Here is a 46,050-nt window from a genome sequence, read left to right on the forward strand (position 1 = left end):
GGTGCACGCCCCGCGGCTGATCCGGTTCCACCGGGCCGCGCGGCAAGGAGATATATTGCCAGACCGGAGGGGCCCCGCGGGCGGGAATCGCGCACTCCATATTTTGTTCACAAATGAATAGATCCCTCAGTCGCGTCACTGAGGTTAAAACTGAAGCATTGGCTTCTGATATTGGCGATGACCAGCTGTTTTATGAGTATTGAGACATCGGTCATCTCTGGAGCGCTACTTTACTCCAAAGGCATCAGCTATTTGTTACCCATCGGTAAAAGGCGGGTTTTGTTCGCCAAGCGTTCTTATATATAGCTAGATACGGGTTCGAACCCGTGCACCGGCAACAAAAAAGACGGCCAACCGAAGTTGACCGTCTCAACAATCTTTGGGTGGGCCGTCAGGGGTTCAGCCTGCTTCGCAGGCGGCCGCTGCGGCGCTTTCGCGCCTTGCGCGCTGCGCTGGCAAACGCTCACGCGTTTACTCAGCTCCGCGCCCTTTCGGGTTCGAACCCGTGCCGCGGTAACAAAAAAGCGGCCGGCATCCGCCAGTCGCTTTTCTATTCTATGGTGGGCCGTCAGGGGTTCGAACCCTGGACCTTGGGATTAAAAGTCCCCTGCTCTGCCAGCTGAGCTAACGGCCCGCGGGTGGCATTGTACCACGGTCTGGGACTATTCCCAACTCCATTGGCCGTTCTGGAAAATCACAACTTCACGTCCATCAGGCGTAATGCCCGTAATATCGATGTCGTCCGTGCCGATCATAAAATCGACGTGCGTGCTCGAGACGTTAACGCCATGCACCAGGAGCTCCTCCTTGGACATGTCATACCCACCCTCGATGCATTCGGGGAAACCGACACCTAGCGCGAGATGGCAGCTAGCGTTCTCGTCATAGAGCGTATCGTAGAACAGAACACCACTTTCGCGGATCGGCGTGTTCTTGGAAATGAGCGCGACCTCTCCCAGGTGAGCAGCGCCCTCGTCAGTATCGATGATACTTGCGAGCGTTGCCTTGCCCACGCGGGCGTCGTAGTCCACCACGCGGCCGCCCTCGAACTTAATCCAAAAATCGTCGACTTTATTGCCGTGGTGGATGAGCGGCATGGCCGAGTACACGATACCGTCGGCGCGCATGCGATCGGGCGAAGTGAAGACTTCCTCGGTGGGAATGTTGGGGAAGAAGGGATGCCCTTCGGGCGTCTTGCCCTTGCCGCCGGCCCACTCGTGACCTTTCGTCATGCCAATCGTCAGATCGGTTCCATTTGCCGCGGTGTAATGCAGGTAGTCGAAACGATTGTCGTTCAGGAAACGCAGGTTCTTTTCGAATGCGGCGTCATGGAGTTCCCAGTCGCTCTCTGGGTCCTGGCCATCGGCGCGCGCGGTGTGCAGAATCGCATTCCACAGCTTATAGATTGCAACCTCATCGGCGTCTCCTGGGAACACCTCGCGCGCCCAAGCCACGACCGGAGCGCCGGCGATGCACCACGGATTGATGTTGTAGTCCAGTCCACGGCGGAAAACTTTGCACTGCGTGTTCCTTGCCTTTGATGCCGCGGCCGGCTTGGCTGGATCGATGCCCTTGAGGGCCGCAGGATCCGCACCCTCAATAAAGACAAAGCAGGCACCATCCTGGGCCAAGGAATCCAGCTGCATGCGCTTCCACTCGGGTGTCTGCTCAAAATAGCTTTTCTCGACATGCTCGTACGTGAGCCTCGTCACGGCATCATCGGCCCAAATGACCGTCACGTGACCGGCGCCGGCAGCATAGGCCTCCGCGACCACCACGCGCGCAAACGGCGCGCACTCGACCGGAGACTGAACGACGACCTCCTGGCCGGGCTTGACGTTTACGCCCTTGCGGACGACCAGGCGCGCATAGTTTTTAATCTTGGGCTCCAGGGCCTTCATGCCCTCCAGAGCCTCTTCGACCGTCAGGGCAGCTCGAATCATGTGCCACTCCATCTATCTATAGAACAGTAAAAAGGCGCACCGCAAAAACGGCGCGCCTTATATCTTAGCGATAAGTATGTATGCAAACGCTACTTCTTCTTGGAGTCCTTCTTGTCCTCCTCGGCAGCCGCGCGCTCAATAAGAGCGTTGAGCTTGTTCTCGGACATGCCCTCGGCCTGCGCGCGGTACATGTTGCGCAAGGGACGAATACGAGCGAAGTCATAGATAAAGTCGCCCAAAATGATGACGTAGGACAAAACAATGCCGACCATCTGGACAGGGCTGGACACCATGCCAGCGGGAGCGAAGTACAGCGAGGCCCAAATTGCCACGACGAGCACCATGCCAATGGCGAGCACAATCCACCAGATGCGACGGCGCTTGGTGTAGTCCTCGTCCTGCTTGAGGAGGATATTCGACACCGTATAGATGCGGTCCTCCTTGGCGCGCTGCTTAGCCTTGCGGGCGCGCTTCTCCTCTTTAGAGAGGCCCTCGAGGTTCTCGCCCTTCTCGAGCTCTTTGCGGCGTGCCTTAGACGAAGCCGGCACGACGCGAACGGAGCTCGCTGCTTGGCGGGCGGGCTTAGCAGATGCGGCAGACTTGCGCGCAACCCCGGTAACTTCGTGGGATTGCGTGCGCTTGTTCGTGGCGCTACGGGTACTCACTTATGCGTTCTCCTTCATGCTTGTGAACTGGGAGCCCGTGATGATCTGGAAGGCCTCGCGATAGCGCTCGGACGTGCCATCGATGACCTCGGCGGGCAGGTGCGGGGTCTCCCCCGTCATATCCCAGTTGGCCTTGAGCCAATTGCGGACGAATTGCTTGTCGTAGCTAGGCTGGATCTTGCCCTCCTCGTAGCTGGCAGCAGGCCAGAAACGGCTGGAGTCGGGCGTGAGACACTCGTCGATCAGCGTGACCTTGCCATCGATGACACCAAACTCGAACTTGGTGTCGGCAATGATGATGCCACGGGTCGCGGCGTACTCGGCGGCAGCCTTGTAGATCTTGAGGGAAAGGTCGCGAATCTGCGTGGCGATGTCCTCGCCCACGATCTCGCAGCAACGCTCGAACGAGATGTTCTCGTCGTGGTCACCGATCTCGGCCTTCGTGGACGGCGTGAACAGCGGCTCAGGAAGCTTGGAAGCCTCGGTCAGGCCCTCAGGCAGCTGGATGCCGCAGACGGTGCCGTTCTCGTCGTAGGTCTTCTTGCCCGAACCGGTCAGATAGCCGCGGACGATGCACTCGATAGGAATCGTCTGGGCCTTCTTAACCAGCATGGCGCGGCCAGCGAGGTAGTCACGATACTCAGCAAACTCCTCGGGGAAATCCGCCGGGTCGATGGAAACGAGATGGTTGGGGACGATGTCGGCAAACTTATCGAACCAGAATGCCGAGATGCGATTGAGTACCTCTCCCTTAAACGGAATCTCGTCGGGAAGAATGAAGTCGAACGCAGAAATGCGGTCGGTGGCAACCATCAGCAGGTTTTCACCGGCATCGTAAATATCACGAACCTTGCCACGGGAATCCGGACGACGCTCCATCGTTGTCACGTGAGTCACTCCTTACCTAAATACGACAGAAATGCGGGTTCTTTCCCGCATGTTTTCGCAAACTCGGAGCGGCAGGGACGCGGCCCCTCCTTCACCGAATAGCGAAAAGCTAGTGCTCCATTGTAGTAGATGCCGCGTCTGCCGTGTGCTCGCGGGGCAGATGAATTGTAAAAGTCGTACCCTTTCCAAGCTCCGACTCCACGGATATGTAGCCATGGTGACGCTCGACGATCTGCTTGGTCACGGCGAGGCCAACGCCCAGGCCGCCAGCTTCGCGGGCGCGGCTGGCATCGGCGCGCCAAAACCGCCCGAAGATGCGCGACAGATCGTCCTTGGCAATACCGATACCGGTATCAGAAACGGCAATGCTGACGTGCTTGCGGTCACTTAGCACCGACACCACGACCCAACCGCCCTCGGGGGTGTAGCGCATGGCGTTGCTCATGAGGTTGATAACACATTGCGTGATCATGTCGGGATCGGCCTCGACGACATCGTCGTGACCCTGGGTCTCGTCCGCAAAACGCAGGCGCAGATCGCGGTCGACAAACAGGCGCTCCTGGGCATTGACGATGGAACGCACGAAAGGAACCATGTCCACCGGCTCAAGGTTGAGCGGAGCCGTGCTGTTTTCCATGCGCGACAGGTCGAGCATCTGCTGCACCAGACGAGCCAGGCGGCGCGTCTCGGAAGCAACGGTCTCCAAATGCTCATCGTCGGTGGGATACACGCCATCCTGCATAGCCTCGACCGTTGCGAGCATGGCCATAAGCGGCGTGCGAAGCTCGTGTGCAACGTCTGAAGTCAGGCGCTTCTCGTGTTTCATATCCTTCTCGAGCGAAGTGGCCATCTCATCGAAGGTCTCACCCAGCTGATCGATCTCGTCATCACCGCGCAGTCCCGTGCGAGCCGACAGGTCGCCGTCACGAATTTGCTTTGCGGTACTGGTGATGCGATGAATCGGCTTGGTGAGCATGCGCGACACGAGCGATCCGATAACGACCGAAATGCAGATTGCAACAACCGCGGCGAGGGCCATGGCGTTAAAGGTCTTCTCCCTAAACGCAGAGTCCGCCTTGGTGAGCAGAGCGTCGGAGCCGATGGCCCACAGCTTTACCTGTCCGACATGCTCGCCGGAAGACGTTACAATCTCGACGTTAGCAACGCTATCGGAGTCGGTTGGAGCAGACGAGACCGGGCTATGCGATGCCCTCTTGCCGCTCGTGTCGTCGGTCGTAGCCTGGTTTTCGCGTACATCGGCGGTGGCGCTTGCCGAGGGCCAGGAATCGTCATAAACGATCACGCCCTTTTTATTGACGACCTGCATGCCCAGATCGTCGGAAACCAAACTCGACGTTGCGACCGTGCGCAGTTCTCCCGCGGTCCAAGAGCCGTTTTCCTCATATGAGGTTGCCAACTTCTCGGCAGCGGAATTTGCGATTTCGACGATATTGGAGCGTGTGTAATCCGAAAAGACCGTGCCCCACACAACAGAGACAACGCCCACCAGCACCAATACCGTCATGAGCGATGTCAGAGCAAAAGCAAGTGCCATGCGCGAGGGATAGCTCATCGTTGGCCGTGAATCGGAACGAGGCGTGTTCCAACTAGCCTTGGAACCCGCCTCGCTCTCCTGCTTGTGCTTTTGTCCGATTTCAAAGCGCGCAGGTGTCATATGTGATTTCCCTATTTCTCGTCCGACTTATCGGTCTTGGCCGGAGCCTCGAAGCGATAGCCGACACCATGGACGGTGTAGAGCCACTTGGGCTTCTTGGGATCATCGCCCAGCTTGGCGCGAAGATTCTTCACGTGGCTATCGATGGTGCGCTCATAGCCCTCAAAGTCATACCCGAGCACTTTCTCGACCAGCTCCATGCGGTTATACACACGGCCGGGATGGCGGGCAAGCGTGGTGAGCAGCTTGAACTCGGAAGCCGTCAGATCGACTTCCTTGCCCTCGACCAAGATCTTGTGGCCCGAGATATCGATGACCAGATCGCCGAAGTCGAGTACCTCGACGGCGGGCTCGTCGGCCTGATGGGCACGGCGGAACAGAGCGCGAACGCGGGCGACGAGCTCGCGCGGCGAGAACGGCTTAATCAGATAGTCGTCGGCGCCGAGCTCAAGACCGATAATACGGTCCTCGATCTCGCCCTTAGCCGTCAGCATGATGATGGGGACATCCGAGGTATCGCGAATGGTGCGGCAAACGCGCTCGCCGGGAATCTTGGGGAGCATAAGGTCGAGCACGACCAGGTCGAACTGATGCTTCTCGAACTCCTCGATCGCGGACTGGCCGTCGCCGACGCCCACAACCCAGTAGCCTTCGCGCTCGAGATAGGCAGCGACGGCGTCACGGATTGCCTTCTCATCCTCGACCAGCAGAATCTTTTTTGCATCTGAAGCCATAACACGGCCCCCCCTGTCTCAATTAGCTAAGAACAAGCCCATTTTAACGCACCTGAGCCCGCCGGATGCCGCTATGACGCGGCAGCTCGGCAGGCGGTACTCACAATTACAACGCGTTTATTCCCCTGTTGGCGCCTTTTTAACCCCTCTAAGCTTAAAGAGAGAATAGGCGTGCAGTGACCGTCTCTGGTATACCTTGGCTGTTGCGCACCGTGGCGTACGTAAGGAATGAGTCCGATTTTCCCGCCGTAGCTGGATAATCGCCATACTCCAAAGCGCGGTCGGGCGACAGCAGCGAGCCATAGGTCTTGGCAGAGGTGTCGATCAGGAAATGCGACGCCTGTACCTTAACAAGGTATTTATTCTTCTTGCCAGCCGCACATGCGAGCGGCTCGCGTGACAGAAAGAGGTACGGCCCTCCCTCATTACCGATATACGTGCCCATATTGCCCAGGCTGCCCACGCCGCTATAGGCCGCCTCGATAGAAAACACGAAGGTATCGCCCATATACACGGCCTCGAAAGGCGAAACTGACGAAGGGAGGACCAGCTGGGCACGCTTGGTGTTGTTGCCGTCGGTCAGATCGATTGCCGTTATGCCGTAGTAGACGCCCTCGTCGTTGCGGACACGCGGCGAGATGGTCAAAATGCCGTCGCTCGCGCGCGGAGCCGATGCAAAGCGGCCCGTCGATTTCCAAATTGCCTCGGCCTTGGATTCATCAAGCGAGCGACGATAGCAAAACGAATCACTACTCGTTTTATTGCCGCCTGCCGAGGGCATTTTATACCAGATAACCGATGACCCGAACGCCGTAAACAGGGGCGGATCATAGTCCTTGCCACCTCGATCGAGCTCAACCACATCGCCAGAGAGCGAAGCGCCCGACAGATTTTGAGCGTAGAGCTTCCACGATGAATTGGCAAAGTTCATCTCAACCCACGCGAATACGCCGTCGCCGGCACGGACATCGTAGAATGCGTATCCCGTGCCCTCGATAGGATCCTCGATTAATGTGGTAAGCGAGCCATCGCCCAGGTTGAGCACACCGAGTGTGTTGGCGTGCAATGCCGATGCGGGCGCCATCATCGCCGCGGCGTAATCGCCGTCGCAGTAGTACAGCAGCGTACCCAGAGGCAGCGTCCACGACGCCGCCGGCTCAAGATCGATGTCGACAGCCTCATACTCATCCGTAATCGAGATGATTTTGGAATCGTCCTTGATAACCTGCGGCTCGCCGGCGGCATCATCGCTGGTACCCGTTTTTTTCGAGCATCCGGCAAGCACCGTGGCAGCGCCCGCGGCAGCCCCGCCGAGTACAAAGCCGCGACGCGATATTCCGTTCTTGATGTGATCGGCGATACCCATTAGGCGATCTCGGTGCGAGCGGCCTCGATAGCGCGTGTAAGCTGGTCGGCGCAGGAGGTCTTTTTCATACCGCAGGTATTACCGGCGAGAACCTCGATTACGCGATCGGCAGGAGCGCCCTCGACCAGCTTGGAGATAGCCTTGAGATTGCCGTCGCAGCCGCCGGTAAACTCAACGCCCATCACCTTGTTGCCGTCATCGGAAAGATCAAGGTGAATATTGCGAGCACACACGCCCTGAGGCTTGTAATCAAACGAAATCATGCGATCCCCTCTCAGAATGTTATTCGAGACGACTATTATCCCCGTCTTTCCCTAAATGCAACGAGGCGCTTTGCCGGCAACACACATTACCAGCAAAGCGCCCTAAAAAGCTAACGTTATGCCCGAACCTACTCGAAGCTCAGCTGCTCCAGACGATCAAAGACCGTGTCGATACGGGTGAGGAAGTCCCACGGATCAAAGATCTCGTCGAGCTTCTCCTGACTGACGGTGCAGCGCGGGTCGGCCTCGAGACGCTCCTTAAAGGTGGGGCCGGAGACACAATCCTGTACCTCGTGCCAGGTTGCCATAGCGTTCTCCTGCACAATGGCGTACGCGTCCTCGCGGGTGATGCCCGTGTCGACGAGGGCGAGCAGTACCTTGGAAGAGAAGATGAGGCCGCGGGTCTTATTGAGGTTGGCCATCATGCGGGCGGGATACAGCTGCAGGCCGTCGATAACGCGGATGAGGCACTGGAACATGTGGTCGAGCGCGATGAAACTATCGGCCTGGGCGACGCGCTCGGCAGAGGAGTGCGAAATGTCACGCTCGTGCCACAGGGCGACGTTATCGAAGGCGACCTGGGCGTTGGACTTCACGACGCGCGACAGGCCGCAGACTTTCTCCATGGTGATGGGGTTGCGCTTGTGCGGCATGGCGGAGCTGCCCTTTTGGCCCTTGCGGAAGGGCTCCTCGGCCTCGAGCGTATCAGTCTTCTGCAGGTTGCGGACCTCGGTAGCGATACGCTCGCAGGTGGCCGCGGTGGTGGCGAGAACGCCGGCGAGATAGGCGTGATGGTCGCGGCTGATAACTTGCGTGGACAGCGGGTCGTGAACCAGGCCCAGGTGCTCGCAGACGTACTCCTCGACGAACGGCTCGATGGAGCTGTAGGTGCCGACGGCACCGGAGATGGCACCGAAGGCAACATTCTTGCGAGCGTCCTCAAGACGATCCAGATCGCGCTTGAGCTCCCAGGCCCAAGAGCCAAACTTCATGCCAAAGGTCATCGGCTCGGCGTGGATGCCATGAGTGCGGCCGGCACAGAGCGTGTTGCGCTCCTCAAAGGCGCGACGCTTGCAAATCTCGCCGAGCTTCTTGACGTCCTCGATGATCAGGTCGCAGGCCTGGGTGAGCTGGTAGCACAGGGCCGTGTCGCCCAGATCGGAGCTGGTCATGCCATAGTGAACCCAGCGGCTGGGCTTGGGGTCGCCCTCGGGAACATCGGCATCGATGTATTCCTTCATGTTGGTCAGGAAGGCAATGACGTCGTGGCGCGTGACTTCCTCGATCTCATCGACCTTCGCCTTCTCAAAGTTGGCATGGTCGCGGATCCACTGGGCCTCGTCTTTGGAAATACCGATCTTGCCGAGCTCCGCCTGGGCCTCGCAGGCCAGAACCTCGATCTCCTGCCAAATGGCGTACTTGTTCTCGAGGGAGAAGATGTGTCCCATCTCCGGGCGGGTATAGCGATCGATCATAGCGGCTCCTTTTTGGTTATTGGCACGTTGGTCGTAACCCAACCATTGTACCGTGCACAGGTGCAAGTATGGGCAGTAGGCATTAACCTAACATTTTGCCGCAAGAGCGGCCATGGGGACGTCTGCGCATTTGCTTCGCAAATCCGCACCGGCTGCGGTCGATCCCCTCGGATTCACGGTGACGATGGGGAAGACTTTGTTGAATTGGCCGTCCCGAGGTCTTCTGTGCTCCATGGAGCGGACAACGGGACATCCGCGTATTTGCTTCGCAAATCCGCACCGGCTTCAGGCGCCTGTCGGCGCCTTCGCCTGCTCGCTACAAACGCTTCGCGTTTGCTTTACGCTCGCACCCTGTCGGGTTCGAGTCCCGGCGCTTTATTGAAAAAAGCACGGCACCGGAACGGTGTCGTGCTTTTACTTTTTCTGGAGCGGGCAACGGGACTCGAACCCGCGAGTGTCAGCTTGGGAATCCTGCACACAAGTGTTCAAAGAGATAAAAAGCGTTGCTAACGTTGCAGGTAAAACGCACGTTATGTGCCATAATGTGCAACGTAGACCAAAGAGATACACGCTATTTGGTCTACATTTGGTCTACGTTTTGGTCTACGGAGCACGCATGGAGTACACGCACTACATAGCCGCGAACCTCGAAAGCAGGGGCGGGAAATACCGCGCGGCGCTGAAATACATCGACGAGGACGGCGCGAGGAGGAAAACGACCAAGGCCCTCAAGGCCACCGGGAAACGCGCGGCCCAGAAAGAGCTTGAGGAGTGGCGCGCGGCCATGGAGGCCGAGTGGAACCAGAGGCAGCGCGAGGGCGCGGCGTTGGCGGTTCTGGGGTTCGACCCGGAGACGGTACTCACCGTGGCCGCCTACGTTCGCCGCTATATCGACGGCAAGCGCCCGAGCATCGACCCGTCAACGTTCAACGAGTACGGGCGTCTGCTCGACAACATCATTTCCCCGCTGCTCGGGGAGGTGGCGCTTTCCGATCTCAACCCGGACATGGTGAGGGCGTGGGTTGCCAAGATGGGCGAGACGTACGCCCCCGGCACGATGAAAAAGGCGCTCACGCTGCTACGGTCTGCGTGCAATCAGGCCGTCGATACCGATTTGTTGGGCAAAGACCCGACCCGAGGCGTAAAGCCGCCCAAGGCCGGACGCCCGCGCCCCAACTCGCTTACCGCCGAGGGCGTGCGAACCGTGCGCGAGGTACTCAGGGTGGCGGGCATGACCCCGGCTATGCTCGGGGTGAAAATCGCCCTATACACGGGCATGAGGGAGGGCGAGATATGCGGCCTCCGGTGGGCGAACGTCGATACTGATAGCGGCGTGCTCAAGGTGGAGGACAGCATAGGCCGCGACGGGACGAGGTTCTACGCCAAAGACCCCAAGAACGACGGCAGCGCCCGCGCGGTGTATTTCGGCTCAGAGCTTGCCGCCGATCTCGTGGCCCGGCGCGAGGAGATGGAGGCCGCTTGCCTCGCTGCGGGCGTGCCCTTCACCGGGGCGCTCTACGTGCTCGGGGACATCCGCGGCGGTTTCATGCGCCCCAACACGATTTGGCAGAGGTGGCGCAACCTTGCCGAGGCACTGGAGCTGAAAGGGACGAGAGGAACCCGCCCGACGTTCCACGACCTGCGGCACACGTTCGCAACCATGGCCGTAGCCGCCCACGTGGACATTAAGGCAATCTCGGCGTCTATGGGGCACTCGAACGCCGCCATGACGCTCAACATCTACGCCGACGCGACAGCCGAGGGCAAGCAACGCGCGGCCCAGACCATGCAAGCCGTTTTGTCGAGCGGTGAAGCGTGATGGACGCCGAATATATCGAGCATCAGGATAAGCACGGTAAAACGAGGGCAATTTCCCTAAACGTCGAGGCCGTCGAAAGGCTCAATGAGGGGGCGTGGCGCTTCGGCGTCCCTCCGTTCTCAACGTTCCTCGACGGCGGGCGCGGTATCGTGGAGCTACTCAAGAGATTCGACATTCCCCGGAAAGAGCTAGCCGCCGAGTTACAGGTATCACGGGCGACGGTTACGAACTGGACAAGACGCGACGATCTCGAACCGCACAGAGCTCTGTGTGTGCTTAGGGCCGTTTCGGAGATACTGCGCAGGCGAGGGGCCGCTGACCCTGACGCAGATATTGCGCGCTACGTTGCGCCGAAAATGGCTCCACCTCCGTACATAGACGTTGCGAAAACGAAACGCAGGTTTGCGTCCGAGGCGCTTAACCGGTTGACTGACCCACAGGTCGATATTCTGTTAGAGGTTATGCGCGGGCTGATGTTTTGCAATGGCGAAACAGAGGAGGCAAACGAACTTGCCAGAGCCATCGCGGCGCTAGAGGCAACGCAGAAATGAAAATCTTTTCAATCCGCCCGACACGTTTTCTGGAGTCACTAAATCGCATTGACATAGTGCCAGCACGGATAGACCGATAATTTAACAGCACGTCGAGAAACAGGCGCTCTACTGAACAATCGCAGGTAGAGCGCCTATTTTATGTTTCGTTGCAGCATAGCTATAACCGTTATAGAGCGCTCAAGAAGATAGCAACCGAACCATTGGAGGGATATACCCATGTGCACTCAGGAACATCTCGACGAACTCAGGAAAGCCGCGAACGAGGGCCGCTATTCCGATATTCCCAACCCGCTCACGGCACCGGAGGCGGCAGCTATCGCCCGTCGCTCGCGCGTGACTATCGCCCGCGCCTGCCAAAGCGGACAGCTCAAAGCCTCGAACACGGGCACCCGCTGGAACGTCAACCGTGACAGCCTGCTCGCATACGCGGGCCTCATCTAGGGCGCGGCGCATGAGGCCGATTAGGACGGCGCTCGGGGCCGCGAGGCGCGCGGCGAACGCCGACGTTCCGGGAATGACCGGGCGGCAGATGGGCGAGGAGATAGACCGCCTCACGGCCCGTCTAGCCGCCAAGGGATACAGACAGCCCTACCGCGCTTGGGCGCGGGGCCGTATCGAGGCCATCGGGCGCGAGATAGCGAGACGAAAGCGAGGGGGCGGCGGCAGTGTGGAACGAGGATATTAGGCCCGTGCCCGTGAACATGGGGAGGCTCATAACGTCGGCTCAGGCGGGCGCGGTGCTCGATCTCAGCGAGAGGGACGTTCGCCGCCTCATCCGGCAAGGGGCGCTCGACGAGGTGCGCATAGGGCGGCGCGTCTACGTAACCCGCAAGTCGGCACTCGCACTCGTGGGGGTGGACGATGGATAGCGAAAAGCGGGCAGAGTACCGCCGAGAGGTCGAGCGGCGGGCGGCGGCGCTCAGGCGCATGAGGAAGGACCGGGGCATTGCGAGCGGCAAGCCTCCGTGCGCATACGACAAGATTCAACTGCGGGACTACCTCGCGTCGCTCAGGATAGAGGACGAGGGCGAGCGGTGCGCCTACCTTGCCGCGCTCATCGACTATTGGTTCACGGGCGTGTGCCCCGATCATCTGGACGGCGTGCCCCGCGCCTATTTCGACGCAAACGCCGACCGCCTCAGCGACGCCCGCGAGGACTCGTGGCGAAAGGCCAACATGCTGCGGGACATAGACCTCACCGGGTGGCTGGAGGGCGGGAACGGCAACGTTCCCCCAGCTGGAGAGGGGGTATCACACCCCGTGTCAGACCCCGTGTCAGACGGGGTGTGCGAACAGCATAGCTATAAACTACTACCTACTAGCTATGACCTATCCGCTACTAGCCATGGGCCTATAAGCCCAATGGCTAGTAGCGAGGAGGCTACCGACTATGAGCGAGGCCCCGGCGTTTTCGAGACGGGCGAGACGTTCTTTCATGCCCCGTGCCCCGTATGCCATGAGGCGGTGAAGGCATGGATAGACGGCAGCGGGCTAATCGTTTCGAGCTGCGGCAGGCACGGCATGAAAACCGTCGGCCTGCCACCATCAGGTCTGGAGGCCGTGAGGGAGAACGGTCGAAGCTCATACGTGCTCAGGGAAAGCGGGGAGCATGGGGAAGGCTAGGGCGCTATCCATGCCGAATGGGTGCCCGATGCCCTCAGTCGTTCCCGGTGGAGCGCCGTGCACGCCCTCAAAGAGATCGAGGAGGCGGAAGCCGAGGCAGCGGGAAAGCGCAAGCACCGCTAATCAGGAACCGCTTGATGTCCTGCGGAAATACCTGCTTGATGTCCTGCGGAAATACCTACCTGAATCAACTAAAATATTCGAAGAGATGCTTGAGGAGCTGATTTGATGGAAAGCCAGGTTAAGCAGGAGAAGCTAGCAAAAGCCCGTATCGAGAAGGCCAAACCCGTCTTTATTGAGATGTTCGGCTATGAGCCTATGTTCTACGGGCACGTTTGCGAATATGCCGACCTTCTGGAAGAGTCCATCTCGTCCGGTGAGCCTAAGCTTATGGAGCATGACCCTAGCATCTTCCTTTAGCCCATCAATCGGCTAATCGGTCTAACCGCTTGCCTAGTTCAGCCCCGCCACGGCGGGGCTTTTTTATGCCGGGGCGAACCCGCGAGGCGGGGCCGGGGGCGTGGCGTGTGCAGGGTTTCGGCGTTTCGCCGGGACATGCGGGGCGAGGCCGACGAGGGCGCGGCGTCGGCGCAACATGGGGAGCGCCGGGACGGAACGGAGAGACGAGGAGGAGACATGACGACTCGATTTATCGGGGGCATGATCGCCGAGGGCCTGCCGGAGATAGCGGGCGCGGTACCCGCTGCGGGGGGGGTTGTCGTGGAGGTGGACACGGCGCTAGAGCCGGAGCGTGGCGATTTGGTGGCGTGCTCGACCGCCGACGATTGCCCCTCAGCGCCCCAGATTGCCCGTATTCGGCGCGTTGACGCCGAGGCGGGGACGTTGGAGGTGCAGCCGTTGGACACGGCCCTAGAGGCCGCCACGGTGGCCCGGGACGCCAAGCCGGAGGACGGGCTTACCGTTGACGGCGTGATAGTTGCCGCCTACGTCCCCGTCTACGTGAGGGGCCGGGGCGGGGAACATTGGCTCAGGGCCTAGCGCCCGAGGTGGCGGCCCCGTCGCCGGGGCGGTATCGGGGCGCGGTCTCCGTAGACCAAAACCGCGCTCGTTCCAAGCCGATACCGCGCCGAGGGCGGGGCCGTTCAACCTGAAGTTTCTGAAGCCCCTAAAAAGGCGCTCAATTTGAACTATCTGAACAACTAAAAAGGGCCGTATCCCGGTATCAGGGGTACGGCCCCGCTGCTTTAACGTCAACTATGTCAACAACTAAAAAAGGGCGGGGAGGGGCACACGGGCCGATCAGCCCCAACTTGCCCAAGCCCTAAAAAGGGGCCGGAGGAGACGCGGGCGGCGTCGGGGCGAAAAACGGTTTCACCGGAGTTTGGTCTACATTTGGTCTATTTCCGTGGTCTACGGAGCCGGAAAAGAGAAACAGGCCAAGCGCTCTAAGCTCTTGACCTGCTGTTTTGCGTGGAGCGGGCAACGGGACTCGAACCCGCGAGTGTCAGCTTGGGAAGCTGATGCCTTACCACTTGGCGATGCCCGCTTGTGTGTTGGCTAGTATAACGCGGTTGTCTTGTTCGATACAAGGGTAGCGATGCTTGTTTTAGCTGTGGAGATTCGTTTGAAAATCGCGTCAATTGTGGAGACGAGGACCTTTGACTTCCTGTTCTCCCTATCTTCTACCTGCACTTTTGCTTGATTGTTGTATTTGAGCTCAATTTGTCAGGAATTGGGCAAGCTTTTGGTCAGGCTCCGGTACTTACCCGCATGAACCTCGGGGGTAGCCTCATCCTACGCGTCGCAGCCTCCCCGTGCGACGCACGAGGGATAAGGAGCAGCCATGTCCAACGCACCCACGCACTCTGTCCACAGCGCAATCGCAACAGGTCCGCTGCTCCTGCTCCTCTTCCTGCTTTTCGGCTGCCTGGCACCGGGAGCCGCATTTGCCGTCGATGGCTACGACCAGCTCGGCTTCCGCACTATTAGCGATGATTGTGGGCCCTTCTTCATCGGCAAGTATGAAGCTCAAGACGCCTCGATTGCCTACTGTATGAACCAGGAGCGCCCCGGCCCCACCAAGCCGGGCGGCCCATGGCTCAACTTTGATCAAGGCTGGGTGTGGCTCGACGACGAGTTCGCGGCAATCGTTTGTCACGGATATCCTACCGCCACATCGTTTGGCGGCTACCATCTTTCACCCGATCGCGCCCGCGCCGCAACCCAGCTTGCCGTATGGATGCTCAACGGCACTACCCATGTCGACGGTACCTATTCCTACACGACCGCTCAGGGCAAAACCAAGAGCGGGCACTTTACCGCCGACAATGAAGTCGTGGCGGCTGCGCGGTGGCTCCACGACAACGCAAAATCAGGAAGCATCAAAGCCGCTCCGCACCGCGCGCGGCGCTATCTAGGAGCCGTATCGGGCGACAGCAAACGTCAAGACATGCTCTATGTACTGCCGGCAGTCTCTGTTTCCTTCAAAAAACAGTCTGCAAACGCCGCCATTACCAGCGGAAACAATACTTATCAGTTTGACGGGGCAACATTCGATATTTTTGAGAGCGCCAGCGGCGCGCATGTCGGCACCATCCAGATGGACAGCAACGGTCGGGCGCAAGCAACACTTCTGCCCAACACGGCATACTACCTAGTTGAAACGAAGGCGCCGGCCGGCTATGTCCCCCGCCACGATCGTATTGCCTTTACCACGGGGAATGACGGCGGGCAGGTCGCCATTGATGAACAGCCCGGCACCATCAACCTGCGTATCGTAAAACTCGATGCCGCGACGAATGCCGGCCCCCAGGTGGGTTCTTCACTCGCAGGAGCAGAGTTCACGTGTGTGTCGCAATCAACCCCTGGATGGGCGCAAATCCTCACGACCGACGAAAGCGGTCGGGCCACCCTCGCCGATGTCCCCTTAGGAACCTTTACCATCTACGAATCAAAAGCCCCCGAGGGCTACCTGCCATCCAACGACAGCTGGACCTATACCGTTGGAGCCGACCAGCTCGGCGATTCAGGCGTGGTCGAGATCGAATCTCGCATTTCCGATATCTCCATTGCGTTTGACCTTGAGATTTCCAAATTCAAGGATTACGGCAATAGCGACCAATCCGGCCTGGAGCAGCCGGCGGGTGGTGTTGTCTTTGAGGTTGTCAGCAACAGCTCTCAGCAGGTTGTTGGCACACTGACCACAAACATCTATGGCTTTGCCTCCACCAAAGACCAGCCCGAAGCATGGTTCGGCACAGGTAAGCGACCCGCCGGTGTCCACGGAGCCGTCCCATACGACCGTGCCGGCTACACGGTTCGCGAGGTTCCGGAAACCGTCCCCGAGGGTTTTAAACGTGCAGGGGAATGGACCGTCGGGGCCAATCAGATTTCCAACGGCGCCGAGCTTCAATATATCGTGGACAACCACGCTCTGTCGACGCATCTCCAGATTGTAAAACGCGATGCCCAAACAGGCGCTTCTGTTCCACTAGCCGGATTCACCTTCCAACTCCTCGACAGCAATCACGAACCTGTCTCACAAACTTGCTGGTATCCAGCACATAACGTAATGGACACCTTTACGACTGACGCGACCGGGACCGTCACACTGCCCGAATCGCTCGTACCGGGCACCTATTATGTACGCGAAACCTCGGCCAAAGAGCCCTATCTTGTCGGCGAAGAAATCGAGGTAAACATACCCGCCGACATGAACCTAACGCCCGTTGCAATCGCCTCGTATTATGACCACGCCGCGACCGGAAACATCAGGATCGTTAAAACCGATGCCATAGACGGCAGCAGCCTCGCGGGCGCCGTCTTTGAGATCCGTGCCTCGGGTGATATCGTGCGCCCCGACGGTAGCATTGCCGCGCTCGACGGTGAGACCGTCGCGACCGTCACGTCGGATGAAACTGGAGAAGCACGCGCGGACAACCTCCCGCTGGGATCTGGCACCGCACGCTACGAGGTCGTCGAGACTCAAGCGCCGACCGGCTTTTTACTCGACCGGACGCCCCATATCGTAGACCTCGCTTATGCCGACCAGAAAACACCCGTCGTAGAAGCACGGCTTAACGTATCCGACGATTACACCAAGGTTGATATCTCCAAGGTCGATGCAAGCGGTGAGCAGGAAGTGGAAGGCGCACAACTCACCTTATATGGTCCCGATAAAACCGAAATAGACTCCTGGACCTCATCCGACAAGCCGCACCGCGTCGAACATCTTGCACCCGGCACCTACTCGTTGCGCGAAATGATGTCTCCGCGGACCTATGACCTTGCCGAGGAGATAACGTTTGAAATAAAGGATACGGGAGATGTCCAACCCGTCGCGATGAAGGATGCGCCCATCGAGATCAAGGGACAGGTCGACAAGCGTCAGGAACTTGTCCAACCTATCGAAAAAGGCCTGTTGGCTAACGGCGATGGTAAAAACCGCGCCACGACGCAAACCAATAGTGATGGGCTTTTCTCCTATACCATCGATGCTCGAAACGATTCCGCTACTTGGGTTGATGAGTTTACGATTACCGATGATCTTGAGTGCGCCAAAGACGGCACGGCGAGATTCATCTCAATCGAAACCCCCGTCGCCATCGGCGACCTCAACGGTCTGTGCAACGTATGGTATCGCACGACGCCGTTGGACTCGACAGACGTCGATGAGCCGGCAAACGCGACACTTGACGATGGGCACGAAAATCCTTGGCTTGAGTCCGACGAAGTAAAAGAGAGCCTGGGTGAGGACTGTCGCCTCGTCGATTACGACGGTTGGCACCTCTGGAAGGCGGATATCTCGACCACGGAATCCACCACACTCGAGGCGAAAGAACTCGACCTTGCATCCAATACCGTCGTAACGGCCATTCGAATTGAATACGGTGCGGTAGCCGCCGACTTTACGACTCGAAGCGATGCGGATTCTTGGACCCGCGATGATCTCAAAGATGAGCACGACGACCTTGACGATGCCAAAGCAATCCTTGGTGCAGACGCTCGGGGCGCAGTCGTGCACATGCAGGCAACATCGGCTTATACGCCCCAAACCGCACTCACCAACAGCGCACGCGTCGATCTTTGTCGCAACGGCGGCGGCGATAAACTTGAGTCACATGACGAGGACTGTGTCATTCAACGCTGTACCCTACCGCAGGACCTACCGGCAACAGGACCAGTTCCCATCGCCGCTTGCATCACCGCGCTCCTGACCTCGGGTGCCGCAGCCCTATGGTTCGCTCGCCTTAGGTCGATCCCAAAGAAGCGCTAGCGCGATGAAAAAGCGGGCGAGCCAGTCCCCTGGCTCGCCCGCTTTCAATCATGTAAATCGCCGTATCTACTCTGCAGACGAAGATCCACCATCAACGATTGCTTGCTCGGACTCAGGAATCCCATCGGCGCCCGTGCTCTGTTCTTGCTCCACCTCTTCGCTGATTGCGGAGGCGGGGGTCGAGCCCTTTGCACCCACGATGTAGGCAGCCCCAAATCCTAACGCAATGGCAATCAAGGTCAAAATCACGTAGACAGGCCAATGGCGCTTAATATACGAAAACACGTTGACTCCTTAGAGCTCCGTCTACGAACGGCGGATAACCTCGGTCACGACCTCGGATACCGTAGCAATGTTCGTCGGGTTGACATTGTGGGGCAGGTCGTCCTCGGTACGAGCGCAAGCCAGACGTGTGCCGTCCACACCGGCGATGGTGAGGGCTCGGCGGCTCGCCTCGAGCGCGGCGTAGGCATCGGTCTTGGCATAGGGCATCTCGAGCGCGCCACAATCGACATGGAACGACTTGCAGACCTTGCTGACCAGGTTCATGATGCGGCGATCGCCCTTGAGCAGTTGTTGTTCGCCCTCGACCGTCACAACCGAAAGCCTACCGGCGCCGACGGATTCAAGATTGATAAAGAATACGCCGCGGAGCTTATCGCGATGCGAAGCCAAGAAGGCCTTCATGCCGGCGCCATCACAATCCGAGGCACCCGTTGCCACAAACCAGATATCGTGACCGAGCAGCTCATCATCGCCCATAGAGGCGACAGCCGAGAGCATATCTTCGGAAGAAGCGCCATCGGAAGACGTAGCGCCGCCCTTCCAGCCATCGTTATCGTCCTCGAAGTTATCCCACGAACCGATACCGCGACCGGATTTCTTGGCATCGTAATCGTCTTCGACGCCCAGCCAGTCACTCATGCTGTCCTGCTCGTTTTTCTTTTTACGACCGAACAGGCCACCCAGGCCGCGCTTACGAGACTTGGGTGCCGCCGGGGCGGGAGCCGAAATGGTCTCGATCGGCTGCGCGCCCGACGCAACGGGCATAGGAGGCGCAACGGGTGCCGATGTGGGTTCGGGACCTTGGGCGGTAGCAAAGGGGTCGTTGACTTGGGCAGAGGGATCGGGAAGGTCGAACAGCGACGTGCGAGACGCAACGTTTGCCTGCTTCATAGACGGCAGCGACGGATCGGGGACTGAAGCCAGCGGAGACGAGGAAGGTGCAGGCGACGGTGCCGACGCCGGATCGGGAACATTCATCTGCGGACGCGGCGATGCCTGGGAGGAAATCTGGGCCATAAGGGAATCGACCGTTTCGTCCTGGGTGGGAGCGACATTGGCAACCGTGGCACCGGAACCACTCGGGGTCGGCATGGTGAAAATCTGCGTGGAATAAGGCCTCGACTCATCCGTCTCGGGAGTCTCGGAAACCGCAGGCACTTCCTCCTGCTCGACCTCGGTCGAATCACCCTGATCGGCTGCCGCGTATTGCTCTTCGTCAGAGTTGGCCTCGACGGACTCGTCCTCGGCAGCATCCTGAATTTCGGCAGCATCAATGGGCTCGTCATCGTCCACCGCGTCGCCCTGTTCATCGGAAATAGGAAGGGGCTCAGCAATCGCGGTGCCCTGCTTTTCAAACGTTATCGTGGAATCGAACTTCGCGGCATCAAACGACATGGTGCTATCGACGTGCTGCTGAGCCTCGAAAGACGTTGTTGCCTCAACAACATCCGCGGACGTCGGTTGCTGGGACTCAAAGGACGTTGTAGCTTCGGCGGCGTCGACGGGCGCGGACTGCATAGCCTCGTTCTGCTCGAACTCTTGCGCCGCGTGCTCACGTGCCGCCTCGGCTGCCTGCTGCTGAGCGATAGCCTCCTGCTCGGCAGCCTCGCGTGCGGCAGCGCGCTTCTCCTCGAAATCGTCGACAAATTTCTTGCCCTTTGCAAGCGCACCCTTAAAGAAGTTGGAAGCGCTGGCGCCAATCGACGAGAACGCGGATGCAATGTCGGCATGGGGCGTTGCCGCGGGAATCTCGGCCGAGAAATCAGTATCGCTCTCGTAAGACACGCGCCTCGGCTGTTCAACGTAATCGTCGTCAGACTCGTCCGCAACGTCTTGCGCCGGCGCGGCGGGAGCCAAAACGTCCAGTCCTGCCGCGGGATCGATCGCGGACACCGCCTCGGGCTCGGCAACGGCAGCGGCAACCGCGGCAGACTCATCATCCACGGTGACAGCGGGCGCAGGTGCAGTCACGACGGGGGCAGGCTCGGGCTCAAACGTCGGCTCCTCGCCCTCCTCGTAATCGAGCGTGCAGGACTCGGGAAGCATTCCGAGCGCACGGATGGCATCCGAACCAAAGCGGATGTTGCCGGCGGCATTGCGATAGAGCTTGGGCTCGGGCTCGGCCGCGACAGGCTCCTCCACCGGCTCGGCAGCGGAAACCTCGTCATTGAACTCTTCGGCCTGGACAGCCTGATTCTGATCCTCGGGCACGATGGCGCCGATCAGCGTCTCGTCGGCAGACGCACCCTCAAAGCCCTCGATCTGCTCGTCGAAAGCCTCACCCTGTTCGGGCTCGGTTTGAGCGTCGGGAGCAATCGGCTGACCGAACTCGTCCTCGGCGCAGGTAGGCTCTTCATACTCGATGGTGTTGCCGTAGTCGTTTTGCTGCTGGGCCGCGGCATATTCCGCCGCTGCGCGCGCCATTTCCTCGGCACGGCGCTTTTGCTCCCCAAAATAGGTATCGAACGGAACATCGTCGGGAAACTCGTTTTCACCCTGGAAGGGAGCAACGTTGTCCATAACGCCGAGCATAGCGGCGACAGAAGATTTGTTGCACACCGCGCCGGACGTATAGGGAAGAATGTGGCGGTTAGAGATGATGTTTGCCGCGTTGGCAAGTGCAACGAGGGAAGCGAGGATCGCGACAATCCACAGCAGAACCTTGAGCGCGCCGGGGAGCGGCAGGATACGCAGGATGGCAACGGCAGCAGGGGCAACCGTGGCAACGGGCAACAGCTTGGCAATGAGCGCACGATACGAAGCATAGGGCTCGCGGGCGAGCAGCTCAGCACGGGGAGAGTCGTAGTGTGCGACAACGACCACCGGGCGGTTGCGCGGAGACGCGAGCGGGCCCGAGGCCTTGTGGTAGGCGATGACATTTTGGCTCACGCCCGTCTTGCCCAGGCGCGAAACCACGGGATGCCCTGTGCGCTCGAGCACGTAGAGCACGGCACCGACAATGGCCAGCAAGGTGCCGACCAAGCCGATACCGCCGCCGATGCCCATCAGCAGGGCACCGGCAAACGCAAGAATACCGGTAACGGCAAATGCCAACCTACTGGGCGCCGGGGCATTGAACTCCTGAACCTCGGGATCAAAGCCGTGGTTGCGGAAGATCTGAGCGATATCCTCGGCAGCCAAGCGCTCTTCTTCGCTGCATGCCGGCGTAATGCCGGTGTTCTGCAGCAGGTGGTTAATATAGTTCTGGGTGTTCGCCATGTGCGCTCCACATCCATAATCCGACAAATAGGCCCAATGCATGCACATTAGAACCGTATATAGTCGAAAGTATACCCCGAGCGAGCGCAAACGACCGAATTCGGCCCATCTTAACGCCCCGAGCGGACAAGGATATAGCCTAATCTCCATATCGGACTAAAATCATGACAGCAAACCACCTTCTCATGCGAGGACTCTATGACGGCAAGCGACACGACCGAGACAATTAAAAAGGGAAATTTGGAGCCCAGTTTCGATAAAACGGCTCAGCGCATCCTCAATCTTTTCTTTGTACTCAATAGCTCCCCCGAACCGCTGACGACCGAGCAGATCGTCTTGGATTCTGACCTGGGATATGGCTCGGGCAACATCGACTCGGATAAGCGCAAGTTTCGGCGCGATCGTGACAAACTGCTCGAGCGTGGCATCTTAATCAAGGAGGTTCGCCCCGCCGGCGCGCAGGAGACCGAGGAAAGCTCGTGGACAATTGACCGCGAGCACACCTTTGCAGCAGGCGGCCTCATCACCGCAGACGACGCCGATATCCTGCTCAACGCCATCGACCAGACACTAGCGGCCGGCTCATCCACTTTTGCCGCACCGCTTGCCGATATTCGATCAAAGATTGCCTACCTCACCGGTAGGACGACGGCGGACGAAGCACCGATCAGCCGCTCTCCCACCGTCGATGCGGTATGGAGCGCCTTTGCCGAGCGATGCGCGCTGCGATTTTTATATCAGAACGGACGCGGCGAGCAGAAAGAACGTACCGTCTGCGTCTACGGCATGTTCGAGCGCGAGGGCGTGGCGTACTTCTGCGGCCTCGACAACGTCACCGACGACATCAGGACATTCCGCTGCGACCGTATCGTACGCGCTTGGCGTCCTTCGAAGGCCTACGTCATCCCCGCGAACTTCAATCTCAACGACTATCTGTTCTTTGAATTCGATTTTGCCGACCGACCGCCCGTTGCAGCCACGTTCTCGTTCGCCCCTCAGACGCAGATCGATATGATCAACGGCCTCACGCGTGGGCGAGGTGAGCTCGCACACACCGATGTGGGATGGACCTGGACCGTTGACGTGCGCGACCTTGAAGCCGCCGCCTCATTTTGCATGGCCCACGCCATGGACGGCATGAGGCCCGTGGCCCCCAAATCGCTCAAGCAGGCGTGGAACCACCTCATTGAAAGGACGGTGCACGAGCATGCCCGTGCGTAAACTCACCAGCGAGCAGAGGCTCTCGCGTGCCATCGACATCATGGAGGCCCTCTACGCCGCCGGCGAGAGTGGCATGACACGAACCGAGATTTGCAGTCGCTTTGACATCACGGGGGTGTCGCTCGACGAGATTCTCGAGATCGTCTCGACGCTCGCGGACCGAGAATCGGGCGCGCGCATCATCTGCGAATGCCGCGGCGAGCGTGTGGTCCTCACCGGTGACGCCGGTCGTGTGCTACCGTTGCGCCTGAGTGCCGCCGAGGGCGCTGTGCTCAACCATGAACTTGAATCGTTGGGGATCGAGCCGCAGACGGCAGCTCGGATTCGACATGCCCTTCTACCCGAAGAGCTCGGCTATAACCAGCGCGTCTTTGACACCGTCAACCACGGGTCGCACTGGCAGCAGCTGAGCTGCGCCATTCAGGACGGCGTTCGCTGCCGCATCTCGTATCGCTCGATGGACGATGCACGGCCACGCGAGCGTCTGGTCGACCCCTTGCGCATTACGTCAAACGGCGACCAAACATACCTGATTGCCTGGGACATCGCGGTCGATGAGCAGCGCACCTATCGCATGGATAAAATCGAGGGACTCGCCTTGACGGAAGACTCCGTCGTGCCTCACGCACCGGATGTCGCATCCCTCCACGATTCCCTTGCCCGGACGCAGCGTAGCGCAAAGCTCCTGATGCCATTCGATATGGCGGAGCATCTGGACTGGGCCGGCATCACCCTAATCGAGCGCAGCGGGGCAGACACGGCAACGGTAACCGTGCATTACGGCTCCGAGCGTTGGCTACTGAGCCAGATAATCGCAGCGGGCGGAGCCATCCGCATCTTGGATGACCCCGCCCTGTCAAAGCGTCTGTGCGATATGGCAAAAACCCTCGTCTGTCCGCTTTAGCGACGCCGCTCGTGGCGTGCGCGCCACAGTTGCAGATAGTGCCCGATCTGCGCCGATTCGATGCGCTGGTAGGAGCTCGTGGGCAGCGACGTTAAGAACTTCTTTCCGTAGCCCTTCGTCACCAGGCGCGGGTCGGCCAGAATCAGCACGCCGCAATCGGTCGACGAGCGGATAAGGCGGCCGGCCGCCTGCTTGACCTCGAGCACCGCCTCGGGCAGCGAATAGCGCGCCCAAGCGCGGTCTTCGCGCAGGTTGCGCTCGCACGAGAGCGGGTCCGTGGGACTCGAGAACGGCAGCTTGGGAATGATGACGCAGCGCAGCGTCTCGCCGCTGGCGTCGAATCCCTCCCAGAAGGCCTTAAGGGCAAAAAGCGACGAGGTCGGCTCGTTGATAAACCGGTCGCGCAGGCGACGAGGAGATGAGTTGCGCTGCTGGCAGTTGAGCTCCAGACCCGCACGGGCCATCTTAGGCTCAACGCGGGCGTACAGGTCTTCCATGTCGCGCCGATTGGTGAACAGTGTGAGCACCGATCCGCCCATGGCAAGATGGGCGTCGACCAGCACGCGCTCGAGCGCTGTAAGATAGCTCTCACGATCGCGCGGATCGGGGATATCGCCCGCAACGACTACAGCCATGTTCGAATCGAAGTCGTAGCTCGAGTCCAAGTGCAGCGACGAGGATGTTGAAGCACCGATGCGATCGAGACCGACCGCGTGGTTAAAGTGTTCAAAGCTTTTGGACACCGTCATGGTCGCCGAGGCAAAGATAGCCGTGTGAACCTCGGGCAGCCACTCGGTTGCCAAGGCCTCGCCAATGTCGATGCGCTCTGCGGTCATTGACTCTCCGCCGGCACGCAGTCTGCGATTGACCTGCAGCGAATACACGTAGTGTTCATCGGTGCCGTCAATGATGAGTTTGAGGTTCTCGGCCAGCTCGTGCAGGCGGCGCGAAATATCACCCAGGTCGACAACAACCTCGGGCTTGTCGGCGGCGACGGCTTGCACCAGCGCGTCGACGCTCTTGTCAGCTTGTTCCAATGCGTCGATGGCAGTGTAGGCCGACGGTAAGAAATCATGCCAGTCGTCAGATTCGCGCAGCTCGGGGCCAATCCATAGATTGGCATTGTCATAACCCCCACGGGCACGGCGGCCGAGCTCGCGAACGCCATCGAACACGTCGGCGATTGCCATGCTCGCGCGCGCAACCGTTGACGTCGCCTTGGCAGTAAGGCCCAAATAGAGCGTAGAGCCCTCGGAGGTTGCCAAATCACGGGAGACCTGGCTTAGCGCACCGGTGCTCGAGCCACCCAGGCGCTCAAACAGAACGCGTGATTCGTCCGCCGACACCACGCGCGCCCACTGACGGCGCGCCTCGCGCTCGATAGAATGAGCCTCGTCGATTACCCAATGACGAATCGGAGGCAAAATCCTGCCCTCGGCCGCAACATTGCGGAACAGCAGGGAATGGTTGGTGACCACCACATCGGCATGCGCCGCACGACGGCGGGCGCCGTGGACCAAACATTTATCAGGGAAAAACGGGCAGAGGCGGCGAGCACACTCGCGCGAGGCCGTCGTAAAGTCGGGGCGGTTGACGCTGCGCCACCGAATGCCAAGCGAGTCGAGGTCGCCATCGGCTGATTGGCAGACGTACGCCATAATGACCGCGACCGCCGTGAGCGTGTCCGCCGGATCGCGCTTGGTGGTAATCTCGACCTGGCCTCGGCTCATGCGCTCAAGCTTGCGCAGGCACGGATAGTGGTCATAGCCCTTGAGAGCGCAAAATGACAGACCACCGTCCAGTTGCTCGGCAAGTTTTGGCAGCTCATGGTACATGAGCTGGTCTGCAAGATTGTTCGATTTGGTCGCAATACCAACCGTGATGTTGTTACGGCGTGCCGCCTCGGCAAAAGGCACCAGATAGGCCATCGATTTGCCGACGCCTGTGCCCGCCTCAATTACACGATGAGTGCCCGTGACCAGCGCATCGCGGACCTCGAGCGCCATCGCGATCTGCTCATCACGCGGCTCGTAGGTGGGGTACATGCGATTGACCAGGCCACCTGGCGCATAGTCTGCCTCAATCTCCTCACGACTCGGCATCTTGAGGACCGGTAGTTCGTCGGCGTCCACCCGATCGTCGGCGCGATCGGCCTTGAGAACGTCAGCACGAGCGGCGCTGAGAGAGAAGATAGAACCAGGGTTCTGCCCTGCCAAGAATGAGAAGATAGGACGATAGGACCAAGGCACGTCCGGATGCATGTCGGCTAGGCGCGCCATGAGGCCCTGGGGCAAGTCGGTGAGTGCCACAAGCAACACGCGCCATACGCCGCACAGGGCGTCGACGTCGGCATTGGCACGGTGTGATACCGAGTCACAGCCAAACAGATCGGCCATAAAAGACAGCTTGTGCGAGGCCAGGCGCGGTAGCGCGATGCGCGACAGCGCCAGCGAATCGATCCAAATATCGCTCACGTTGACGCCGCCTTTGACCGACTCGATAAACGAGCGGTCGAACGTGGCGTTATGTGCGATCACCGGGCAACCACCGACAAAATCGGCGAGAGCGGCGACGGCCTCAACGGCCGACGGGGCATCTGCCACGTCGGCATTTGTAATGCTCGTGAGCTCGGTAATCTCGGCGGGAATCAGCTGCTTGGGATGCACGAAGGTATCGAAACGGTCGACGATCTCGCGGCCCGAAAGACGGGCCGCCGAGATCTCGATCAGCTCATTGTCCTGCACCGAAAGACCTGTGGTCTCGGTATCGAGGACAATCACATCTTCCTCGATAAGGCCAAAGGACTGCGTTTTGGCGCGTTCGGCTAGCGTGGCATAGGAGTCGATGACAAACTGCGGCGTTCCTGACGAAACCGCGTCCTCGATTAGCATGCAATGCCCGCTCGACGAAGGCCCATACGGATTAGGCTGTCACAGACCTGCGGGAACGTTATGTCGTCGGTGTGGCGGATCTCATCCGGATACAGCGACGTATCGGTCATGCCGGGAATGGTATTGGTCTCGAGGATAACGGGGCCGTCCTCACTCACGATAAAGTCGCTGCGCGAGATACCCAGGCAACCGAGAGCCTTGTGAGCGGCACAGGCAAGCTCCTGAGCACGAGCGTAATTCTCGGGCGAAATCTGCGCCGGAATGCGATGGATGTCTGTAGGGTCAACATACTTCACGTCCAGATCGTAGAACTCGCAGTCCTTGGGCTTACGAATCTCGACAATCGGCAGAGCGCGCACGTCGTCCTCGCCGTATACGCCGACGGTGATCTCGGTGCCCTCGATACACTTCTCGACCAGCACTTTGTCGCCGTACTCAAACGCCTTGGCGATTGCCGCGGGCAGCTCGGAGGGCTCATGGACCAGGGAAATGCCATAGCTGGAACCGTTGACGGCCGGCTTCACAAAGCAGCGCTCGCCACAAACCTCGACGATATGATCGATATCGACTTCATCGCCCACCTCGAGCGCGAGGCCGGGGGCAATAGGAATGCCCGCCCTGGCGTACAGGAGCTTAGAGACCTCCTTGTCGGCACCGCAGGCGCTGGCAAGCACGCCCGAGGCCGTGTAGGGGATACCAAGGGTCTCCATGGCACCCTGCATGGCGCCATCCTCGCCGCCGGCACCGTGCATGGCGATAAACGCCACGTCAAAGCCGCCGGTCGCCATGGTTACCATAAAATCATCAGCGGCCGTGTCGAGCAGCTCCACCGAGGTGTAGCCGGCTTCCTTCAGTGCCACCACAACGTTCTTTCCCGAATTGAGCGAGATCTCTCGCTCGGCGGAATGACCGCCCGCCAAGACCGCTACGTGCATGTTCTCTAGGCTTTTACCCGGCATGGGCAGACTCCTCCTCTATAATTTCTGCAGCTGATACCATATTGTAGCGATACCCTCTACGTTTCCCCAAAATCGAAAGGCTTCCATGAATCCCAGGACTAAATCTCAGGACATTCGCGACTTGAGCCAAAACGATATTCGCGAGCTCGTGGCCGAACTTGGCCAGCCCGCCTTCCGCGCGAAGCAGCTCATCGAATGGGTCTTCGAGAAGAACGTTTGTTCGTTCGACGATATGACCAACCTTCCCAAGGCTTTCCGCGAGCAGCTTAAAGAGGCTTTTGCCTTTGACACGCCCACTGAACTCACCAAGCAAGTTTCCAAAGATGGCTCGCGCAAGTATCTGCTCGAGTACCACGACGGCGTTTCCGTCGAGACTGTCGGCATGCCCCGTCGCAACAAGCTTTCCGTCTGCGTTTCCACCCAGGCAGGCTGCGGCATGGGTTGTGCCTTTTGCGCTACCGGTCTCAACGGCCTCAAGCGCTCTCTGACCGCTCAAGAGATCGTCGACCAGGTACTTCATGTATCCAACGACTTTGGCGAGCGCTCCACGAGCGTTGTCTCCATGGGCCAGGGCGAGCCGTTTGCCAACTACGACGAGGTTCTCAAGGCGCTGCGAATCCTCAACGACCCCGACGGCATCGGTATCGGTGCTCGTCACCTCACCGTCTCTACCAGTGGCGTTATTCCCGGTATTCGCAAATTTGCCGACATCCCCGAGCAGTTCACGCTTGCTGTTTCACTGCATTCCGCCATCCAGTCGACGCGCAATAAGCTCATGCCCGGTGTTAAGAAGTACACGCTGCTTCGCCTTCACGAGGCGCTTCAGCTCTACACCGAGAAAACTGGCCGCCGCCCGACCTATGAGTATGCCATGATCGAAGGCGTCAACGATACGAATCCCGAGATGCAGGCGCTCTGCGACTTCTGCGAGGGAACGTTGTGCCACGTTAACCTGATTCAGCTTAACGACATCGAGGGCAGCCCGCTCAAGCCGTCGCCGATTCATAAGGTTGAGGATCTTCAGCGTCGTCTTGAGTCCCGTGGCATCGAGACCACGATTCGTAACTCCCGTGGTAACGATATTGACGCCGCTTGCGGACAGCTGAAGCAGCGCTTTAAAGTTCAGAAGAACGCATAGGGGAGTCGCACCCCAAAACGTTTCATGTGAAACATCGAACGGCCCCGGTTGCAGGAGATGCAACCGGGGCCGTTTTATTTATTGACCTTAATTTTGAATCAGCTGCTACCTGTCCCATTTTTTACGGCCAAAATAAGGGGTCCTTGCCTCGTGAATCAGACAAGGACCCTCAAAATATGCTAAGTAATTGTTAGGTACCTAATAGCCTACATTTTCCCATTGGTTACTAACCCAACCTTGATTAATCTTGGGATTCTTCGTTACCTGAGCCGTACGCATGGCAACATCTTCTGTCATAACATCCATTTTCTTCTTGGATGTATCGACAATATCTTGCGCACTACGAAGCAAACGACCTCGAAGTTCATCGTCTGTCGCGATCTTATAGCCAGCAAAGGCACCAGCCGCGACAGTCGTCGCCAATGCAATCGCAGTTAAAATCCTATTCCTCATCTTGGCCTCCTTGATCAAACTGAATCATTTCGCCAAGAATACGAGAGAGCTCTTCCTCGTCTTTAAACTCAATCTCAATCTTATTCTTTCCACGCGAGCTCTTAACACGCACGTTGGTATTAAAAACCTGACGAAGCACGCGGGCAGCCTTTTTAAAAGACTGAGGCGTTGCAGGCCTCGGCGTCTTAGGTGTCTCTCCGGCAGAAAACAACGGAGCAAGATTTTCTGTCGCTCTTACGGAAAGGCCCTCTGCAACAACCTTCTCTGCAAGTCGAATTCGAGCGTCCTCATAGGGAACTGCAAGAATCGCACGTGCATGACCAGCAGTAAGTTTGCCCTCAAAAATCATCTGCTGAACAACTTCAGGGAGATCGAGAAGGCGCAGCGAGTTTGTAATTGCAGAGCGTGACTTGCTGACTGCCTTCGACAATGCCTCCTGGGTCATACCGCTGGCATCGATAAGCTGGCGATAGCCCTTAGCCTCTTCGACGGGATTCAGATCAGAACGCTGAAGGTTTTCGATCAGAGCAAGAGCCAGCATCTCTTCATCATTAACATCTTTAATGATGACAGGCAGCTCCTCAAGACCAGCAAGCTTTGACGCTTGGTAACGACGCTCACCAGCGATGATCTCATAGCCGTTTCCATGCTTGCGAACCAAAAGCGGCTGCAAGACGCCATGTTCTTGGATTGATTCGCTCAACTCACGAAGTTCAGTTTCGTTAAAGTGAATTCGCGGCTGATTAGGGTTGGGAACGATATCCTCAATAGGTAGTTTTGTTTCAGATGCGGCATTCGAAGCCGATGCAGCCGAACCACCGGTCTCATACTCGGCCTCTGAGACCAAAGCATTGAGTCCACGTCCCAATCCGCCACGTCTCTTTACACTAGGCACGCTTGATCACCTCTTTTGCAAGGTTCATATATGCTTTTGCACCCTTATTTTGAGGTGCATAGGTAATTACCGGTTCCCCAAAAGACGGAGCTTCGGAGATTTTAACCGTACGGGGGATCAACGTCTTAAATGCCTTATCACCAAAGTACGATTGAACCTCCTCAACAACCTGATTCGATAGAGAAGTACGCGAGTCATACATGGTCATAAGCACACCGTAGGTGTCTAAGCCCTTGTTCAGACGAGATTTGACCATCTTCATTGACTCAAGCAGCTTCGTAACGCCCTCGAGTGCGTAATACTCGCACTGGATCGGAATCAAAACGCTGTCTGCTGCGGTCAAAGCGTTGATAGTAAGCAGGCCGAGCGAAGGAGGGCAGTCAATGAAAATAAAATCGAACTCGTCCTGAATCGGCTCAAGCAAATCTTTGAGACGGGTTTCACGAGCAATTGCGCTTACGAGTTCAATTTCCGCGCCTGCAAGCTGAATTGTAGCCGGAATTACGAATACCTTTTTGCAATTTGTATCAAGAACAAGCGATTCTGCCGGCACATCATTCAACAATGCATCATAGATGCAGTGATCAAGGTCTTCTTTTTCAATTCCGAATCCACTGGTGCTGTTTCCCTGCGGATCAAAATCGACAATCAGTGTCTTACGACCCTGCTCACCCAGTGCTGCTGCAAGGTTTACAGCCGTCGTTGACTTACCGACGCCGCCTTTTTGATTGATGATTGCAATGATACGCGTGTCTTTTGCGCTCTTTGAACGCTTAACGTCGCGAAATCCCACGGTCCCTCCTGGTGTGTATTAAAGCTGTCAAACGGAGGATGTTTCACGTGAAACATTCCGAATCGATATCAACCGCCATGTTTCACGTGAAACACTGCAAGTTGTTAGTATCCATTATGTTTCACGTGAAACATCTAGGCAAGCGGATTCTTCTTTGCCACGCCATTTGCACGAGGCAATGAAACGGATGCTGGATGACTCTTCTTAAGAACAATGAACTCCCTGTGACCCAAGCCTTCAGGCAAATCAATTGTGTCATTCAGAAGCAAAGTGAAGCCGCAAATCTTAGCTGCTGACATGCCGGAAGCAAGCTCCTCATCCGAAGGATTGCCCTTGGTTATAACAAATAGCCCTCCATCCTTCAGATACGGAGCCGCATACTCAACAAGAATCGGTAGAGGGGCCAGTGCGCGGGCGGTTACAACAGAGAACTGCTTCTTATGGCTCCGAGCATATTCTTCAAGACGATCATGAACCGCATGGGCATGTTTCAATCCAAGAGCATGGACAAAGGAATTTACCGCATCAACCTTCTTGCCAACAGAGTCAATATAAGTAGCTTTACGATGCGTGGTTATGGTTAATGGAATACCAGGGAAGCCCGCACCTGTTCCCATATCGAGCAAAGCTCCCTCAGGAGCCTTGTTGATATAGGGGAGCAAAACAAGTGAGTCGAGGATATGAAGTACTGCAGCATCTTCTACGTTAAGAATACGGGTGAGATTGGTTGTCTTATTTGTTTCTAGAACCAAATCCAAATGCTGAATACATTTCCTCAGCTCAACATCAGTTACGCTCAAGGAATACTCTTTGCAATAGAAAGCTAGACGACTCAACATCTCGTCAGCTTGCTGATCAGTAAGTACTAACAACGAAAGCTCCTTTCTGACAAAAATCAGTGTATCGAGAACTTTTGACAAAAAAAGGGGACGTGGAAACCACGTCCCCTTAGCATAAGCTCGAGTAGATTATCGAGCAACAATCACTACATGGCGATCAGGGTCAGAACCCTCAGAATGAGTATCGACCGCATCATTGCCACGAAGTGCAATGTGAACCAGTCGGCGCTCGTAGGCATTCATGGGCGGAAGCGAAACACTCTTGTGAGTGCGGATGGCGCGCTCGGCAGCAGACTGAGCCATGGAGGCAACCTTGTCCTGACGGCGGCTCTTGTATCCCTCGACGTCCACTACAACCGGATACCTAAAGCCAAGCTTGCGGCTCACCAGCAAAGAGAACATAACCTGAAGAGCATCAAGGGTGCGACCATGACGGCCAATGAGAACAGCAAGGTCGGGAGCCGTTACATCCAAAATCAGCTCACCCTCGTCGCCCTCATACTCATCGATAGGAGAGTTGGCGGCATCGAAGTGCGAAAGGATGGAACGCAGGATGGAAATCGCAACATCGGCAATGGTGTCGAGCTCCTCATCGGTCAGCTCTTCACCAGCCTTGTAGCGCTGTGCAATCTCGGGATAATCGCCCGCGACCTGCGGGGCAACCTCCTCAAGCATATCCTCGATGATCTCTTCAGACATAACGTACTCCAAAAGTTAGGTACCTAAATAAGATTGATATCCCGTTACTTCTTCTTGTGCGGGCGCGGCTTCTTCTCTCGACGAGTGACCTCAACCTGCAGCGGAGCGTTCTTAAGACGCTCCTCCTCATCGGCCTTCGCCTTGTCGATGACCTTCTGCGTCACAAAAATCTGCTGGATAACCTGCCAAGCAGACGAGACGTCGTAGTACAGCAGAACACCAACGGGAAGGCTCCAGCCCATCCAAAGCATCATGACCGTCATGACAACGGCCATCATACGCATGCTCTGAGCCTGCTGGCCGGTCTGGTTGCGCGACATATAGAGCTGCGGAATCAGGGTCAGGACGGCGAACAGGATCAGGCAAACCAGCGCAGGCAGTGCAACCATAAAGCCATCGGCAAAGGAAGCGCTCGGCGTGGTGGTCAGGTCGGGCAGGATGTTGAAGAACGAGAACGTGCCGTCGTTAAAGTACTGCGGCAGGTTGCGCAGCAATGTAAACAGGGCGAACAGGATAGGCATCTGAATCAGCAGCGGCAGACAGCCAGCCATGGGGTTGAACTTGTTCTCGCTGTAGAACTTCTGCATCTCCTCGGCCTGACGCTGGGGATCGTCGGCATAGCGCTCCTGGATCTCGAGCATCTTGGGCTGCAGCACCTGCATGCGAGCCGTCGACTTGGTCGACTTGAGCATGAGCGGCGTCAGCAGCAGACGGATGATGACCACCAGGATGATGATGGACAGGCCCCAGTCGACCGCAAAGGTCTGGATGAGCTTGAGCAGCTCGAAAAGGATGTTAACGATCCAATCCCACATGTAAGTTTTCCTCCGATAGCGAGTGCCCGCTAGGGCACAGGGTCATAACCGCCGACGTGCAGGGGATTGCAACGAGCGATGCGCCTCACGGCAAGCCAGCAGCCTCTCAAAACACCGTGCTTCTCAATCGCCTGGACGGCGTATTGCGAGCACGTTGGGTAATAAATGCAGGCGTCAGGCAATAAGGGCGAAATAACCTGTTGATATATGCGAATAGGAGCGATGGCAACACGTCGCAAAACGTGATTGCTCATCGCTCCTCCCCGGCAACGCCGGCGCGCTTCATAAGCGAACGCAATGCCTTGTCCATCTCCTGCGGCGAGGAAACCCTCGTCTTGGGAGTTGCAAACAAGATGATGTCATAACCCGCAACGGGAAATCCGCAGCTGCGGGCGGCCTCGCGCATCACACGCTTAGATCGGTTGCGCACGACGGCACAACCGAGTCGCTTAGCACCAACGAAGGCGACCCTTCCGGAGTCGCCTTCGCCAACCGATTCACATATGGTCATTCGAATCAGAGGGTGATTGAAACGACGCCCCTGACTGAACACATGCTCGAAATCTTGCCGAGACTTAATAGTCTTCATGCGAGATGTGTGTATCGCTGCTAGACAGTGAGACGCTTGCGGCCCTTGGCACGACGACGGGCGAGCACGGCACGACCACCCTTAGTGGCCATACGGGCACGGAAGCCATGGGTCTTGGCACGCTTACGCTTATTAGGCTGATACGTACGCTTCATCTTAAGTTCCTCCTGCTGCATTTCGAGTGTCCGCGGGGACGCGGACGCAGATATAGACACGTGAGCTTGAAGATTGTAGGGAAATCAATGTTCAAATGTCAAGAAATCAAAGGTAAAAGGTTGCGCAGTTCACACGGTTCCCCCATAAGCCGAGTTCGATTTAGCGGTGCATGGCAACTTTTCACGATATTTCATCGAGTTTTCAACAGGTCATGTTGGCAATGTTGAGAACTTTTCGTCCGTTTTCCAAAGTTTTCAACAGGTTTTGAAAGTTTGTCGAAAGATGAGAAACATTGCACGGTGAGCTACTATTTGTTCGAAACCTTTTGGAAGATTGCGAGCGGCATGTCTGACGACTTTTACACCATGGTCGATTCCGGAGACCCGGCACCCGACAACGAGCACATCACCGGCGTGCGCGAAGAGCGTGACGAAGGTGAACAGACGACAACGCAGGCGCCAAAAGCCATGTACGCCGCGCGCATCGCCGTCTATGACGACATGCTGTCGACACCGCGGGTGATCGTCATTGATCCGCAAGATGTCCGCACGTATTTGGAAGAGACGACCAACACCGTCTACCAGTGCATGAAAGAACAAGGTGGCCATATCTCGCTCATGGTCATCCGCGAGATTGTCGAAAACTTTATCCACGCGCACTTTGCCGAGCCCATAATCTCGATTCTGGACGGCGGAGACACCATCCGCTTTGCCGATCAAGGACCCGGCATCGACGACAAGGAGCGCGCTTTCGACTTTGGCGTTACCAGCGCAAACAGCAAGATGAAGCGCTATATCCGTGGAACCGGAGCAGGGTTTCCCATGGTGCAAGAGTATTTGGAAAACGCCGGCGGTGCCGTATCCATCGAGGACAACATGGGCAACGGCACCGTGGTTACGGTAAGCCTGAACCCTAAACGCGTGCAGGAAATCGATCGTGCCGGCGGACGCGGTGCTGCCGTGCGGCCCGAGACGGAGCAGCTCACATATCCCCTGCCGGGAGCTTTTGCGCAGCAGCCCATGGCAACGCAGCAGATGCAGCCCCCCGTGGGGCAGATGCAGCAGCCCGGAATGCTTCCTACACAAGAGCCCCAGGCGACATCGATGTCGATGCCGCCAAACATGCCAGAGACCATGCCGCCGGCGGATCAGGATGCAGCAGCAATGCAGCAGGCGACGGGGGCACCGGGTGGCCAGCAAATGGGCTATCAGCCGTACCAGCAGGGATATCCATATCAGCAGATGCCGCCACTGGGGTATGGCCAGCAGTTCCCGCAGCAGTACCAGCAGGGATATCAGCAGCCGTACCAGCAGATGCCGCAGCAGCAGTACAACCCCTGGGCCCAGCAGATGCCTCCGCAGCCTTACCAACAGTGGCCTCAAAGTTTTCAACAGCAAATGCCGCCGATGCAGAGTTCTCAACAACCAGCAGCTCAAATGATGTATCCTAATGCAGCAAATCAGCATGCGCAGCCACAACCGGACGTGTTCGTAAGCGATCGCGGCAACGCCGCGCTGGGCTATCTGGCGCAAAATCAAGCGTGCGGTGCAACCGATCTGGCGAGGGCGTTTGGAAACTCGGCCCCCACTTGGTCACGCACGCTCAATGACTTGGCGCAGGCCGGCTTGGTCATCAAGCATGGCCAGAAATACCATCTGACCGAACTCGGCGCCGCTCGCGTGCGAGCTCAGAGCTAAAGAACGGGAGAGACAGTGGACGAGGAAGCAAGCATCATCCTGGGGGATGCCATCGCCTTTTGCCAGCGCGACGGCCAAGATGCACGCCTCATCAACATGCTGGGGCAATCGCGCGCCATAAGCCTGACCGAAGATACGCTCACGATCGAGGCCCCCTCGCGCTTTGCCATCGCGCAGCTCAAAAAGCATCAGCCGACTATTGAGGCCTATCTGGAAGAAATCGCCTTTGCACCGATCGCGCTCGACATCGTGGCACCGCAAGGCGCCGCGACGGAATCCGCTGCCGCCACGGCGCCCGCCACGGCTCCCGCTGCTTCCCCGGCGGTGCCGGCCTCCGCAGGCGACGCGTCGACGGTCGAGCACCAGCACAGCGATGTTTCCCGTGAAACCATGGCACCGTTGCCGACCGCGGCGGCGACGCCAACGAACGCGCCCGTCACGCACATGCCCATCGCTCACGACGCAGCGGCGGGCGCGGATTCGGGCATTGCAATCAAAAACACGCTCTCGGCCGACGATTTTCGTCGCATGATGAACCAGATGAAGGGCGGGGCGCCGACTAAATCCACGCAAGCCGCGACCCCCACCTCACCCATGCCAGCACCGACCGTGCCGGCCGAGCAGAATACGGATGGAGCCCCGCTCGCCGCGAACTCAAAATTTACCTTTGAGAACTTTGTCTACGGCCCCGAAAACAGCCATGCCTATCGCTCGGCACTCAAGTTTGCCGCCCTCGCGGACGAGCGCGGCACATGCACATCACTGTTCATCTACGGCAAATCGGGCCTGGGCAAGACGCACCTGCTGCTTGCCATCAAAAACGAGCTCGCCGAGAAGTCGCCCGAGATCAAGGTCAAGTATGCCAACTCCCAGGCATATCTGGACGACCTGATGACCGAGTTCGACCGTCAAAAGAAGAGCAACGCTCCCATCATGCAGGCGTACCACGGCGTGGACGTGCTCATCATCGATGACATCCAAAACATCATCGGCAAGCGCGCGAGCGTGGACTACTTTTTCCAGCTCATGGACGAGTTCATCCGCAACAACAAGAAGGTCGTCATCGCGGCAGACCGCGCCCCCAAGGACCTAAGCATGGACGAGCGTCTGACCAGCCGCTTCAACGCCGGCATGCTCTGCCTGGTCGCAGAGCCCAGCTACGAGATGAAATACAAGATCTTGCAGCGCTATTACGAGAACACCATCGTCGCCGCTCCCGAGGCAGGCGACGACTCGCTGCTGGCGGCCTATGGGGGCGACGGCGGACACCTGACCGACGAGCACTTTAAACACATGGCCGAGGTCTCGGGCACCAACATCCGCGAACTCGAGAGCTTTTGCGAGCGCTGCGCCGGCGAGGCGGGCGACCGCGAGCGCGAGGGCGGAGAGCTCACCTTTGACGATATCGACGCCATCGCCAGCCAGTACTTCGACACATCGGCCAAAAAGATCAACGTCCAGACGGTTCAGTCCGTCATCGAAGAGCAGTACGGCGTGACGCACGAGGAGCTCATCGGCCCGCGTCGCAACGCCAATATCGCCAAAGCACGCCATATCGCTATCTACCTGGCCATCGAGATGTGCGAAATGACGACCACGGCGGTGGGCGCCGAATTTGGCAACCGCAACCACTCGACCGTCAGCACGAGCTACAAAAAGGTCCAGAAGATGATCCAGGAAGACCGCACCGTCACCGAAGATCTCAAATCGTTGCGCGATAAAATTACACTGCGCTCGTAGGGAAATAGAGACACCTGTTGAAAACTTGTCGAAACCACGGGCATAAGGTGTCTAAAACCCAACCCGCGGTGATGAAAAGTTTTGCGCAGGTTTTGAACGTGGAAAACCACCCCCGTTGCACACAGGTTGCTGTCGATTTTCTTTCTGGGTCTGACCTGCGTCTTTGGGAGTAATCAACAGTTTCGTCAGTGCTATTACTATTATTAAGATATTTATATCTAAAGAAAGGTATTAAAAGATGAAGTTCACCGTCAGCCAGAGCTCGCTTACACAAGCCATCGGCGTCGTTATGAAGGGTGTCGCTTCGGCATCCACCCTTCCCATCCTGTCGGGCGTGCTCGTCAAGGCCCAAGACGGCATCTTGGAATTCCAGACCTCTAACTACACCATCTCGATCCGTCATCGCATCGCGGCGCATGTCGAAGAAGAGGGCGAGATGGTTATCCCCTGTAAGATGCTCTCCAATATCACCAAGACCCTCCCCGATGCCCCGGTCACCTTTGAGCTGTCCGAGCGCCAGGTGCTGATTGGTTGCGAGAAGAGCTCTTTTAGGCTGAACACGCTCGATGCTAATGACTTCCCCGAGTTTCCGGCCTATGCCATCGAGAGCGCCGTGGAACTGCCGACCGATATCTTGTCCGAGATGGTCGGCCGCGTGTGGCGCGTCACCTCGACCGACAAGGCCCGCCCCATCCTGGGTGGCGTGCACATGAAGGTCGAGAACAACACCGTGCGCCTGGTGGCGACCGATTCCTTCCGTTTGGCCGTGTGCGATACGCAGGTCGAGACCTCGACCCTCGAAGGCTCCTTTGAGCTCAACGTTCCGGCTGACGCCTTTAACGACGCACTGAACATCATGGCCAGCCAGGCGACCATCATGATCGGGGCTACCGACACCCAGGTCGTCTTCGAGGCCGGCAACACCACCTACGTGTCGCGCCGCATCGAGGGCGTGTACCCCAACTACAAGCAGCTCATCCCCGATTCGTGCGTGACGAGCGTCAAGATCGACGTCGCCGCCTTTAACGCCGCCCTCAAGCGCGTGGCCGTTATCGCGAGCGCCAACCCCGCCGTCAAGTTCGAGATCGATGTCGAGAACGGGCAGATGGGCCTGTCCTCCATCTCCAATGACCAGGACCTTGCGCAGGAGACGATCGATGTCGAGGCCGAGGGCGAGTCGGGTACCATCGCCTTCAACTACCACTACATCTTCGGCTGCCTCAATGCCCTGTCCAAGGAGAAGGAGATCACGCTGGAGCTCAAGAGCTACTCGCAGGCGGGCATCTTCAAGTCCTACGACAAGATCAACTACCTGTACCTGGTCATGCCGGTTCGCATCTAGCGCTGCGCCATGACCATGTTCGCCCGCGATCTTTCCGTCGCGCACTACCGCAGTTTCGAGAGCTATCGTCTTGCCCTGGACGAGGGCGTGACGATACTTGCGGGACCCAACGCGGCGGGAAAGACCAATCTCATAGAGGCGCTGCAGCTGCTGACGAGCGGCGCCTCGTTTAGGCATCCGACCGCAGCCGAGCTCGTCCATGATGGCGTGGGCTCGTGCAAGATCGAGCTGAGGCTCGAGGGCGACGGCCGCGTACTTGATATGGGATTGAGCGCGGAGGACGGTAAACGCTCGTTTAGCCGCAACGGCAAGAGATGCTCTGCCGCCGGTGTGCGCGGGGTTCTGCCGAGCGTGCTGTTTTGCCCCGACCATCTGGACATGGTTAAGCGAGGCGCCAGTGTGCGCCGCGCCGCCCTCGACGACTTTGGCATGCAACTGAGCGCACGCTATGCCGATCTTGCGAGCACCTATGGTCGCTGCGTGACCCAGCGTAACGCCTTGCTCAAGGAGGCCTGGTGCTGCCGCGAGATGCTCGGCGCGTGGAACGATTCGATTGCCCGCGCGGGCGCGGCTCTGCTCGTGCACCGGTTGGCCCTGCTCGACCGGCTGGCGGGCCATGTGCGTGCTGCCTACGGGCAAGTGGCGTCCGGTGAAGCCGCCAACGTGTCCTATGCGTCCACGCTGGGGGATTTGCCCCAGGTCGAGGATCGCGAAGAGCTGAAGGGCTGGGCGTACGAGCGCATGCTGGCTGCCCTTGATGGGCACGCCGACGAGGAAATTCGCCGCGGCGTGACGCTGGTGGGACCGCATCGCGACGAGATTGAGTTTACCGTTGCGGGTCGCTCCGCCCGTTCATTTGCCAGCCAAGGACAGCAGCGAACGTTGGTACTGTCCTGGAAGGTGGCCGAGGTGGCCGTGGCTCGCGATGTCCTGGGCACCGCCCCGCTGCTGCTTTTGGACGACGTGATGAGCGAGCTCGACGGCGAGCGTCGCGGTGCTTTCCTGCGGCTGATCGGCGATGATATCCAGACGGTCATAACCACGACCAACCTGGGGTACTTTACCGATGACCTGCTTGATCGAGCCAAGGTGGTGAGCATGGGTGAGACGTGCTAATTACGAGCGCGAGAGCGAAACGGTCGCCTTCAGTGGCTTTTTGAACGCAGAGCGCCAGCGCATCCTGGCGGCTGCGACCCCTGAGCGCCGTGCGCAGATGGAGGCCGCCGAGGAGTCGCGCGCGGTCTATCGCGCGTGGAACGCGGTGTGCTCGGGCACGCGCGAGGGGCGGCATGTGACGGGTCTGCGCTACCTGCCCGAGTCCAATGAGCTGCTGGTATATCTCGACTCGCCCTCGTGGACGCAGGAAATGACGTTGTTGCGCGAGATCATCCGCGCGCGCATGGAGCGCGCCGGTGCGCATGTGGACGGCCTGGTGTTCAAAACCACCGCGCCCGGTCACACGCCGCCCGCCGCCAAGGAGCGCCTTCGCCCAGCGACGACCGAGCGCCCGCCGGCCCCACACGCCGACCTCAGCGATGCCGAGCGCACCGAGATTGAGCGCCAAGTGGCGCCCATCGAAGACCAAAAACTGCGCGAGGCCCTCGAGAACGCCATGAGAGCCAGTGCCGAGTGGGCCAAGGGCGTGCAAAGCAAAAAAGAGCCTTAAATCGCATCTGGTGGCCTTGTAGAGCCAAATACCCTCGTTCCCGAGGGTATTTTTTTACGATAAACTAGTAAGGCTGTACACATTTTCTTGACTGAAGGAGGACGTGTGGCAAACGAAAACGATTACGATGGCGGCGAGATTAAGATTCTCGAAGGTCTCGAGGCCGTTCGTAAGCGCCCGGGCATGTATATCGGCTCGACGAGCGCCAGCGGTCTGCATCACCTGGTGTGGGAGATCGTTGACAACTCCGTCGACGAGGCCATGGCCGGTTTCTGCACCGAGATCCAGGTGACGGTCCACGCCGACAACTCCATCACGGTCGTCGACAACGGGCGCGGCATCCCCGTCGACGAGCACCCTGTTAAAAAGATCCCGACGCTCGAGGTCGTCATGACGATTTTGCACGCCGGCGGTAAGTTCGATAATTCGGCCTATAAGGTCTCGGGCGGCCTGCACGGCGTTGGCATCTCCGTCGTCAACGCACTGTCCAAGCGCGTGGTCGTTCAGGTTCGTCGCGACGGCAACACCTACGAGATGGAGTTCTCGCGCGGCAAGACCGTCAAGAAGATGGAGGTCGTGGGCACCTCGGATTCGACGGGCACCACCGTCACCTTCTGGCCCGACGACGAGATCTTCGAGACCTGCATTTACGATTTCGATACGCTGCACAACCGTCTGCAGGAGACGGCGTTCCTCAATAAGAACCTCAAAATCGTGCTGACTGACGAGCGCGAGTCTACTCCCCACGTGGAGGAGTTTTGCTACGAGGGCGGCATCATCGACTTCGTCAAGTTCCTTAACGAGGGCAAGGACGTCCCCGAGGCCTTTAAGGAGCCTATCTACATCGAGGGCAAATCGGACCCGGACGCACCTGTGGCCAAGATGGGCGAGGTTGAGGTTTCCCTGCAGTGGAATAGCGGCTACGGCGAGAACGTCATGTCGTTTGCCAACGACATCTACACCCCCGAGGGCGGCATGCACCTTGAGGGCTTCCGCACCGCGCTCACCCGCGTGATCAACGACTATGCGCGCAAGCAGAACCTGCTCAAGGAAAAAGACGCCAATCTGACCGGCGACGATGTGCGCGAGGGCCTTTCGGCCGTTATCTCGGTCAAGCTGCCCGATCCGCAGTTTGAGGGCCAGACCAAGGCCAAGCTCGGCAGCTCCTATATGCGCGCGCTCACGCTCAAGATTGTGACCGACGGCCTTGTCGATTACCTCGAGGAGCATCCCAAGCCCGCTCGCGAGATCGTCAAGAAGGCGCAACAGGCCTGCAAGGCGCGCAATGCCGCCCGCAAGGCGCGCGAGGCGACCCGCCGCAAGAGCCTGCTCGAGACGGCGTCCCTGCCCGGTAAGCTCGCCGACTGCTCGGTGCGCGATGCCGAGCTGACCGAGCTCTTCATCGTAGAGGGCGACTCGGCAGGCGGTTCGGCCAAGGACGGCCGTCGCCGAGACATCCAGGCGATTCTGCCCCTGCGCGGCAAGATTTTGAACGTCGAACGCGTTGGTGACCATCGCGCGTTCTCGAGTGACACCATCCAGTCGCTGATTACCGCGATCGGCTGCGGCGTCACGACGAGTGCCGGCGACGGCGGCGATTTCGATATCACCAAGGCGCGCTACCACAAGATCATCATCATGACCGATGCAGACGTCGACGGTGCGCATATCCGCATCCTGCTGCTGACGTTCTTCTACAAGTACATGCGTCCGCTGATCGATGCCGGCTACGTCTATGTTGCCTGCCCGCCCATCTTTGGCATTAAGGTGCGCAACAAGATCCACTACGTGTATCCCAACGGCCGCCAGCCCGAAGACGAGATCCTGCGCGACACCATCCAGAGCCTGGGCCTGAACCCCGACGATAACGACGAGGACGGCAAGGCCAAGGACGGCAAGATCACCAAAAAGCGCAAGGGCTATACCGTCCAGCGCTACAAGGGCCTGGGCGAGATGGACCCCAAGCAGCTCGCCTCGACGACGATGGACCCCAAGACCCGCATCCTGCAGCGTGTGTCGATCGAAGACGCCGTGGTGGCGGACCGCGCCGTGCGCGAGCTGATGGGTTCCGAGGTCGGCTATCGCCGCGAGTACATCGAGAAGCATGCACATGATGCACGATTCTTAGATGCCTAACCTGTTCGGCTTTCCCAGCCACCGCACCTTCGCCCTCAATCGTCGGTCGCGTACCCAAGTACGTTTCCCTCCTCTTTCGGGCGAATCTGCGGCACCTGGAAAAGCCGTCTCCGTGGTAGGGAACTAATTAGACCACGCAAACCATGAGGAGGTAACGTGGCAGACGATATCAACAATAACGAGGGTATGGACGAGGCCGGCGATGCCGGTATGCCCGATGATCTGAAGCGCCTGCTTGCCCGTGCTGAGCAGGGCGAGGACGGCGATCCGGACGCCTATAACCCCGATGCCGATGATGATGAGGAAGAGGACGACGACGGTGAGCTCGAGGAGAGCTTTGGCGAAGTCGATCGTGGCGCCTCGGCCGGCGAGGACATCAACGGCGGCCAGCTCCAGATTTCGGAGTTCGGTCGCGAGATGAAGCAGTCGTTCATCGAGTATTCGATGTCGGTTATCACAGCGCGTGCCCTGCCGGACGTGCGCGACGGCTTAAAGCCGGTACACCGCCGCATCCTGTACGCGATGAACGAGAGCGGCATCTACCCCAACCGCCCACACAAAAAGTCGGCCTGGACGGTCGGTGAAGTTATCGGTAAGTACCACCCGCACGGTGACTCTGCGGTCTACGAGGCCATGGTCCGCCTGGCGCAGTGGTTCTCCATGCGCACGCCGCTCATCGACGGTCACGGCAACTTCGGCAACATCGATGGCGACGGCGCGGCGGCCATGCGTTACACCGAGAGCCGCCTGGCCAAGCCCGCCATGGAACTGCTGCGTGACTTGCAGAAGGATACCGTCGACTGGCAGCCCAACTACGACGAATCGCTCGCCGAGCCCGTGGCACTGCCTGCGCGCTTCCCCAACCTGCTGGTCAACGGCAGCCAGGGCATCGCCGTCGGCATGGCCACCAACATCGCCCCGCATAACCTCACCGAGGCGATCGAGGCCACCTGCTACCTGATCGACAACCCCGACGCCACCGTCGACGAGCTCATGCAGATCATGCCCGGTCCGGACTTCCCCACCGGCGCCATCATCATGGGCAGCGCCGGCATTAAGCAGAGCTACGAGACCGGCCGCGGCTCCATTACCGTGCGTGCCAAGGCACATGTGGAGTCCACCAAGACCGGCCGCAGCCGCCTGGTCTTTACCGAGATTCCCTACATGGTCAACAAGGGCACCCTGCAGGAGAAGATCGCCCAACTCGTCAACGACAAGCGCATTGAGGGCATCTCGGATATGCGCGATGAGTCCAACCAGAAGGGCATCCGTCTGGTCATCGAGCTCAAGAAGGGCGTCATTCCGCAGGTCGTGCTCAACAACCTGTATAAGTACACCTCGCTGCAGACGACCTTTGGCGCCAACAACCTGGCACTCGTCAACGGCGTTCCCAAATGCCTGAGCCTGCGCGAGATGCTGCAGCACTACATCGACCACCAGGTCGACGTCGTCACCCGCCGCACCCGCTTCGACCTTAAGAAGGCCCAGGCCCGCGCGCATATCCTCGAGGGCTACCTGATGGCCCTTGACCATATCGACGAGGTCATCAGCATCATCCGCTCCTCGCAGACCGACTCCGAGGCCAGCAGCCGACTGATCGAACGCTTTGGCTTTACGCCCGAGCAGACCACGGCCATCCTCGAGATGAAGCTGCGCCGCCTGACCGGCCTGGAGCGCGACAAGATCCAAGAAGAGTTGGACGGCCTGCGCCGCGCCATCGCCTACTACGAGGACCTGCTGGCGCACGAGGAGAAGATTCTGGGCGTCATCAAGGAAGAGATGCGCGAGATCTCCAAGAAGTTTGGCGACAAGCGCCGTACCGAAATCAGCCAGGTTGAGAAGGACCTGGATGTCGAGGACCTCATCGCCGACGAGGATATGGTCGTGACCATCACCCACACCGGCTACGTTAAGCGTATCCCAGTGGCTGCCTACCGTGCCCAGAAGCGCGGTGGCAAGGGCGTGTCGGGCGTCAACCTCAAAGAGGACGACGTTATCGATGAGATGTTCATCGCGTCCACGCACGAGTACGTGCTGTTCTTCTCGAGCAAGGGCAAGGTCTATCGCCTGAAGGTGCACGAGCTGCCGGTGGGTACGCGCCAGGCGCGCGGTACCGCGATCGTCAACCTGTTGCCCTTCGAGGAGGGCGAGAAGATCGCGAGCGTCATCAGCTGCCGCGAGTTCCCGGCCGACGAGTACCTGATGTTTGCCACCAAGAGTGGCATGGTCAAGAAGACCGTGATGAGCGCTTACGATCGTAGCCGCCGTGATGGCCTGATCGCTATCAACCTGCGTGACGACGACGCGCTGCTGAACGTGCGCCGCGTGCGCGAGGGCGACAAGATTATCCTGGCCACCACCGCGGGCAAGGCGATCATGTTCTCCGAGGAGCAGGTGCGCGCCACCGGCCGCGATACCAGCGGCGTTCGCGGTATCGGTATGAAGGACGGCGTGAGCGTTCTGGGCATGGAAGTCACTAACGGCAACGGCGATCTGTTCGTCATCACCGAGCGCGGCTACGGCAAACGCACGCCGGTTGCGGACTACCCGGAGCAGAATCGCGGCGGCCAGGGTGTCTACACCATCCAAATGACCGAGCGTAAGGGTAACCTTGCGGCCATGAAGACGGTGGGTCCGCAGCACGAGCTGTTCATCGTGACGGAGGGCGCGACGGTCATTCGCGTTAAGACCGACGAGATCAGCCAGACTGGCCGCGCCACCCAGGGCGTCAAGATGATGACCGTCGACGACAACGACCGCATCTGCGCCGTAGCCCGCATGACGGCGGCCAAAGAGAAGCCCGAGGGCGAAGGTGCCGAGGCCGCAGCCGACGCCGAAGAGGCTCCAGTCGACCTAGGCGACGGCAACGACATGCCGGAGGATCTCCTCGACGAGTAAGAGGCCCTAGCGGTAGAAAATATCAGACCCCATATATCGGCGGTCGGCGCACTGCGCGCCGACCGCTTTTTTGACAACCTTGGACCCCGTGCCCGCTCGGCGGGCACACTCCAAAGTTTTTCAAAAAAGTTGTTGACGCGCGCGTAACGACTCGTCTAATATATCCCTTGCGCGATGGACCTGTAGCTCAGTTGGTTAGAGCGTCCGGCTGATAACCGGGAGGTCACAAGTTCGAATCTTGTCAGGTCCACCACTTTCTTTCGCAATAAACACCCCAGCGAGAGCCGAGTCGCCGCTGGGGTGTTTATTACTGTCTCCGTGGGGGTTTAGCTCAGCTGGGAGAGCGCGGGCTTTGCAAGCCTGAGGTCAGGGGTTCGATCCCCCTAACCTCCACCATGATGGACCTGTAGCTCAGTTGGTTAGAGCGTCCGGCTGATAACCGGGAGGTCACAAGTTCGAATCTTGTCAGGTCCA

39 protein-coding genes and 5 tRNA genes are annotated in these 46,050 nt (G+C 58.6%); 21 read left to right on the top strand and 23 right to left on the bottom strand.

Translation table 11 applies throughout. The features are described from left to right. Positions 1-558 precede the first annotated feature (558 nt). From AB5Z25_RS07405 to purB, 9 genes are all read right to left on the bottom strand, one after another. Positions 559-634: transfer RNA gene (locus tag AB5Z25_RS07405), tRNA-Lys, on the bottom strand. Between the two features lie 28 nt (positions 635-662). Continuing rightward, on the bottom strand, positions 663-1,943 hold the full coding sequence (locus AB5Z25_RS07410; RefSeq protein ID WP_368135194.1) for an aminopeptidase: 1,281 nt from the start codon (positions 1,941-1,943) through the stop codon (positions 663-665). 89 nt (positions 1,944-2,032) lie between these two features. Next, entirely contained in the window at positions 2,033-2,608 is a 576-nt protein-coding gene (locus AB5Z25_RS07415) for an ABC-2 transporter permease (RefSeq protein ID WP_022093792.1), read from the bottom strand. Next, a complete protein-coding gene (locus AB5Z25_RS07420; protein WP_035136481.1) occupies positions 2,609-3,487 on the bottom strand; it encodes a phosphoribosylaminoimidazolesuccinocarboxamide synthase in 879 nt (292 codons plus the stop codon). A gap of 118 nt (positions 3,488-3,605) precedes the next feature. Further along, on the bottom strand, positions 3,606-5,171 hold the full coding sequence (locus AB5Z25_RS07425; protein WP_040360026.1) for a sensor histidine kinase: 1,566 nt from the start codon (positions 5,169-5,171) through the stop codon (positions 3,606-3,608). An 11-nt stretch (positions 5,172-5,182) separates the two neighbouring features. Beyond that, positions 5,183-5,905, bottom strand: coding sequence for a response regulator (locus AB5Z25_RS07430; RefSeq protein WP_006236208.1), 723 nt, complete (start codon positions 5,903-5,905; stop codon positions 5,183-5,185). A 154-nt stretch (positions 5,906-6,059) separates the two neighbouring features. After that, on the bottom strand, positions 6,060-7,271 hold the full coding sequence (locus AB5Z25_RS07435; protein WP_195544100.1) for a twin-arginine translocation signal domain-containing protein: 1,212 nt from the start codon (positions 7,269-7,271) through the stop codon (positions 6,060-6,062). Next, positions 7,271-7,534 (bottom strand): TIGR03905 family TSCPD domain-containing protein, encoded by a 264-nt coding sequence (locus AB5Z25_RS07440; protein ID WP_006236206.1) that lies wholly within the window; start codon positions 7,532-7,534, stop codon positions 7,271-7,273. Before AB5Z25_RS07440 ends, AB5Z25_RS07435 begins: the two co-directional genes overlap by 1 nt. A gap of 128 nt (positions 7,535-7,662) precedes the next feature. After that, positions 7,663-9,009 carry an adenylosuccinate lyase gene (purB, locus tag AB5Z25_RS07445; protein WP_055251306.1) on the bottom strand — a complete coding sequence of 449 codons (1,347 nt, stop codon included), beginning with the start codon at positions 9,007-9,009 and terminating at the stop codon, positions 7,663-7,665. Positions 9,010-9,625: 616 nt separating this feature from the next. On the opposite strand from purB, the gene AB5Z25_RS07450 reads away from it, so the two are divergent. The 7 genes from AB5Z25_RS07450 to AB5Z25_RS07480 all read left to right on the top strand — a co-directional run bounded on the left by AB5Z25_RS07450 (position 9,626) and on the right by AB5Z25_RS07480 (position 14,004). Continuing rightward, positions 9,626-10,828 (top strand): tyrosine-type recombinase/integrase, encoded by a 1,203-nt coding sequence (locus AB5Z25_RS07450; protein ID WP_368135195.1) that lies wholly within the window; start codon positions 9,626-9,628, stop codon positions 10,826-10,828. Continuing rightward, positions 10,828-11,379 carry a hypothetical protein gene (locus AB5Z25_RS07455; protein WP_368135196.1) on the top strand — a complete coding sequence of 184 codons (552 nt, stop codon included), beginning with the start codon at positions 10,828-10,830 and terminating at the stop codon, positions 11,377-11,379. The genes AB5Z25_RS07450 and AB5Z25_RS07455 overlap by 1 nt, the downstream gene beginning before the upstream one ends. A 219-nt stretch (positions 11,380-11,598) precedes the next feature. Further along, on the top strand, positions 11,599-11,823 hold the full coding sequence (locus tag AB5Z25_RS07460; RefSeq protein WP_117840649.1) for a helix-turn-helix domain-containing protein: 225 nt from the start codon (positions 11,599-11,601) through the stop codon (positions 11,821-11,823). Between the two features lie 260 nt (positions 11,824-12,083). Then, positions 12,084-12,251 carry a helix-turn-helix domain-containing protein gene (locus AB5Z25_RS07465; protein WP_368135209.1) on the top strand — a complete coding sequence of 56 codons (168 nt, stop codon included), beginning with the start codon at positions 12,084-12,086 and terminating at the stop codon, positions 12,249-12,251. Beyond that, entirely contained in the window at positions 12,244-13,005 is a 762-nt protein-coding gene (locus AB5Z25_RS07470) for a hypothetical protein (protein WP_368135197.1), read from the top strand. Before AB5Z25_RS07465 ends, AB5Z25_RS07470 begins: the two co-directional genes overlap by 8 nt. Before the next feature lie 228 nt (positions 13,006-13,233). Then, complete coding sequence (locus AB5Z25_RS07475) at positions 13,234-13,425, top strand: hypothetical protein (RefSeq protein WP_195232638.1); 192 nt, start codon at positions 13,234-13,236, stop codon at positions 13,423-13,425. 216 nt (positions 13,426-13,641) lie between these two features. Beyond that, positions 13,642-14,004, top strand: a complete 363-nt coding sequence (locus tag AB5Z25_RS07480; protein WP_195232636.1) for a hypothetical protein — start codon at positions 13,642-13,644, stop codon at positions 14,002-14,004. 433 nt (positions 14,005-14,437) lie between these two features. On the opposite strand, the gene AB5Z25_RS07485 is transcribed toward AB5Z25_RS07480, so the two are convergent. Beyond that, positions 14,438-14,512 (bottom strand) — tRNA-Gly (locus tag AB5Z25_RS07485). Between the two features lie 297 nt (positions 14,513-14,809). Here AB5Z25_RS07485 and AB5Z25_RS07490 point away from each other — a divergent pair. Further along, complete coding sequence (locus AB5Z25_RS07490; RefSeq protein WP_368135198.1) at positions 14,810-18,241, top strand: SpaA isopeptide-forming pilin-related protein; 3,432 nt, start codon at positions 14,810-14,812, stop codon at positions 18,239-18,241. A gap of 66 nt (positions 18,242-18,307) precedes the next feature. On the opposite strand, the gene AB5Z25_RS07495 is transcribed toward AB5Z25_RS07490, so the two are convergent. Further along, complete coding sequence (locus tag AB5Z25_RS07495) at positions 18,308-18,526, bottom strand: hypothetical protein (protein ID WP_022094153.1); 219 nt, start codon at positions 18,524-18,526, stop codon at positions 18,308-18,310. A 21-nt stretch (positions 18,527-18,547) separates the two neighbouring features. Next, positions 18,548-21,745, bottom strand: a complete 3,198-nt coding sequence (locus AB5Z25_RS07500; protein WP_368135199.1) for a hypothetical protein — start codon at positions 21,743-21,745, stop codon at positions 18,548-18,550. Between the two features lie 198 nt (positions 21,746-21,943). Between AB5Z25_RS07500 and AB5Z25_RS07505 the strand changes: the two genes are divergently transcribed. Beyond that, a complete protein-coding gene (locus tag AB5Z25_RS07505) occupies positions 21,944-22,966 on the top strand; it encodes a helix-turn-helix transcriptional regulator (protein ID WP_368135200.1) in 1,023 nt (340 codons plus the stop codon). Further along, positions 22,953-23,870, top strand: coding sequence for a helix-turn-helix transcriptional regulator (locus AB5Z25_RS07510; protein WP_368135201.1), 918 nt, complete (start codon positions 22,953-22,955; stop codon positions 23,868-23,870). The genes AB5Z25_RS07505 and AB5Z25_RS07510 overlap by 14 nt, the downstream gene beginning before the upstream one ends. Here AB5Z25_RS07510 and AB5Z25_RS07515 read toward each other — a convergent pair. Further along, the gene (locus AB5Z25_RS07515) at positions 23,867-26,761 is read right to left on the bottom strand and encodes a helicase C-terminal domain-containing protein (protein WP_368135202.1); all 2,895 of its coding nucleotides are present in this window, start codon (positions 26,759-26,761) and stop codon (positions 23,867-23,869) included. The genes AB5Z25_RS07510 and AB5Z25_RS07515 overlap by 4 nt on opposite strands. Next, positions 26,755-27,720, bottom strand: coding sequence for a D-alanine--D-alanine ligase family protein (locus AB5Z25_RS07520; protein WP_368135203.1), 966 nt, complete (start codon positions 27,718-27,720; stop codon positions 26,755-26,757). The genes AB5Z25_RS07515 and AB5Z25_RS07520 overlap by 7 nt, the downstream gene beginning before the upstream one ends. 85 nt (positions 27,721-27,805) lie before the next feature. Between AB5Z25_RS07520 and rlmN the strand changes: the two genes are divergently transcribed. Next, positions 27,806-28,858 (top strand): dual-specificity RNA methyltransferase RlmN, encoded by a 1,053-nt coding sequence (rlmN, locus tag AB5Z25_RS07525; RefSeq protein ID WP_368135204.1) that lies wholly within the window; start codon positions 27,806-27,808, stop codon positions 28,856-28,858. Positions 28,859-29,056: 198 nt separating this feature from the next. Here rlmN and AB5Z25_RS07530 read toward each other — a convergent pair whose 3' ends face one another. The 9 genes from AB5Z25_RS07530 to rpmH form a co-directional block, all read right to left on the bottom strand. Then, a complete protein-coding gene (locus tag AB5Z25_RS07530) occupies positions 29,057-29,311 on the bottom strand; it encodes a hypothetical protein (protein WP_149926478.1) in 255 nt (84 codons plus the stop codon). Then, a complete protein-coding gene (locus AB5Z25_RS07535; protein WP_368135205.1) occupies positions 29,301-30,206 on the bottom strand; it encodes a ParB/RepB/Spo0J family partition protein in 906 nt (301 codons plus the stop codon). The genes AB5Z25_RS07530 and AB5Z25_RS07535 overlap by 11 nt, the downstream gene beginning before the upstream one ends. Continuing rightward, positions 30,199-30,999 carry a ParA family protein gene (locus tag AB5Z25_RS07540; protein ID WP_022093800.1) on the bottom strand — a complete coding sequence of 267 codons (801 nt, stop codon included), beginning with the start codon at positions 30,997-30,999 and terminating at the stop codon, positions 30,199-30,201. The genes AB5Z25_RS07535 and AB5Z25_RS07540 overlap by 8 nt, the downstream gene beginning before the upstream one ends. Before the next feature lie 134 nt (positions 31,000-31,133). Continuing rightward, a complete protein-coding gene (gene rsmG / locus AB5Z25_RS07545) occupies positions 31,134-31,871 on the bottom strand; it encodes a 16S rRNA (guanine(527)-N(7))-methyltransferase RsmG (protein WP_240125945.1) in 738 nt (245 codons plus the stop codon). Positions 31,872-31,967: 96 nt separating this feature from the next. After that, positions 31,968-32,537, bottom strand: a complete 570-nt coding sequence (locus AB5Z25_RS07550; protein WP_022093802.1) for a Jag family protein — start codon at positions 32,535-32,537, stop codon at positions 31,968-31,970. Positions 32,538-32,581: 44 nt separating this feature from the next. After that, positions 32,582-33,352 carry a YidC/Oxa1 family membrane protein insertase gene (locus tag AB5Z25_RS07555; protein WP_006236192.1) on the bottom strand — a complete coding sequence of 257 codons (771 nt, stop codon included), beginning with the start codon at positions 33,350-33,352 and terminating at the stop codon, positions 32,582-32,584. A 29-nt stretch (positions 33,353-33,381) separates the two neighbouring features. Beyond that, positions 33,382-33,606, bottom strand: a complete 225-nt coding sequence (gene yidD / locus AB5Z25_RS07560) for a membrane protein insertion efficiency factor YidD (protein ID WP_082421942.1) — start codon at positions 33,604-33,606, stop codon at positions 33,382-33,384. Continuing rightward, on the bottom strand, positions 33,603-33,941 hold the full coding sequence (gene rnpA / locus AB5Z25_RS07565; protein WP_006236191.1) for a ribonuclease P protein component: 339 nt from the start codon (positions 33,939-33,941) through the stop codon (positions 33,603-33,605). The genes yidD and rnpA overlap by 4 nt, the downstream gene beginning before the upstream one ends. Before the next feature lie 20 nt (positions 33,942-33,961). After that, positions 33,962-34,096 (bottom strand): 50S ribosomal protein L34, encoded by a 135-nt coding sequence (gene rpmH, locus AB5Z25_RS07570; protein ID WP_019127408.1) that lies wholly within the window; start codon positions 34,094-34,096, stop codon positions 33,962-33,964. A 273-nt stretch (positions 34,097-34,369) separates the two neighbouring features. Here rpmH and AB5Z25_RS07575 point away from each other — a divergent pair, with 273 nt between their 5' ends. The 10 genes from AB5Z25_RS07575 to AB5Z25_RS07620 all read left to right on the top strand — a co-directional run bounded on the left by AB5Z25_RS07575 (position 34,370) and on the right by AB5Z25_RS07620 (position 46,050). Beyond that, positions 34,370-35,794 (top strand): ATP-binding protein, encoded by a 1,425-nt coding sequence (locus AB5Z25_RS07575; RefSeq protein WP_368135206.1) that lies wholly within the window; start codon positions 34,370-34,372, stop codon positions 35,792-35,794. Positions 35,795-35,809: 15 nt separating this feature from the next. Beyond that, positions 35,810-37,534 carry a DnaA ATPase domain-containing protein gene (locus tag AB5Z25_RS07580; RefSeq protein ID WP_138374278.1) on the top strand — a complete coding sequence of 575 codons (1,725 nt, stop codon included), beginning with the start codon at positions 35,810-35,812 and terminating at the stop codon, positions 37,532-37,534. Between the two features lie 238 nt (positions 37,535-37,772). Next, positions 37,773-38,876: a DNA polymerase III subunit beta gene (gene dnaN / locus AB5Z25_RS07585; protein WP_022094338.1), complete on the top strand. Its 1,104-nt coding sequence runs from the start codon at positions 37,773-37,775 to the stop codon at positions 38,874-38,876. Positions 38,877-38,885: 9 nt separating this feature from the next. Then, positions 38,886-39,992, top strand: a complete 1,107-nt coding sequence (gene recF, locus AB5Z25_RS07590; protein WP_368135207.1) for a DNA replication/repair protein RecF — start codon at positions 38,886-38,888, stop codon at positions 39,990-39,992. Beyond that, positions 39,979-40,542 (top strand): DciA family protein, encoded by a 564-nt coding sequence (locus tag AB5Z25_RS07595; RefSeq protein WP_338404382.1) that lies wholly within the window; start codon positions 39,979-39,981, stop codon positions 40,540-40,542. The genes recF and AB5Z25_RS07595 overlap by 14 nt, the downstream gene beginning before the upstream one ends. Positions 40,543-40,647: 105 nt before the next feature. Beyond that, positions 40,648-42,678: a DNA topoisomerase (ATP-hydrolyzing) subunit B gene (gyrB, locus tag AB5Z25_RS07600; RefSeq protein WP_161155910.1), complete on the top strand. Its 2,031-nt coding sequence runs from the start codon at positions 40,648-40,650 to the stop codon at positions 42,676-42,678. A 186-nt stretch (positions 42,679-42,864) separates the two neighbouring features. After that, a complete protein-coding gene (gene gyrA, locus AB5Z25_RS07605) occupies positions 42,865-45,576 on the top strand; it encodes a DNA gyrase subunit A (RefSeq protein WP_271746841.1) in 2,712 nt (903 codons plus the stop codon). Between the two features lie 176 nt (positions 45,577-45,752). Continuing rightward, positions 45,753-45,829: transfer RNA gene (locus AB5Z25_RS07610), tRNA-Ile, on the top strand. A gap of 67 nt (positions 45,830-45,896) precedes the next feature. After that, positions 45,897-45,972 (top strand) — tRNA-Ala (locus AB5Z25_RS07615). Positions 45,973-45,976: 4 nt separating this feature from the next. Beyond that, positions 45,977-46,050 (top strand) — tRNA-Ile (locus AB5Z25_RS07620).

The organism is Collinsella aerofaciens (assembly GCF_040910325.1).
GTDB classification, from domain to species: domain Bacteria; phylum Actinomycetota; class Coriobacteriia; order Coriobacteriales; family Coriobacteriaceae; genus Collinsella; species Collinsella aerofaciens_BL.

What these genes read in the sequence shown, in the direction of transcription:
- AB5Z25_RS07410 (WP_368135194.1), bottom strand. Translation starts at nt 1,943, where the DNA reads ATGATTCGAGCTGCCCTGACGGTCGAAGAGGCTCTGGAGGGCATGAAG.
- AB5Z25_RS07420 (WP_035136481.1), bottom strand. Translation starts at nt 3,487, where the DNA reads ATGGAGCGTCGTCCGGATTCCCGTGGCAAGGTTCGTGATATTTACGAT.
- AB5Z25_RS07425 (WP_040360026.1), bottom strand. Translation starts at nt 5,171, where the DNA reads ATGACACCTGCGCGCTTTGAAATCGGACAAAAGCACAAGCAGGAGAGC.
- AB5Z25_RS07430 (WP_006236208.1), bottom strand. Translation starts at nt 5,905, where the DNA reads ATGGCTTCAGATGCAAAAAAGATTCTGCTGGTCGAGGATGAGAAGGCA.
- AB5Z25_RS07435 (WP_195544100.1), bottom strand. Translation starts at nt 7,271, where the DNA reads ATGGGTATCGCCGATCACATCAAGAACGGAATATCGCGTCGCGGCTTT.
- AB5Z25_RS07440 (WP_006236206.1), bottom strand. Translation starts at nt 7,534, where the DNA reads ATGATTTCGTTTGATTACAAGCCTCAGGGCGTGTGTGCTCGCAATATT.
- purB (WP_055251306.1), bottom strand. Translation starts at nt 9,009, where the DNA reads ATGATCGATCGCTATACCCGCCCGGAGATGGGACACATCTTCTCCCTC.
- AB5Z25_RS07450 (WP_368135195.1), top strand. Translation starts at nt 9,626, where the DNA reads ATGGAGTACACGCACTACATAGCCGCGAACCTCGAAAGCAGGGGCGGG.
- AB5Z25_RS07455 (WP_368135196.1), top strand. Translation starts at nt 10,828, where the DNA reads ATGGACGCCGAATATATCGAGCATCAGGATAAGCACGGTAAAACGAGG.
- AB5Z25_RS07460 (WP_117840649.1), top strand. Translation starts at nt 11,599, where the DNA reads ATGTGCACTCAGGAACATCTCGACGAACTCAGGAAAGCCGCGAACGAG.
- AB5Z25_RS07465 (WP_368135209.1), top strand. Translation starts at nt 12,084, where the DNA reads ATGGGGAGGCTCATAACGTCGGCTCAGGCGGGCGCGGTGCTCGATCTC.
- AB5Z25_RS07470 (WP_368135197.1), top strand. Translation starts at nt 12,244, where the DNA reads ATGGATAGCGAAAAGCGGGCAGAGTACCGCCGAGAGGTCGAGCGGCGG.
- AB5Z25_RS07475 (WP_195232638.1), top strand. Translation starts at nt 13,234, where the DNA reads ATGGAAAGCCAGGTTAAGCAGGAGAAGCTAGCAAAAGCCCGTATCGAG.
- AB5Z25_RS07480 (WP_195232636.1), top strand. Translation starts at nt 13,642, where the DNA reads ATGACGACTCGATTTATCGGGGGCATGATCGCCGAGGGCCTGCCGGAG.
- AB5Z25_RS07490 (WP_368135198.1), top strand. Translation starts at nt 14,810, where the DNA reads ATGTCCAACGCACCCACGCACTCTGTCCACAGCGCAATCGCAACAGGT.
- AB5Z25_RS07500 (WP_368135199.1), bottom strand. Translation starts at nt 21,745, where the DNA reads ATGGCGAACACCCAGAACTATATTAACCACCTGCTGCAGAACACCGGC.
- AB5Z25_RS07505 (WP_368135200.1), top strand. Translation starts at nt 21,944, where the DNA reads ATGACGGCAAGCGACACGACCGAGACAATTAAAAAGGGAAATTTGGAG.
- AB5Z25_RS07510 (WP_368135201.1), top strand. Translation starts at nt 22,953, where the DNA reads ATGCCCGTGCGTAAACTCACCAGCGAGCAGAGGCTCTCGCGTGCCATC.
- AB5Z25_RS07515 (WP_368135202.1), bottom strand. Translation starts at nt 26,761, where the DNA reads ATGCTAATCGAGGACGCGGTTTCGTCAGGAACGCCGCAGTTTGTCATC.
- AB5Z25_RS07520 (WP_368135203.1), bottom strand. Translation starts at nt 27,720, where the DNA reads ATGCCGGGTAAAAGCCTAGAGAACATGCACGTAGCGGTCTTGGCGGGC.
- rlmN (WP_368135204.1), top strand. Translation starts at nt 27,806, where the DNA reads ATGAATCCCAGGACTAAATCTCAGGACATTCGCGACTTGAGCCAAAAC.
- AB5Z25_RS07530 (WP_149926478.1), bottom strand. Translation starts at nt 29,311, where the DNA reads ATGAGGAATAGGATTTTAACTGCGATTGCATTGGCGACGACTGTCGCG.
- AB5Z25_RS07550 (WP_022093802.1), bottom strand. Translation starts at nt 32,537, where the DNA reads ATGTCTGAAGAGATCATCGAGGATATGCTTGAGGAGGTTGCCCCGCAG.
- AB5Z25_RS07555 (WP_006236192.1), bottom strand. Translation starts at nt 33,352, where the DNA reads ATGTGGGATTGGATCGTTAACATCCTTTTCGAGCTGCTCAAGCTCATC.
- yidD (WP_082421942.1), bottom strand. Translation starts at nt 33,606, where the DNA reads ATGAGCAATCACGTTTTGCGACGTGTTGCCATCGCTCCTATTCGCATA.
- rnpA (WP_006236191.1), bottom strand. Translation starts at nt 33,941, where the DNA reads ATGAAGACTATTAAGTCTCGGCAAGATTTCGAGCATGTGTTCAGTCAG.
- rpmH (WP_019127408.1), bottom strand. Translation starts at nt 34,096, where the DNA reads ATGAAGCGTACGTATCAGCCTAATAAGCGTAAGCGTGCCAAGACCCAT.
- dnaN (WP_022094338.1), top strand. Translation starts at nt 37,773, where the DNA reads ATGAAGTTCACCGTCAGCCAGAGCTCGCTTACACAAGCCATCGGCGTC.
- recF (WP_368135207.1), top strand. Translation starts at nt 38,886, where the DNA reads ATGACCATGTTCGCCCGCGATCTTTCCGTCGCGCACTACCGCAGTTTC.
- gyrA (WP_271746841.1), top strand. Translation starts at nt 42,865, where the DNA reads ATGGACGAGGCCGGCGATGCCGGTATGCCCGATGATCTGAAGCGCCTG.